This is a genomic window from Aeromonas sp. S12(2024), assembly GCF_041402305.1.
Classification (GTDB): domain Bacteria; phylum Pseudomonadota; class Gammaproteobacteria; order Enterobacterales; family Aeromonadaceae; genus Aeromonas; species Aeromonas veronii.
Genome location: NZ_JBGLRB010000017.1, coordinates 57,672 through 114,608, shown reverse-complemented (window position 1 = coordinate 114,608; position 56,937 = coordinate 57,672). Strand labels below are relative to the sequence as shown.

Sequence of the window (56,937 nt, the reverse complement as noted above, 5' to 3'; positions counted from 1 at the left end):
CCCGAGTCTGACCCTCCTTATTCGTCCTTCAACTGTTGTTCCAAATAAAACAGGGGCCTGATTGCTCAGGCCCCTGTTGATCTCTTTATCCCATCATCCGGTTAGAAGTGTATCCCCTTGATCAGGGTCGAGACGGCAACCTGATCGGCGGTCGCCTTGGACTTGTCGCCATCCTTGGGATCAGCAAAGGTGCGGAAGCTGGTGTTCATGATGACCTGAGCGACACGCGGAGCCAGAGCGTGAACCACCTGACCAAATACCCCGAGGCGAGTGGCCAGTCGCACATGCTTGTTGATGATGGTATCGCACACCAGATCGGCCGCCTCTTCCGGCGTCATCATAGGTACCTGCTCATAGACCTTGGTCGGTGCGACCATCGGCGTTTTCACCAGCGGCATATTGATGATGGAGAAGCTCACCCCCTTGTCGGCAAACTCGGAGGCGGCAGTCCGCACCCAGGCATCAAGGGCCGACTTGGAGGCAACATAGGCGGAGAAGCGCGGCGCATTGGTCAACACCCCGATGGAGGAGATGTTGATGATGTGCCCTTTTTTCTTCTCGATCATGGTGGGCAGTACCCCCATGATCACCTTGAGCGCTCCAAAGTAGTTGAGCTGCATGGTGCGCTCCAGATCGTGGAAGCGATCGAAGGAATCCTCGATGGAGCGGCGGATGGAGCGGCCGGCATTGTTGACCAGAATATCGACGCCGCCGTGATCGGCCACGATGCGAGCGGTGATCTCCTCGGCCTGCGCCAGATTGGAGAGATCCCCCTGATAGATCTCGATGGTCAGCCCCAGCTCGGCAAACTCGGCTTTAGTCTCGGCAATCTTCTGCTCGTCGCGGGCGATGGTAACGACGTTGGCCCCCGCTCCAGCCAGCTTGCGTGCGGTTGCTCGGCCAATGCCGGAGGTGGCCCCGGTCACCAGCACCACCTTGCCCTCTACCCGACCACGTAGGGAGCGATCGATGAAGAGCTCCGGGTCGAGGTGGCGCTCCCAGTAATCCCACAGCCGCCAGGCGTAGCTGTGCAGCGGTGGCACTTCGATGCCGGTCCCTTTCAGTACCCGCTGGGTTTCGCGACTGTCGAAACGGGTGGGGTAACTGATAAGGCGGAACACATCCTTGGGCAGACCCAGATCGGCGATGGCGGCATCGCGGATACGGCGCACCGGCGCCATGGTCATCAGCATGGCGGTCAGGTGGCGGGGAATGAAATTAAAGAGAGAGGCGTTGATGCGGATCGCAGGCTCTGGCGCATGGGCGGCGCGGGAGAAGGTGCTCAGCATGTCGCCGACCCGCATCGGGTTGGGGTCGGTCAGATGGAAGGTTTTGTTCTCCTCTCCCTCCTGATGGGCGATATGCACCATGGCATCGACCACAAAGTTGACCGGCACTATGTTGATGCGTCCGCCCTCAACCCCGATGGCCGGCATCCAGGGCGGCAGCAGACGGCGCAGCTTCTGGATGGTCTTGAAGAAGTAGTAAGGGCCGTCGATCTTGTCCATCTCGCCGGTATTGGAGTCACCGACAACGATACCCGGGCGGTAGACCCGCCACGGAATAGTGCACTCGTTTCGCACAATCCCTTCCGCTTCGTGCTTAGTCTGGAAATAAGGCATATCGAGGTGTTCGGCTTCATCGAACATATCCTCGCGAAACAGACCATCAAAGAGACCTGCGGCAGCAATAGAGCTGCAGTGATGGAACTGCCCCGTCCCCAGCCGCTCGGCAAGTTGAACGGCTTGACGGGTCCCTTCGGTGTTGACCTGCTGCTGGATCCCCGCCTTGGCGTTGAGATCATAGATGGCCGCCAGATGGAAGAAGTGGTCGATCTTGCCGATCAACTGCTCCTGTATCTCGATCGATACCCCCAGCAGCGGTTGCGTCATGTCGCCAAAAACCGGGACCGCGCGCGATTCATCCACATTCCAGAATGAGAACAGCTCTGGCAATTTTTCCTGATGAGAGGCGCGCATCAGAAAATAGACGGTACAGTCGGGATGCTGTTGGAATAACTTTTTGATCAATCGACGCCCGATAAAACCACTACCGCCAGTAATGAAATAGTTCATAAAGAGAATCCTGCTACTGATTAGGGTGTTACTAGGTTGTTAGATATATCACGATTCATATGGGAATCCGCAATTTGATTGTCGGTTCGTGAGCAAACCCTAATTTCGGTGGTATGCCTGTTCCGTTATTAGGTAGAACCCTCTATTTTTTGTCCCTAGACTGAAGTTGAAAAATCAGTAATGCCACAACCCGATTGCAGTTTCGTTGTCGCCATTACATTTAACTGTCGTTATTCAAGGAGAAGATCATGGCTAAGAAATTGAAAGCGCTGGCAGGGTCAGTGACCGACAACCAACTCACCTCCACCATCAAAGAGTCCACCCAGCAGATCTGGTTGGCGGGTCTGGGTGCTTATGCCAAAGCACAGGAAGAGGGCGGCAAGATTTTTGAAGCCCTGGTGCAGGAAGGGGAAGCATTGCAGGCCAAAACCCGTCAGAGCGCAGATGAGAAGATTGCCGCTGTGACCGACAAGACCGCCAATACCTGGGGCCGTCTGGAACAGGTGTTTGAAGATCGCGTGGCCCGCGCTGTGGCCAGCCTCGGCATTCCGACCCGCAAGGATATCGACAAGCTCTCCAAGCGCATGGCCGAGCTGACCGATGTAGTCCAGCAACTGCTGGATGCGCAGGAAGAGGAAGTCCCTGCCGCTGAAGCCAAACCGACTGCCGCCAAAAAGCCCGCTGCCCGCAAGCCTCCGGTAAAGAAGGCACCGGTAGCCAAGGCCAAAGAGGCCGTGGTTGAGCAGGCCGCCGATCTCCTCTCCGCAGCGGAAGATGCGGTGAAAGAGGTGAAAGCCAAAGCAGAGAGCGTCCTGCCCTGATCCCTCGCGGTGACGGAAGGTGATTGATACCGGCCCATGCCCTTCGCTGGGCCGGTCTTGTCATGGATAGGGAGGCAACGCTATGAGTACCATCGCAATTGCCCTTGCTGGCGGCGGGCCGCTCGGCGGCATCTACGAGATCGGTGCCTGCGCAGCCCTCTCTGACAGCATCAACGGCCTGCGCCTTGACCATGCCGACATCTATGTTGGCGTCAGTTCGGGGGCCGTGGTGGCATCGGCGCTGGCCAACGGTATCTCGCCGGCTAAGCTGGTGCGGATCCTGCTCAGCGATGATTCGGGGGAGATGTTTGACCCGGCCACCTTGCTGCGCCCCGCCTTTCGTGAATATGCCGACCGCCTGACCTCGCTCCCGCCGCTGGCGTGGCAGAGCCTGACCTACTATTTGGCGGCGCCCTGGAAGCGCAGCCTGTTTGAATCGCTGCAGGGGCTCTCCAAGGCCATTCCGACCGGACTGTTTGACAACCGCGGGGTGGATCGCACCCTGACCCAGTTTTTCTCTCGTCCCGGCCGCAGCAACGATTTTCGCCAGCTGCGCAGCCGACTGTTTGTGGTCGCTACCGAACTCGATACCGGCCATCCGGTCGCCTTCGGCAGCCCGGGGCTCGATGACGTGCCTATCTCGGCGGCGGTACAGGCGTCAGCCGCCCTGCCCGGCCTCTTTCCCCCTTCATTGATCAACGGTCGTTACTATGTGGACGGGGCGCTGATCAAGACTTTGCACGCTTCGGTAGCGCTGGAAGAGGGGGCGGATCTGGTGTTCTGCATCAATCCGCTGGTGCCCTATGATGCGGACATGGCCGCCGGCGCGCCCACCAATCTGGTGGACAGCGGTCTGCCGGTGGTACTGGCCCAGACCTTTCGCGCCATCATCCACTCCCGCATGCATGTGGGGATAGATCGCTACAAACACCAATATCCCGACGCCGACGCCTTGCTGTTTGAGCCCTCTTCTGCCGATGGCGAGATGTTCTTCACCAATGTGTTCAGTTACCGGGATCGCCGCCGCCTCTGCGAGCACGCTTACCAGCATACCCGCCGCGATCTCTGGCAGCGCCGTGACGAGCTGGCGCCAGTGCTGGCCAAACATGGCCTCGAGCTCAATTTGGCCGCGCTGGCCGATGAAGATCGCACCCTGCTGGCCCCCGGCATTGGCTCGGTCGCCGCCCTCGACAAGTCGCTGGAGCAGTTGCAGCACTGGCTTGCCAAACGCTATCGCCACGGCGTGCGCCGTTCATCACCAAAGGAGTAGCATGGATCGCAAACCCAAACGTCGTACCCGGGAGCGGATCCTGACCACTGCCCTCGCCTGCTTCAATCGACAAGGGGAACCCAGCGTCACCACCTCGGCCATTGCGGCCGAGATGGAGATCAGCCAGGGCAATCTCTACTACCACTTCCACAACAAGGAGGAGATCGTCAACGCCCTGTTCTGCGAATTTGAACAGCAGATGGATCGCCTGCTGGAGGCTGTCAGCACCCCGTCCGATGAGCCCGAAGATATCTGGCTCTTTCTCCACCTGATGTTTGAAGCCATCTGGCAGTACCGTTTCCTCTACTACGATATCGCGACCCTGATGAGTGGTTATCATCAGGTGGAACAGCGCTTTTCCGCCCTGCTGCGCCGCAAGGAGCAGACCGCCATCGCCATTTGCAACCATCTGCAAACGGTCGGGCTGATGGAGGGCACGACGCAACAGATGCGCACGCTGGCGGCCAATGTGGCGCTGGTTGGCACATTCTGGATCTCTTACCAGCGGGCACTGCACCCCAAGGCGGACGCCGATATCGCCCTCGGCGTCTTTCAGGTGATGCAACTGGTCGCACCCTATTTGCGGGCCGATGCCCGCGCTCATCTGGGCGCCCTCGCCCACCACTACACCGACAAGGTTTGATTCACATGCTACAGGGAGAACAAGCATGACCACTTCACAACTCGAATTTGTCCCCTTCCCCTACGCGGATGCGGCCTATGACTATGCTGGCCAGAAGCTGGCGGACAACTGGGATCGTCTCCATCAGGGGGATGCCGAACCCTGGCCCGAGGATGAGCAGGTACAGGATGCCTGGCGGGCCTATCATGCCGGGGATTTTGCCCGGGCCGTCGCCCTTGGCGAAGCGGCCGGTGAGGCAGGCCTCAATGTGGCAAACAAGGCGCTGGTGATCCACGCCAGCTATCTGCTGGAAGACAAGTATGCCAAGCGCGCCGCCTTCGAGCGGGCGGCCAGCCATGCCGAGAAGCTGCAAAAGCGCCAACCCAAGAACGCCAACGCCTGGTATTTCCACGCTCTGGCCCTCGGGCGCTACAGCCAGGTGATCTCCATCTCCAAGGCCCTCTCGCAAGGAATTGGCGACAAGATCAAGGCAAGCCTTGAGAAGGCGCTGGAGCTGGCGCCAGATCACGCCGAGGCCCATATTGCCTTTGGCGCCTGGCACGCGGAGATCGTCGACAAGTTGGGGGCCATGATCGGCGGCCTCACCTATGGCGCCAAGAAGGAGGAGTCCGAGCGTCACTTCAAGGAGGCGCTGGCGCTGATCCCCGAATCGGCTATCGCCCGCATGGAGTACGCCAACGCTCAGGTAATGCTGCACGGCAAGAGCCGCCTGAAAGCAGCCGAAGCCCTCTATGCTGAAGCCGCCGAGTGCGAACCCATGGATGCCATGGAGCGCCTTGATGTAGAGGCGGCGCGCGAGGAGCTGGAGGATTAACCGCCACTCCTGCCACAAAGAGGTGGCAAAACAAGAGGCCAACCCGCGGGTTGGCCTCTTTTATGATGGGAGCTGACCGGTTGGCTACGCCATCACCGGTCGCTCAAGTGCACACTCAACCGAGCAGCGCATCCAGCCCGTTGGGGTCAAACAACAGCTCCGGCTCCATCAGCACCAGCAACAGCAGTTGCTCGAACTCCACTGCAAACCGCTCGACCACCCGATCCGGATCCGGAACCAGCTTCTTGTCGGTGATAAGGCCCAGCTGCACCTTGTGATCGTAAGAGAGGATGGAGACGCCGACGCCGATATCTCCCGATTGCGGCACCCAGAACAGCGGCTGACGCAATTTTGCTCCAGCCAGATAGAGGGTCTGCTGCGGGCCGGGCACATTGGTGATCACTGCACTGGCCTTGGCCGTGAGCAGCTCGACGGCCTGCTGCTGCACCGCATTGGGGGCCATGCCAAGGGCATGTAACAGGTTGAGCACCACCACGGGTTGCAGCGAGGTGCGCAGCGCCTGCATCCGGTCACGCACTGTATAGAGCCGCTGCAACGGGTGTTCAACATCCAGTGGCAAGTCCAGGGCCACCAGCCCGAAGCGGTTGCCAAGTGCCCCCTCATCGTCCGGTGCACGCATATTGACCGGCACCAGGGCGCGGATCTTGACCTTGTTGGCATCATCCCCCTTCTCCTGCAGGTAGTGGCGAAACGCCCCTGCGGTGGCGGCGATCAGCAGATCGTTGACCGAGCAGCCCAGTACCTTGCCCACTGCCTTGATATCCGGCAGATCAATTTGCTCCGACCAGGCCACCCGCTTGGTGCTGGTGGTCTTGCCACGCAGGCGGCAGGGTGAATCATCACCGAGGGTGGCGATATTGCACAGCTCGCTCGCCAGATCGCGCCCGGTCTTGAGGTAATCCACCGCCTTGGTGGGATGGGTGACCACTTCGACATATTTGGACCAGAGGCTACCGGTCAGCTTGAGACCGGCCCGCACCAGACGGCTGCCCTGGTGGCAATCCTCCTCATCCTCGTCATCGCTGTCATCCAGTGGCTCCGGTGACGGTGGTCGCGGCGCCCCTTCCGGGGTGTTATCCATCATGGTCAGCATGGCCCGCACCAGCGAGAAGCCGTCGCCCATGGCGTGGTGAATGCGCACCACCAGCGCTTGCCCACCCAGCGACGTGTCGGTCAGGTGCATATCCCACAGGGGGCGCTGGTGGTTGAGCGGCGTCGAGGCGAGATCGGCCACCAGCTTCTCCAGCTCCAGCTTGCCCGCTTCACCCGGCAGGATCACTCGCTTGAGGTGCTGATCGAGATCGAAATCGGGATCATGACGCCAGTAGTAGGGGCCCCCTTCCAGCACGGCCCGCTGGTGGAAGCGGGGTTGCACCGAAATGGTGTGGCGCAATCCGGCCCGCAGACGCGCTTCATCAAGCTCTCCTTCAAACATCAGGACACCGATGATCTGCATCAGGTTGTTGGGTCTGTCCATGCGTAACCAGGCGGTATCGACGCAGGAGATAAATTCACTCAGTGGCATGGTTGTTTCCCTACAAAATGAATTTACCGAGACGGCAAATTGCTCCTGTCCTCATATCCGGATGAAGACTTGATGCAATCAGAATGACATTAATGAGTGCCGACTCGAAATATGAAATAAAGATGAAATATTACTGACAAATAGAATCGAGACCTCGCCGGATAATAAATCTGACAGGCCACATGGCTTGCCAACTTATTTCAAACAGCCATCGTTTACAGCTAGTTTATTTAAAACCAGTGCAACGAAGAGTTTCAAACACGTTTGGGGCAAGGTAAGCGATTGTCGACATAATCGAGGATCTCCTGCTCCAGTACGCTGCGTACAGGCAACAGCATCAAACCAAGATGCACTTCCAGTTCCAGGGTATCTTCGTCCAGGGTGAGAGTGCCATGTACCCCTGAGCCGCGAAAACGAAGCTCGGTCTCCTCTTCATCTGCCCATTCGCAATCGAGTTGATAGCTCTCGCTCATGTCCGCAGCGATGGCTTCGGCCGCGATCCGGGCGGCGGCCAATCCCAGCGGATGCTGACGGCTGATCTGGATGGTAGAGAGTGCGCTGCTGCCAGCGAGCGAGTTGAAGAACATGGTCGTTACTCTGGGTCATAAGTTAGTTATTGATATTAAACACATGTTCACAACAAATGAAAGGATGGTTCACATAAATGGGACTCACTTAACAGAGTCGAGAGGGATGACGGCCATCAGCGGGGCATGGCATTTATTCCCTCCCCCGTGCGCGCTACACTTGTCACGGAACGGTCAGTAAAAGCTGCTTGTTTTTCATTCACTTGTATCTTCGTATCACCGAATCCCCATCAATGGGCCCAAGGCCAGAGAGCTGTAGATGACGCATCAAGAACATGCCCACGACGACGATAGCACCCTGGGTCGGCTATACCGCCAGCTCAAGCGGGTTGCAGCCTTGCGCGAGCAGATGCGTGCCCACCCGGAAGATCAGCAGGATCGGGATCGGCTACGCCAGTGGCAGGCCGACCGGTTGGGGCGCACCCATCGAGATCTGCTGGAGAGTGACCGCTACGGCCCCGCCGCCGAGTTTTTCCTGACCGATCTCTATGGCCCGGGGGATTGCGCCCGCCGCGATGCAGATGTGATGCGGGTGATGCCGACCGCCGAGCGGCTGTTGCCGGAGTCCGGTCTCAAGGTGCTGGCGCAGGCGATCGAGCTCGACGCTCTCTCCGAAGAGCTGGACTACCTGATGGTGGTGGCGCTACGGCGCATTGATGGCATTGCTCCCATCACGCCGGACCATTACACCATCGCCTATCGGGCCGTAGGTGAACAGGCGCGCCGGGAACATCAGATTGCGTTGGTGAGCGAGCTTGGCATGACGCTGGACAGGTTGGCGAGAAAGCCGCTGCTGGGGGCGACCCTCAAGCTGGTGTCAGGTCCCGCCCATCTGGCGGGGCTTGGCGAGCTCTTCTCCTTTGTCGAGCGTGGTTATCAGGTGTGTCATCAGATGGGGCGTGCCAACGAGTTTCTCGAAACCATCGCCAGTCGCGAGACGGCCATCATGACGGCGCTTTTTAACGGCGACAGCAGTGCGCTGGGGTGAGGCTTATCGAGGGATCAGCCGCCGGAATAACAAAGCGGGCCGATGAGCCCGCTTTTCGTTTATCACTGTTTGCCGATATGTTGGCCAATGCAAGACCGGTCAGATCACCAGCAGATCCATAAAGGCGTGTACCGGGGTGGCGGCAAGGCGCGGCCCGTCCTGACAGAGGGCAAGGATGTCGCTGACCCGTTTGGCCGGGAAACGGGTGGTCAGATTGTGCTGGAATTTCTCCACCAGCAGCGGGATCCCCTCCTCCCGGCGACGGCGATGGCCGACCGGATACTCCACCTCCACCTTGGCGGTGTGAGTACCGTCCTTGAAGAAGATCTGGATGGCGTTGGCAATGGAACGCTTGTCTGCCTCCAGATACTCGCGGCTGTAGCGCTTGTCCTCCTGCACCACCATCTTGCTACGCAGCGCGTCGATGCGGGGATCGGCGGCAACATCGTCCTCGTAATCCTCGGCGATCAGGCGACCGAAGATGAGCGGCACTGCCACCATGTACTGCAGGCAGTGATCCCGATCGGCCGGGTTATTGAGGGAGCCGACCTTGCTGATGATGCGAATGGCCGACTCATGGGTAGTAAGTTCGATACGGTCTATCTCGTCGAGCCGTCCCTTCACCTGCCCATGCAGCTTCATGGCGCACTCCACAGCAGTCTGGGCGTGGAACTCGGCGGGATAGGAGATCTTGAACAGCACGTTCTCCATCACATAGCTGCCGTATCCCTGATGCAGGGCGAACTGATTGCCCTTGAACAGCACATCGTAGAAACCCCACTTGGGCGCGCTCAGTACGCCTGGATAGCCCATCTCGCCGCTCATGGTGATAAGGGCGAGGCGCACCGCGCGGGAGGTGGCATCCCCCGCCGCCCAGCTCTTGCGTGACCCCGCATTGGGGGCATGGCGGTAGGTACGCAGGCTCTGACCATCGACCCAGGCCTGGGATACCGCATCGATCACCTGATCGCGGGTGCCACCCAGCATATGAGTCACCACGGCGGTGCTGGCGACCTTGACCAGCACCACGTGATCGAGACCCACCCGGTTGAAGGAGTTCTCCAGCGCCAGCACCCCCTGAATTTCGTGGGCTTTGACCATGGCCACCAGCACATCTGCCATGGTGAGCGGCGCCATGCCCTCGGCCACGCGAGTACGGGAGAGCCAGTCGGCAGTGGCGAGAATACCGCCCAGATTGTCGGATGGATGACCCCACTCGGCGGCCAGCCAGGTGTCGTTGTAATCGAGCCAGCGGATGATGGCGCCGATGTCCCAGGCTGCCTTGACCGGATCGAGGCAGAGCTGGGTGCCGGGTACCCTGGCCCCGAAGGGCACGACGGTGCCCGGCACGATGGGGCCAAGGTGCTTGGTGCATTCGGGGAAGCGCAGGGCCAAGAGGCCACAGCCTAGGGTATCCATCAGGCAGTAACGGGCGGTATCGAGGGCCGCCTCGCTGGTAATGGGGTGGTTGCAGACATAATCGGCAATATCGACCAGCACCTGATCAGGGTCTGGTCTGTGGTTGACGTCGACGTTGGCGGACATCGTGACTTCCTTATCGTTGTTGTAGAGAGACAAAGTGACGGGGGGCCGGGCCGACATAATCGGCGCTCGGGCGGATGATCCGGTTGTGCTCGCGCTGCTCCATCACGTGGGCGCACCAGCCGGTGACCCGCGAGCAGACGAAGATGGGGGTGAACAGCTTGGTCGGGATCCCCATGTAGTGATAAGCGCTGGCATGGAAGAAGTCGGCATTGGGAAAGAGCTCTTTTTCTTCCCACATCACCTTTTCCGCTTCGCAGGAGACGCGATAGAGGCGATCATCCCCCACCGCCTCGGCGAGCTTGGCCGACCACTCCTTGATGATGACGTTGCGCGGATCAGAAGTGCGGTAGATAGCGTGGCCAAAGCCCATGATCTTCTCCTTGGCCGCCAGCTTGGCCAGCAGTTCGCGCCTTGCCTGCGTTTCATCTTGCCAATGTTCGATCATCGCCATGGCCGCCTCGTTGGCTCCGCCGTGGAGCGGGCCGCGCAGGGTACCGATGGCCGCTGTGATACAGGAGAACATGTCAGAGAGCGTCGAGGCGCAAACCCGCGCCGCAAAGGTGGAGGCGTTGAACTCATGCTCGGCGTAGAGGATAAGGGAGACATGCATCACCCGCCGCTCCAGCTCGCTCGGCGCTTTTTGGTGCAGCAGCGCCAGAAAGTGGCCACCGATGCACTCTTCATCGGTATCGAGGGCGATGCGAACTCCCTCGTGACTGAACTTGTACCAGTAGATCAGAATGCCCGGAAAGGCGGCCAGCAGCCGATCCGCCACTTCATGCTCATGCTCGAAACCATCTTCTGGCTCCAGATCGCCGAGCATGGAGCAGCCAGTGCGCAGCACATCCATCGGATGGGCATCGGCGGGAATGCGCTCAAGTACCTCCAACAGCGGCTGGGGCAAGGTGCGCAGGCGACGCAGCTCGCGCTTGTAGGCGTCAAGCTGCTGCTCACCGGGCAACTCCCCCTTGAGCAGCAGATAGGCGACCTCTTCGAACTGGGCGCTGTCGGCCAGCTCCTTGATGTCATAGCCGCGATAGGTAAGCCCAGTGCCACTCTTGCCTACTGTGCAGATACTGGTCTCCCCCGCACTTTGACCGCGCAACCCTGCCCCACCCAACGGTTTTTGCTGTCCCATAAGCTGCCTCCTATTCCTTGGCTGTAAACAGACGATCCAGTGTCTGCTCGTAGTGGTGATATCCGAGGAAGTCGTAGAGTGACTCCCGGGTCTGCATGGTCTCCACGACGGCCCTTTGATGACCATCCTGGCGAATATGGTGATAGACGTTGAGGGCGGCCTGATTGGCGGCCCGGTTGGCACTCAAGGGATAGAGCACCATGTCGACCCCGTGGGCGGCCAGTTGCTCTTTATCAAACAGCTCGGTTTTGCCGAACTCGGTCATGTTGGCGAGGATCGGCACTTTGGCCGCCTGTTTGAACTGGTCGTACTGGGCAAGCTCGGTCACCGCCTCGGCGAAGATCATGTCGGCCCCGGCGGCCACATAGGCGGCGGTGCGTTCAAGAGCAGACTCCATCCCTTCCACCGCCAGTGCATCGGTGCGGGCCATGATGACGAACTCGCTATTCTCACGGGCATCCACCGCTGCCTTGATCCGATCACACATCTCCTCAAGCGTGACCACCGCCTTGTTGGGGCGATGACCACAACGCTTCTGGGCCACCTGATCTTCCATATGGACGGCGGCAACTCCGGCCCGCTCGAACGCGCGGATGGTGCGGGCGATATTGAATGCCCCGCCCCAGCCGGTATCGATATCGACCAACAGCGGCACACGGGTCGCAGCAGTTATCCGTTCGGCATCGATCAGCACGTCGTTGAGGGAGGTCATACCGAGATCCGGCAAGCCGTAGGAGGCATTGGCTACTCCGGCGCCGGAGAGATAAAGAGCTTGAAAGCCGCTGTGTTCGGCCATCAGCGCCATGTAGGCATTGATGGTGCCGACGATCTGCAGGGGATGTTCATTGGCAAGGGCGGTGCGAAAGCGCAGGCCTGCCGAGGGGGACAAACTGGACATCATGACTCCTTTCACCTGTCTAGTCTGGCTATCTAATATCACGTTTACGTTAACGTCAATTATACTTTCGTAACATTCCGGCTGCAGGCAAGACAGGAAACCGGTTTTAGGGTAAATTTCACCAATTCCTTCAACAGGTTGAATTGTATGATGGAGCCCGGTTCCGTAATTGTCTGTCCGGCGTGCGACTTGCTGATCCAGCGCAAAGCACTGCCGCTGCGTCGCCATGCCCACTGCCCGCGTTGTCACCAACATCTCTATGGCCGTTATGCCTTTCGTCCCTCCCAGTTGATGGCCCTGACCATCACCGGATTTCTGCTGCTGCCCTCCGCCTTTTTTGAACCGCTGATCTATCTGCGGCTGGCTGGGGTCAATACCGACGCCGACCTGCTGCGCGGTATTCTGGTGCTGTTTGGCGAGGGCGAATGGTGGGTGGCCAGCCTGGTGCTCTGGTGCGCCGTGTTGGCGCCAGTGGGATTATTGGCGGGGATCTTTGCGCTGGCTTCGGGTCTGGCCAAACGTTGGCACATTCTTCCCGTCACCTTGAAGCTGGTCGAGGTGTTTCGCCACTGGGCCATGCTGGAGGTCTATATCGTCAGCCTGCTGGTTGCCCTGTTCAAACTGATTGACATCGCCGATGTGCGCCTCGGTGGCGGCTTGCTCAGCCTCGGTATTCTGATGCTGCTCAACATGACCCTGTTGATCCTGTTTGACCCCGCCCCCTACTGGGCGCGGATCCCGTTAAAGGAGCCGGAACATGACCAGCGCCCGTGAGATGGGGCTCTGCCGCTGCCATACCTGCGGTCTGCTGGTGCGTTATCAAGCCGGGGCAGTCTGCCCCCGTTGCAGCAGCAAATTGCAGGTGCGCATCCCCCGCTCCCTCGCCTGGTCGTGGGGCTTGCTGGCACTCGCCACCTTCATGTTGTTGCCTGCCAATCTGTTGCCCATAACCCATTTCTACAACAAGGGGTTGCTGCAGTCAGATACCATCTTCAGCGGTATCATGATGCTCTATCGCAGCAAAATGAGCGGGATTGCCACCATAGTCCTCACCGCCAGCATACTGGTGCCGGTGGGCAAAATATTGGGTCTGGGCTGGATCTGCTGGCAGTTGCAGCGGGCCAAACCGGTGCGGCGCAAGCGCCAGCTGGTGATGTATCGCGTGATCGATTTTATCGGTCGCTGGTCGATGCTGGACTTGTTCGTGATTTCGCTGATGGTGGCACTGGTCGATCGGGGTGTGCTGCTGAGTGTCCGCGCAGGCCCCGGTGCCACCGCCTTTGCCGGTGTGGTGGTGCTGACCATGATGTCGGCCCGCATGCTCGATACCCGTTTACTGTGGGACAAGGCGGCCCGTTGATGATTTCTCTGTTTTTGTTTGATGCGCTGTTTAATCCAGCCAATAAGGAGTCACTATGATCGGGGCTGAACCCGTCATTGAAAAGCGTCGCTGGTTATCGCCGGTCTGGCTGTTACCCCTGATAGCCCTGCTGCTGGCGGGTGGCTTTCTCTATCAGCAGGTATTGAGCCGTGGCCAGCTTATCCAGATCAACTTCGCCCAGGGCAACGGCATCTTGCCGGGTAAAACCCAGGTTCGTTATCAGGGGGTAGCCATCGGTGTGGTGCAAGAGCTGGAGCTGGCTGAAGATGGCCGCAAGATTGCGGTAATGGCCAAGATTGACAGCCGTGCCAGGCCGCTGATCCGTAAGGGATCCGACTTCTGGCTGGTGAGCCCCAAGGCGTCGCTCACCGAGATCTCCGGCCTCGATACCCTGGTCTCCGGCAACTACATCAACCTGCAACCGGGGCGTGAAAGCAATCCGCTGGAGGAGACCTTCGATGCATTGGAGGGCCCTCCTCCCGGTTATCAGGCTCAGGGGCGCATGCTGCACCTGACTGCCGATTCGCTGGGTTCGGTGGGGATTGGCGCCAAGCTCTATTTCCGCGGTATCGAGGTGGGCAGCGTCATCAATACCCGCCTGGGTCAAGACAACCAGAACGTCATTCTGGATCTGGTGATCGAGCCGCGTTTCGAACATCTGGTCAAAGCTGATACCCGCTTCTGGAACATCAGTGGCATCAAGGGCTCCTTCAGTCTGGCTGGCGTCAGCGTGGAGGCCGGCAGCCTCACCTCCATTCTGAGCGGCGGCATTGCCTTTGACTCGCCCAAAGATTCACCGGAACCGGAGAAGGGACAGACTTTCGTCCTCTACAAAGGGCTGGCGGAAGCAGCGCGCGGTGCGCGTATCGACATTGCGGCTGGCGATCTTCCGGTCAAGGAGGGGATGCCCATCCTCTATGAGGGGATCGAGATCGGTCGTATCGACCCCATTCGCCTTACCGACAAAGGCCGGATGGTCACAGCGCTGATCAACCCGGAGCAGGCTTATCGCATTACCGACAAGAGCCAGCTGGTGTGGGAGAGCATCTCCCTTTCCGCGACCGGTGTGCAGCATGCAGATCGCCTGCTCTCCGGCCCGGCCATTCGCCTCGACTATGTGGCGGGCAAACCGGTACAGAAGATGACCCTGACCGATCGCGCCCCCCAGAGCGGTACCAAGGTGACGCTGCAGGCTGACGATCTGGCGGGGCTCAATCAGGATGCACCTGTCTGGTACAAGGGATTGCAGGTGGGCCGTATCAGCCAGCTCACCCTGGATGCGCGCGGCAATGCCAGCGTCGAGCTGGTGATGGCGCCGAACTATGGCCATCTGCTCAACCGTGCCCGCTTCTATCGCGCTGCCCCGTTGCAGATCGATGCCGATCTGAGCGGCATCAAAGTAGAAACCAGTCCGGCCAGTGCCTGGTTGGGGGGCGGGATCAAGCTGGTACAAGCCAGCAGTGGCGAGCGGATTAACCGTCTCTACCCGAGTCAGGAGCTGGCACTACTCGGCACCCGTGATGCCAAGCCCCGGCGCTGGTTGCTCAAAGCAGATCAGGCCGATGGCATTGGCATTGGCTCGCCTGTGCTCTATCTGGGGCTGGAAGCGGGCAAGGTCAAACAGCTACGCGCCGCCAAAGAGGGGGTCGAGATCGAACTCGAGATCGATGGGGTCTATGCTCCCCTCCTCGCCCAGCAACCCCAGTTCTGGAAAAAACCGGCCATCGACACCAAGGTGCGGGTCGATGGGGTGCAGGTCAAGGTGGGCAACCTCGGTACCTTGCTGCGCGGTGCCATCGAGTTCGATCGGCTGGCCAATGGCCGCAGCAGTCATCAACTGTTCGATTCCAGGGAGCAAGCCAAGGCCAAGATGCGCCAGCTGTCACTGGTGGCAGAGAGCAATCCGGGGCTCGGGATTGGCAGCCCGATCCGCTATCGCGGTGTCGATATCGGCAAAATTGAAGAGATCGAGCTGGAGCCGTCACTGGGTCAGGTGATCTTCAAGGCTGAACTCGATGGCCACTATGCCGAGCGTTTCCTGCAGTCCGGCGCCCGCTTTACTCTGGTGCAGGCCAAGCTGGGGCTGGGCGGTGTCGCTCACCTCGATACCCTGATCAAGGGGGCGTTTGTAGAAGCACAACCCGGTAAAGGCGCTGGCAAAGATCGCTTCCCCTTGAGTCAGGTCGGCCCGGTGGGTCTGGCCCTGACCCTCAAGAGCCCCTCCGTCAATGGCCTGAGCGTCGGCAGTCCGCTGCTGTTTCGCAAGATGGTGGTGGGCAGTGTCACCAAGGTGGCGCTGGCTCGGGATGGTAGCGAGGTGGTGATCGACGTTAACGTGGATCAGGAGTATGCCCATTTGGTGCGTGCCAACTCCCGCTTCTGGAATGTCTCCGGGGTCAAGGCGGACATTGGCCTGACCGGTGGCACTATCGAGGTCGAGACGGTGCAGAGCCTGCTGGCTGGCGGCATTGCTTTCAATACGCCGGAGAGAGAGATGGGTCCAACCGTCAAGGCGGGACACAGCTATCCGCTCTACGGCAAGGCCGAGAAAGAGTGGCTGGAGTGGAGTCCGCGTATCCAGCCCTGATCTCTTCCCTTTGTATCTCATCCAAGCCCGGCACAGTGCCGGGCTTTTTTATATTCCGGTGTCTGTTGATAGGGTTCAGATTCAGAATATTCTTAGCCTTGTGGTAGGATATCGCCCCTCTTTTTCGGTCAACGAGACGGCACAGTGCACGACAACACCTTCCTTCCCGATTACTTTTTACGCCACATTGCGGCCATCATGCCGGCCCATCTCTCGATGGATGACTTTGTGGCCAGTTGTCGACGTCCGCTGCGCCGCAGCATTCGGGTCAATACCTTGAAGATCGCCGTCTCGGATTTCGTCGCCCTGATGGAGCCACTGGGTTGGCAGCTCGACCCTGTGCCCTGGTGTGATACCGGCTTCTGGCTGACCCGCAGCGATGAAACTGTCCCACTTGGCAACACCGCCGAGCACTTGAGCGGGCTCTTCTACATTCAGGAAGCGAGCTCCATGCTGCCGGTGACGGCACTCTTTGCCAGCGACAAGATCAAAGCGGATGGCATGTTGCTGGATGCGGCGGCGGCCCCCGGCTCCAAGACCACCCAGATCGCGGCTCTGATGAACAATCAGGGAATGCTGGTTGCCAACGAGTTTTCCAGCAGCCGGTTGAAAGTGCTTAGCGCCAATATCCAGCGCTGCGGCGTGACCAATGTGGGGATGACCCATTTTGATGCCAAGGTATTTGGCCAGTGGTTGCCGGAGACATTCGATGCCATCCTGCTCGATGCCCCCTGCTCAGGTGAAGGTACGGTGCGCAAGGATGAAGATGCGCTGCGCAACTGGAGTATCGAGAGCATCGACGAGATCGCGGCGGTGCAGCAGGGGCTGCTGGAGAGTGCCTTCCATGCCTTGAAACCGGGTGGTGTGCTGGTCTACTCCACCTGTACCTTGAGTGAGCAGGAGAACCAAGCGGTCTGCCAATCCCTGCTGGACAAGTTTGGCGATGCCTTGAGTTTTGACTCGTTGGCAGACCTGTTCCCCCATGCAGAGCAGGCCTGTACATCCGAAGGATACCTGCACGTTTGGCCCCAGATCTTCGACAGTGAGGGCTTTTTCGTCGCCAGATTACGCAAGCATCACTCGGTGCCCAACACCATGTTCAAGCCGGGCAAGCTGGGTAAATTCCCTTTTGCGCCGCTTCCTGCCAAAGAGGCGGAACTCATATTGCGCGAAATTGAAGCCAACTTTGGGGTAGCACCGCAGGGTCAGCTGTTTGGCCGCAATGACGAGATCTGGCTCTTCCCCCAGCGGTTTGATCAGGTGCAGGGCAAGCTGCGTTTCGACCGCATCGGCATCAAGTTGGCCGAAACCTTCAAGAAAGGTTATCGCCTCACTCATGAGTGGGCACTGGCCTATGGCGATAAAGCGAGCAAGGGCGTGGTTGAGCTGGATAGCGCCAATGCGCGGGAATTCATGATGGGGCGGGATGTCTGGCCAGAACAGGATGCTGGCACTGGCGAGGTGATCGTCCGCTATCAGGGGCATACCCTGGGCATGGGGAAATGGGTGGGGAGTCGGGTCAAGAATGCCCTCCCCCGCGAGCTGGTGCGTGACAACAATCTGTTCAATGCGTAGTGGGCCGCTCGGTTCATCAGCACTTGAACGAGTCTGAAATACCCACACTCTGGTTGAACTTTTCTTCGGATCTTGAAAAGCCTTGAGCCTTGTCTAAGCTTAAGGCAATCCGAACACCAGTTAGCGCACGGCTCTGCAAGGAGCCAATTCCCCTATGCCAGGTACAAGGAATTCGTACCTGGCTTTTTTTATCTCTTCACGTATCGCTGTTACTTCACTTTTGTGTCTATTCAACAGTCTCTTCGACCTGTGTGGCGACTCTGTTTTCAAACGGAGGTTCTCTACCCAGCTCATGTTGGTAGAGCAGATCGATCGCCTGCTCGATGAGTGATGCCTGACTGTCTTCGAGATGAAGACCCAGTGCGGCCAATCGTTCGGCGTGGCGATTGCTGATCCAGCATTGCAGCCGGGTATGGGTCTCCTGCTTGCGTTTTACATGTTGGCGCTGCCGCTCGGCATTGTTTTGGGGCCCCGCCTCTTGCTCTTCACGCACTGTCATTTCTTGGCTCATATGTCCTTGCGATATTACGTTTCCGAGTTTGTTAGCTCTCATCACATGCCATTATCCATTGGAAGATGCCCTTCCCCTTTGGGCTACTGGCTGCGCGACAAATATATCATCAGATCAACAAGATATCATTTAACATAAAATATGCAGTAACGCAGTCATATCAAAGCAAACCATCGAGCGCATGATCGGAGAACTTATGGGCGTCATCGAAGTACTCCTGCAGGGTCCGCATATCCTTGTGGCGCGTCACTTCTATGATCTTGTTCATCGGCTTGCCGGCAGTCACCGCCGAGGTAATGAACCCGCGACGCAGGCTATGGCCACTGACGTAGAGATCGTCAATAGTTTGGCCGGTTCGGCGCTTGATCATCAGATTGATGCCCTGGGGGCCGAGTGGTTCGGCCATCAGTTGCCCCCAACGATTCATGCGTCGAAACAGCGGCCCCTCGCTGATCCGGCTTTTGTGTAGCCATTTTTGCAGTGCCGACACGGGGCAATAGTGTTTGCCCGGAATCAAGGCTATCTCGGTTTCATGCAGCTGATGCTTGCTCGGTTTGAGGCGAAGGCGGATCCCCTGCCCCACAAAATCGAGATCGCTCACTTCAATTCGGGCTGCTTCCGAGCGGCGCAAGGCGCCACTGAACATCAAGAGCAGCAGGGTGTGATCACGCAAACCAGCCAGATCACCGGTGTCGATGCCATCAAGCACCTGGGTCAATGGTTGCAGCGTCAGGGCGCCGGTTTTGTGTTTACGGTTATCCCCCAACCTGACAATGCCGCGCATCATCTCCTTGATTTCGGGATGTTCGGTGGGCATGGGATGAATGCCTTTCTGCTTGAAGGCATAACGGATCCCGGCAAGCCGTCTCACCAGGGTTGCCGGTTTTCGAGGCTCGCCATTACGCAGCTCTCCCTTCCCCTCCTCTTTATCCAGCCATATCCAGTCGGCCAATACGCCGTCAGCCTGATCAGCGAGAAAATTCATGATGTCGTGATGGGTGGTTTGCAGTGGATCCAGCCCGTGCAATTGACACCAGAAGACAAAAATACGGGTATCCGCCTGATAGGCATTGAGGGTGGAATCCGCTTTTGCACTGCGCAAAAAGCGGCGTGCCCGACTATTTAGCTGTGCATCGAAAACAGTCTGCAGTGACTGATGAGCCGGATTGGACAAGGTTGGATATGCCACGGAACTCTATGATTCATATGAAGTTTGAGAGGATCTTACAGGATCCTTCCCATACATCAAGTATCGATAATGAATATTATCGATACTTTAGAACATCTTATTTCAATACCCTTTGACCACGCTGAATAAAGGAAACATAGGAATATCATTCGACCCAGTTTAGCAGAAACGAAAAAGTAAAATTGGCAGGAAGAAGTGAGAGATAACGTAGCTCGATGTTGATATTCAGGTGGGTAATTAGCTTGGCATTTGAAAATTAAAAAGCCCCGAATAACGGGGCTTGGGGATTATTTTTTCGCCAGCTTGAACAGTTCAAAGAAATTCCGGCTGGTGGCTTCTGCCAATTCATTAAGCGGAATATGACGCAGATCGGCAATAAACTGCGCAACGTCTCGCACAAAGGCGGGTTCGTTCTCCCTCCCCCGATGCGGCACGGGGGCAAGATAGGGTGAGTCGGTTTCGACCAGCAATCTGTCGAGGGGAAGTGCCTTGACCACCTCTTGCAGTGCAGACGCATTTTTGAAGGTGGCGATCCCGGAGATGGAGATATAGAACCCCATCGCCATCGCTGCTTGCGCCATCTCGAGGGATTCAGTGAAGCAGTGCAGCACACCGCCGACCTGATCCGCGCCCTCTTCGCGCATGATCTGCAAGGTATCTTGCTGGGCATCGCGAGTGTGGATGATCAGCGGCTTGTTCAGCGCGCGAGCAACCCGGATATGTTCGCGGAAAGAAGCTTGCTGCACTTCCTTGTTCTCGGGGGAGTAGAAGTAGTCGAGCCCGGTCTCACCGATGGCGATCACTCTTTCGTCCGCCGCCTGAGTCAGCAACAAGGCTGCATCCACCCCGGGTTCCTGATTGAGCGGGTGTACCCCGCAAGAGGCAAATACCTGGGGATAGGGAGCGATCGCCTCGAGCATGGTCGGGAACTGTGCCTGAGTCACACTGACACAGAGAAAATATCCCACGTCCAGTTGCGTGGCCTTGGCCAGCACATCGGCCATGCTGGTCTGCTTGCTACCATAGCTGAGGCGATCGAGATGACAGTGGGAATCAACGAGTAACATATAAAACCTTTCTGCTTGTCGGTACTTATAACCAGCGACTGAGCCAGTTCATCAGATGGATGGTGGGATTGGAGAGCTGACCCGGCTGGCATGCCGCTTTCAGGGCAACAAGATCTTGTTCTGCCTCCAGCAGTTTTTCGCTGGAGTGCTGCTCCGCCAAACGTTGACTCAAGATGGCCAGATCAGGCATTGCCAGCTGATGGTGACCACATCCGGCCTGGGTTTTCAGGGCATCGCACAAGAAGAGCTGCAACCAGTGCAACCTGATCTGTGTCTCCTGACCAAGCTGGCTGCACAAAGCCGTCGCCTTGGCCGGACTTTGACTCAGAGCGACAAACTGTTCCAGCAGTTCACGGCGAGTACTGTCCTGTTGCTGCTCGATATAGTCGAGTACCCGCAGCGGTGCCCCCTGACAGATCCGCACCTGAGCCAGAGTGGCCTGATGACCCTGCTCTGCCAACCAGCGTACAGTTTCCCCTTCCGCAGGCAACTGACAGACATGTTTGTGACAGCGACTAAGAATGGTAGGGAGCAGCCGGGAAACCTGGGAGGCAATCAGCAACAGCAAGCTGTCGCCGGCCGGCTCTTCCAGGGTTTTCAGCAGGGCGTTGGCCGCCGATTCGGTCATCCGCTCCGCATCTGGAATGATCACCACCTTGCCACGGCCGAGCTGGGCAGATCCCTGCAGCCGGGTGCAGATCTCGCGAATGGCCTCGACCCCGATGGTCTTGCTGTCGCGGGTGATGGTGCCGAGATCCGGGTGGTTGCCCTTGTCAAACAGCTGGCAAGAGTGGCAGTGGCCGCACGGCTCTCCGCGATCCGGTTGCTGACAAAGATGCAGACGCGCCAACCGCTCGGCCAGCTGTTCTTTGCCAAGACCGGGATCGCCGAGCAACAACCAGGCGTGGCCGAGACGACCGGACTGGGCAGTCTGGCTCAGGGCATGCCAGTCGGGGATCAGCCAGGGATACATAGGCGCTCGTTTGACAGATAGTGATCCAATGCAAGCTCGATAGCAGCTTTGACCTGTTCCGGCGTTTGCGCCGCATCGATCACCACAATGGAATCATCCTTGGCGGCCAGTTCGAGATAACGAGTTCGGGTACGCTCGAAGAAGCTCAGTTGCTCCAGTTCGATGCGATCCAGCTCGCCGCGATGGCGCGCGCGCTGCAAGCCAAGGGCGGGATCGATATCGAGATAGAGTGTGAGATCCGGCTTGAAGTTGCCGAGCACCGCCTGCTTGATGGCACCGATAAGCTGGGCATCGATACCACGGCCGCCACCCTGATAGGCCTGGGAGGAGAGATCGTGGCGATCCCCCACCACCCAGACACCGTTGGCCAGTGCCGGCTTGATGCGGGTCTCCACCAGTTGTACCCGGGAGGCATACATCAGCAGCAATTCAGCCTCGATGGTGAGGCGCTCGTCGTGCACCTCTTTGACGATGGCCCGCATCCGCTCGGCTAGCGGCGTACCACCCGGCTCGCGGGTGCACTCGATCCGGTTGATGCCATGGCGCTGCAGATAGTCGGTCACATAACGCACGGCCGAGCTCTTCCCTGCCCCTTCCAATCCTTCGATCACAATAAATTTTGACATTAGGGTTTCTTCAATATGTATTCGCGAACCGCCCGATTGTGTTCATCGAGGGTCTTGGAGAAATAGTGGGCACCGCCCCCCTTGGCGACAAAGTAGAGATAATCGGTCGACTTGGGGTTGAGCGCTGCTTCGATGGAGGCCTTGCCCGGCATGGCGATAGGCGTGGGCGGCAGACCGTCGATCACATAGGTGTTGTAGGGATTCTTGTCGGTCAGATCGCTGCGGCGAATGTTGCCATCGTAGCGATCCTTCACCCCGTAAATGACGGTGGGATCGGTTTGCAACTTCATGCCCAGACGCAGACGATTGACAAACACCGAGGCGATCTGCGCCCGCTCGTCCGGCTGGCCGGTCTCTTTCTCGATGATGGAGGCCATGATCAACGCCTCGTAGGGGGTCTTGTAAGGCAGGTTGGCCTGACGTTTCTCCCAGCTCTGCTGCAGGAAAGTCTCCATATCCTGATGGGCGCGACGCAGGATCGAGAGATCGCTGGCATGGGTGGTATAGGCATAGGTTTCCGGCAGGAACCACCCCTCCAGCTTGCCATTCTCGATGCCGAGCTCCTGCGCCAGGTCGGCTTCGGATTGCTCGACGGTCAATCGCTCAAGGTATGGGGCACTGGAGAGTTGCTTCTGCCAATCCTCGAAACGGGAACCTTCGACGAAGGTGAGGCTAAAGTGAAACTCCTTGCCCGATGCGAACAGTGAGAGGGTCTCCTTGAGAGGGGCCCCTTCCTTGATTTCGTAGGTGCCCGATTTGATGGCCACCAGTTCGGGATGGCTGCGCAGCCAGAGCCGCACCGCCCAGGGGCTGGTTTCCCCCTCACCCAGTTCGGCAATGAGGCGCGCCGCATGGGCGCCCTTCTCCACCGTAAAGAGCCGGGTCGGCCCCTTGTTGGTGAGCGTCTCTACCTGTTGCCATTTGTAATGTACATAGCCCCCGGCAGCGGCTACCGTCAGTGCCGCCCCCGCGAGCAGGGTGTAAAGCCGATTAAACTTCAATGACCAAACGCTCCTGTAAACGGCGACTCAATACCGCTGGGGGATAGTGAATATCCTCGATGCCATTGACCGGCACGACCCCCATCAGGGTATTGGTGAGCCACACCTCTTCCGCCTGCCATAGTGACTCCAGCGGAGCCTCTACCACACGCAACTCAATACTCATCTGTTTCAACATCGCCATCACCTGGCGACGCATGATGCCATCGACACCACCGCGGGCGAGATCGGGCGTAAACACCGTCTTGCCCCGACGCCAAAACAGATTGGCACTGACCCCTTCAATCAGAAAACCACGACTGTTAAGCACTATCCCTTCGACTGCATTTCGGCTGACAAGTTCGCTTTTCAGCAATACCTGCTCCAGACGATTCAAGGTTTTAAGCCCGGCCAGCATAGGCGCATCACCGATCCGCTGGCGGCACACCACCATCTCGATCCCCTCCTGTTGCCACTGACCATAGTGAGTGGGAAATGGCGCCAGAGTGACAATCCGGGTTGTGTGCTGACATCCGCTGCCATCATAGCCCCGCCCCCCCTCGCCTCGGGTCAGGATCACTTTGGCCACGCATTGTGGCTGGTCGGCCACCATCTCTTCAACCTCCCGGGTCAGGAGACCCCAGTCCGGTTCAACCAATCCCAGCCGGTTGTTGGCCAGCTGCAACCGTGCCAGATGGGCTGGCCACTGCAACACGTGACCCTCCCTGACCGCCATGGTGGTAAAATGACCGTCACCATAGGCCAGCCCCCGATCATGGGCCGAGATGGTATCAAGCTTCATGCCATTGATAAGCAAAGGGATCCCTCCGATAAAAAAGGCCCGATACCGGCAGTATCGGGCCTGTGTCTTTGCCCTGCGGCAAATTATACGCGTTTGAAGATCAGTGAGCCATTGGTGCCGCCAAAACCAAACGAGTTGGAAAGGGCGTACTCGAAGCTGCCTGGCTTGGCCACATGGGGTACCAGATCCAGGTCGCACTCTTCATCCGGGTTGTCCAGGTTGATGGTGGGCGGAGCCACCTGATCACGCAGGGCCAACACTGTGATGATCGCCTCGATGGCACCGGCGGCGCCCAACAGGTGACCGGTCATGGACTTGGTGGAGCTGACCATCAGGGATTTGGCGTGCTCACCAAACACCGACTTCATGCCACGCAGTTCAGCCACATCACCCAGCGGGGTGGAGGTACCGTGCGCGTTGATGTAACCAATCTGCTCGGGGGCAATGCCGGCATCCTTGATGGCATTTTTCATGGCGCGAGCGCCACCGTTGCCATCTGCAGGAGGCGCAGTCATGTGGTACGCGTCACCGCTCATACCAAAACCGACCAGCTCGGCGTAGATCTTGGCGCCACGGGCCTTGGCGTGTTCGTACTCTTCCAGCACCAGTACACCGGCACCGTCACCCAGCACGAAACCATCGCGATCTTTATCCCACGGACGGCTCGCTTTTTGCGGCTCGTCGTTGCGGTTGGAGAGTGCCTTGGCGGCAGCGAAGCCACCCATCCCCATCGCGGTGGAGGCTTTCTCGGCACCGCCGGCGACCATCACGTCGGCATCGCCGTAAGCGATCATCCGGCTCGCCATGCCGATGGCATGGGTACCAGTGGTACAGGCGGTCGTCACGGCGATGTTCGGCCCTTGCAGACCTTTCATGATGGAGAGATGACCGGACACCATATTGATGATGGTGGACGGAACGAAGAAGGGACTGATCTTGCGCGGGCCGCCGTTAACCAGGCTTTCGTGGTTCTGTTCAATCAGACCCAGACCGCCGATACCGGAGCCAATCGCCACGCCGACACGTTCGGCATTTTCTTCATTAATGGTCAGGCCGGAATCATCCAGCGCCTGCATACCGGCCGCGATGCCGTATTGAATGAAGAGATCCATCTTGCGAGCGTCTTTACGGTTGATACCGTACTGCTCGGGATCGAAATCCTTGACCAGACCTGCGAAGCGGGTTGCAAACTCGCTGGCATCAAAATGTTCGATAAGGGAAATGCCGCTCTGCCCGTTGAGCAGTGCTTGCCAGCTGGATTCGGCAGTGTTACCCACCGGGGAAAGCATCCCCAAGCCGGTCACCACGACTCTGCGTTTTGACACTGAGGTAGTCTCCGAGAGGTGTTTTGAAAGGGAACAAATACAAAAGAAGCGGCCCTTGGGCCGCTTCTTTCAGAACAGGAACTTATTCCTGATTAGCGGTGATGTAGTCGATAGCCGCTTGAACAGTGGTGATCTTCTCGGCTTCTTCATCAGGAATTTCGGTATCGAATTCTTCTTCCAGCGCCATTACCAGTTCAACGGTATCCAAAGAGTCAGCGCCCAGGTCGTCGACGAAGGAGGCAGCGTTCTTAACGTCTTCCTCTTTAACACCCAGTTGTTCGATGATGATTTTCTTTACGCGTTCTTCGATGTTGCTCATGACCTGAATTTTCCTTTAAAAATACGCTATTTGCGTCTGGTTGGGGTAGTTTATTCAATTAACGTGAGTTTGCAAGTAGCTTGCCGCTGGTCAAACCACGAAATGTGCCAAACTTCGGCGTACTATCGCAAATTTGAACAGATCTTACGACAAATTGATTACACCATGTACATCCCGCCATTAACATGCAGGGTTTCGCCGGTGATATAGGCTGCTTCATCAGAAGCCAAGAATACCACAGCTGCGGCAATTTCTTTTGGATCACCCAAACGGGCGGCAGGCACCTGACTCATGATGCCGGCACGTTGATCGTCATTCAGGGCACGGGTCATGTCGGTTTCGATGAAACCGGGAGCAACCGCGTTCACTGTGATACCACGGGATGCCACCTCCCGCGCCAACGATTTGGTAAAACCAACCAGACCGGCCTTGGCGGCAGCATAGTTGACCTGACCGGCATTGCCCATGGTTCCCACCACGGAGCCAATGCTGATGATGCGACCGTGACGTTTCTTCATCATGGCACGCAACACCGGTTTGCTCAGACGGTAAAGCGAGGTCAGATTGGTATCGATGATCTCGTTCCACTCGTCATCTTTCATCCGCATCAACAGGTTGTCACGGGTGATCCCCGCGTTGTTGATCAGGATGTCGATGTCGCCAAAGCGCGCCTTGATGGCGGCGAAGACGGCTTCGATGGATTCCTGGCTGGTCACGTTCAGTGCCATGCCGCAGCCATTGTCACCCAGATAGGCGCTGATCGCCTCGGCACCGCTCTCGCTGGTCGCCGTACCGACCACTTTCGCGCCACGGGCCACGAATGTTTCGGCAATCGCACGGCCGATGCCACGACTGGCACCGGTCACCAACACAACCTTATCGGTAAAGCTCATCACTTGCTCCTGTTTACTTGATCTGGGCCAGCGCCTGCTCGAAAGAGGCGGCATCGTTGGCGTGAATACCTTCCACGCGCTTGTCGATGCGCTTGGCGAGCCCGGTCAACACTTTGCCCGGTCCCATCTCGATCTCGAGGGTAACCCCCTCGTTGGCCATCCGCTCGACAGTCTCGGTCCAACGAACCGGGCTGAACAGCTGACGTACCAGCGCTTGCTTGATGGCGGCCGGATCCTGTTCACAGGATACGTCGACATTATTGATGACAGCGATGGTTGGAACCTTGATCTCGATCCCGTCCAGCGCAGCTGCCAGTTTTTCTGCGGCAGGTTTCATCAGCGCGCAGTGAGACGGCACGGAGACCGGCAGCGGCAGCGCACGCTTGGCGCCCGACTCTTTCATCAGCACGTTGGCTCGCTCAACGGCCTCTTTGTGACCGGCGATAACTACCTGGCCCGGGGAGTTGAAGTTGACCGGAGAGACGACCTGCCCTTGTGCCGCTTTTTCGCAGTTGGCGGCGATGGATTCGTTATCCAGACCGATGATGGCCGCCATGGCGCCGGTGCCTTCCGGTACCGCTTCCTGCATGGCCAGACCACGCAGCTCGACCAGTTTGACCGCATCGGCAAAATCGAGTGCGCCGCTGCAAACCAGCGCGGAGTACTCACCCAGGCTGTGACCCGCCATCATGGCAGGCGTTGCCCCACCCAGCTGTTGCCACAGGCGCCACAGGGCGACAGAGGCAGTCAGCAGCGCAGGCTGGGTGCGCCAGGTTTTGTTCAGATCTTCAACCGGACCATCCATCACCAGGACAAACAGGTCATAACCCAGCACCTGACTCGCCTCGGCGAAGGTCTCCTTGATCACGGCATGTTGTTCGGCCAGCTCGGCCAGCATGCCAACGGACTGGGAACCTTGTCCCGGGAAGGCAATGGCAAATTGGGTCATCATTGATTCCTTTTAGATAAGACAAAAATGAAATCGGTGACGGGATGATGGGCGCACCATCCCGCCGAAGATCAGAGGCGAACCAGCGCCGAGCCCCAGGCGAAACCGCCACCAAAGGCTTCCAGCAGTACCAGCTGACCCGGTTTGATCCGGCCATCCCGCACCCCTTCGTCGAAAGCGACAGGGACGGACGCGGCAGAGGTATTGCCGTGCTTGTCGAGGGTCAGCACCACTTTATCGAGGCTCATACCGAGCTTCTTGGCGGTGGCGCTGATGATGCGGAAGTTGGCCTGATGCGGCACCAGCCAATCCAGCTCGCTCGGCTCGATGCCAGCAGCGGTCAGCGTTTCGGTTACGATCTCGCTCAGACGGGTGACCGCGACCTTGAAGACATCGTTGCCCTTCATATACATGTAGGCTTCGAGCTCGGCACCCGGCATGCCGCGACGAGGGTGCGGCAGCTTGAGCAGCTCGCCATAACGGCCGTCGGCATGAAGATGGGTAGAGAGGATACCCGGCGTCTCGCTGGCACCGACAATCACAGCCCCTGCCCCATCACCAAACAGAATAATGGTGCCGCGATCTTGTGGATCGCACATGCGGGAGAGTACATCGGCCCCGACGACCAGCACATGGCGGGCGGCGCCGGATTTGACGAACTGATCGGCAATGGAGAGTGCGTAGGTGAAGCCTGCGCAAGCAGCAGCCACGTCAAAGGCAGGGATGCCCGGTACGCCGAGCAGCCCCTGCAGCTCGCAGGCGGCAGCCGGGAAAGCATTTTCAGCACTGGTGGTGGCCAGCACTATCATATCGAGATCGACAGCGGTCAAGCCGGCTGCATCCAGGGCGCGCAGGGCGGCCTGGTAAGAGAGGGTGGCAACGGTTTCGTCAGCCCCGGCAATACGGCGCTCACGGATACCGGTGCGTTCCACGATCCACTCATCACTGGTCTCAACCATCTGCTCGAGATCGGCGTTGGTACGCACTGAACTCGGCAGGTAGCTGCCAGTACCCAGAATTTTGCTATGCATAGAGTTCTTATAGATCCCTGTCAGAGAAGACAGCTTCAAGGCGATCTGCTATTTGCAGTGGAAGTTGATGTTTGGCCTCTTGTGCGGCCAGCAGGATCGCATTACACAGAGCGCGCCGTTCGGCCCGCCCATGACTTTTTACCACAATGCCGCGCAATCCTAACAGACTTGCCCCGTTATACTGGTCGGGGTTCAGGTAAGAAAAACGCCGTTTGAACATAAATCCGGCGATCCGGCCAAGAAAAGTGCGTTTCTTGCGGGGATATCCGGCCAGCTGGGCCATCATCCGCACCACCCCTTCTGCCGTCTTGAGGGCGACATTGCCGACAAAACCGTCGCAGACGATCACGTCGCTGTCGCCGCTGAAGATGCGATCCCCTTCGACGAACCCGACATAATTGAGCGCGTGGCACTGACGCAACAATTCGGCGCTGTGGCGCACCAGATCGTTGCCCTTGATCTCCTCCTCGCCGATGTTGAGCAAGGCAACACGGGGGGATGCAATGCCTTCTACCTTTTCGGCCACGACGGAGCCCATCACCGCAAACTGCAGCAAGGTATCCGCATCGCAACTGACGTTGGCGCCAAGATCCAGCATCACGGTACGTTTGCCACTCAATGTTGGCAACGCCTTGATGAGGGCTGGTCTGTCTACCCCAGGCAGGGATTTGAGCACGCACTTGGCCATCGCCATCAACGCACCGGTATTGCCAGCACTGACGCAGGCATCGGCCTCACCGGCTTTCACCAGATTGAGTACCACCCGCATGGAGGAGTCTTTCAGAGTTCGCAACGCCACGATCGGTTTATCGCCCATGCCAACTACCTGGGATGCATGTACGAAACGAACACGGGGATGATTCAGCAAGCCATGTTGCTGCAGCAGAGAAGAGGTCTGGTGCTGGTCGCCGACCAGGATCAGTTTTAGCTGGGGTAAAAGAGACAGTGCCTGCACGGCGGCAGGCACTGTTTCCGAGGGGCCAATATCTCCCCCCATGATGTCTAGCGCGACAGTTTGCGTAGACAAAGGCAATCCTTAAGCGATTACCTTTTTACCGCGGTAGAAACCATCGGCAGTCACGTGGTGACGACGATGAATTTCGCCACTGGTCTGATCAACAGTCAGGGCAGCGGTGGTCAGCGCATCGTGGGAACGACGCATGCCACGCTTGGCACGGGTTTTACGGTTCTGTTGTACGGCCATTGTAGGCTAACTCCTAAATTCACTTACGTTTAAGCTCTTCAAGAACTGCAAAGGGATTCGGCCGCTCATCAGCAGGTTCGATTTCACCCCAGGTCATCTCCATGTTTCCTCTCGGGCATGCATCCAGAGAATGCATTGCGACTTGAGGCAACGAGAGGATGAGTTCATCCTCCAGGATTTGATGAAGATCTATCTCGCCGTTTTCGTCCAACTCAATGGGCTCATAAGCTTCCGGCAGTTCTTCCTCGTTTGTTCTTTCGAACAGCGGAGTGTAGATAAATTCAGCTTCACAGAGGTGTTCGAATGTCTCTCCGCAACGTTGGCAAACCAGGTCAACCTTGGCATGGGCAGTGCCTTTCATAACGGTCAACTTCTGGACATCTTTGCCAAAGTGCAGTGATACATCGATATCACTCTGCAAGCCAGCGGTTGATTCCTCCAGCCTGGGCATCTGCGACTTTTCCACTATCCCGATGTAATCGAGCAGCTTCAAGGCACTACGGACTGGATCAACCTTAACGGGCAACTTCACCTTTTGCATAGGGCGCGAATAATATAGGTCCAACAACTGATAGTCAAAGGAAAAAGTCCTTACCGCCGATGATTTTAAGCTCACAAGTCCCTAGAATGCCGGTACTCGCTTTCATCGGTACCTGATTATGCCACAGAATCTGATCCTCGCCTCAACTTCTCGCTATCGCAAAGCCCTGCTGGAGAAGCTCGGCCTCCCCTTTGAATGTGCCGCGCCCGATGTGGATGAACGCCCGCTGGCTGGCGAATCCGCCGAGGCGCTAGTGGCCAGACTGGCTCGTGCCAAGGCTGATGCCATCGCCCAACATCGTGATCACGGTTTGATCATCGGATCTGATCAGGTGTGTGTCTGCGATAATCACATCCTCGGCAAACCGGGCACCATCGACAATGCCATCGCCCAGCTGATGGCGACTCAAGGTCGCAGCGTCACCTTTTACACCGGGCTGTGCGTACTTAACGCTGCAACCAATGAGATTCATCAATTGATTGAACCATTTACGGTCCACTTTCGCGATCTCGACGAATCCGCCATTCGCCGCTATGTAGAGGCTGAACTGCCCCTCGATTGTGCGGGCAGTTTCAAATGCGAAGGGATGGGGATCGTGCTGTTCACGGAGCTGGAAGGGCGCGATCCTAACGCCTTGATTGGTCTGCCACTGATCGGCCTGATCGAACTGCTGGAGCGCCACGGTATTGCCCTGCCCTGATCGCGGACGAATAGATAAGCTAGATCGAGCATATAAAAAGCCCGGTCAATAGACCGGGCTTCTGTTATCAATCAGATCGATGTCTCTTAAAGAGAGGCGTCTATAACAGCCCGCGAAGAGCCGCCATAGAATCCACCACCGCCACTGGCCCGTGACGACTGAGGGCATCGCGGCTATCCACCCCCCAGGTGACACCAATACGCGGCATGGCGATCGCCTCGGCCATCGCCATATCGTGAACAGAGTCGCCGATCATGACGGCCTGCCGGGGTGACAGCCCCAGCTCGTCCAGGATCTGCTCAAGCATCAGCGGATCAGGCTTGGAGCGAGCCTCATCGGCCCCGCGACTGGTTACAAACAACGGGCGCAGTCCGGTCTCATCCAATACCCGATCCAGCCCACGGCGTGATTTGCCGGTAGCGACGGCCAGTTGCAGCCCTCGTGACCGCCAATCATGCAGCAACTCCCCTGCCCCGGAAAACAACGGGCTGGGGGTGGCATCGTGCAGATAGTGATGACGATAGCGATCGATGAGTGCGGCAATCTGGCGCTCACCGCTGGTGGCGCCACTGCCACTGCATAAGGGGAACAGACGGGACATGGCGACATCGAGGCTCAATCCGATGATCTGCCGGATCTGGGCTGGTGAAGGTACCGCCAGCACACAATCTCTGGCGGCCCCCTGTACACAGGCCACAATTCGGCCCACCGAATCCATCAGAGTACCGTCCCAATCGAAAATGGCGAGCCGGATATCCTGCATCAGCGTGGCAAGTCGTTGAGGAAGTTGTCGAGTTCAGGTGCCAGCGGCGCTTCTACCTGCATCTCGCGACCATCGGCCGGATGGGTGAAGCTGAGCTTCCAGGCATGCAAAAAGAGCCGTTTTAGCCCTTGGCTGCGCATTTTCTCGTCAAACGCCGCTTCACCGTACTTATCGTCACAGGCGATCGGGTGACCGGCATGCAGGGTGTGCACGCGGATCTGGTGAGTTCGGCCTGTGATGGGGCTGCACTCGACCAGAGTCGCTTCGGCAAATTGACGCACGATGCGGAACCGGGTTTCGGAGGGCTTGCCATCGGCACTGACCCGTACTACCCGTTCACCGGATTGCAGATCGTTTTTGCGCAGCGGCGCATTAACCACCTTGACGTGAGCCTGCCACTTGCCACGCACCAGCGCCAGATACTGTTTGCGCATGGTCTTGACGCGCAACTGCTCATGCAGGCTGCGCAGGGCGCTGCGCTTCTTGGCAACCAGCAGCACGCCGGAGGTGTCGCGATCCAGTCGATGAACCAGTTCGAGGAAGCGGGCTTCAGGCCGCAGGGCTCGGAGCCCTTCTATCACGCCAAAGCTCAGGCCGCTGCCACCGTGTACGGCCATGCCGGAGGGCTTGTTCAGCACGATCAAGGCATCGTCTTCGAACAGGATCTGGCTCTCCAAACGCTGGATAACACCGAGGTTTGCCGAAGGCAGCTCATTCTTCTCGGCAACGCGCACGGGAGGAACCCGCACCTCATCGCCTGCGCAGAGTTTGTACTCCGGTTTGATGCGCTTTTTGTTTACTCGCACTTCGCCTTTACGAAGGATGCGATAGATCAGGCTCTTGGGGACGCCCTTTAGCTGAGTCTTGAGAAAATTGTCGATGCGCTGCCCGTCATGCTCAGCTTCGATGGTGAGCAGCTGCACTTGTTGTTGTATCTGTGTCATGGCGCGGATTTTAACACTGCCAGCGCCCCTTGGCTGCATGGTTTGTTGAAAAATGGCGCCTTGCTATAAAAGAGGTTTAAATGGGATAATAAACAAGGTTTTGTCATTGTGTTCAAGCCTTGTACTAAGTGGCCAAAAAGTATGCCACCCAATCCCGAAACACCGTGTATACAAGAACATGACGGTTCCCGGGTGCGAGGTACAACGCATGGAGAACACAAACATCACCGTTTATTTGTCTCCATTTCGGCATCCTTATTCATTCCTTCTCGAGAAGTGATGACCAGAACGCCCTTAGTTTGCGCCTCATGCATACCCCAACCGGGAGGTTGCCCCAGTATGCTGAAGACCCGAGGCCGGCGCTGGCAGGACCCAGATGGAGGAAATCAAAATGACACAATAATGAGAACTCAATGAAAAGAATGCTTATCAACGCAACTCAAGAAGAGGAGTTGCGCGTAGCGCTGGTTGACGGACAACAGCTCTACGATTTGGATATTGAAAGTCCGGGACACGAGCAGAAGAAAGCGAACATTTACAAGGGTAAGATCACCCGCGTAGAACCCAGCCTTGAAGCTGCTTTTGTTGATTACGGCGCCGAGCGCCACGGTTTCCTGCCGTTGAAGGAGATCGCCCGCAATTACTTCCCCTCCGGTTACTCCTATCAGGGTCGTCCCAACATCAAAGAAGTGGTCCGCGAAGGTCAGGAAGTTATCGTCCAGATCGACAAGGAAGAGCGTGGCACCAAGGGTGCAGCCCTCACCACCTTTATCAGCCTGGCAGGTAGCTACCTGGTACTGATGCCCAACAACCCCCGTGCCGGTGGTATCTCCCGCCGCATCGAGGGTGATGAGCGGACTGAGCTGAAAGAAGCCCTGAGCGGATTGACCGTGCCGGAAGGCATGGGCCTGATCGTACGTACCGCAGGTGTGGGCAAGTCGCCAGAAGAGCTGGAGTGGGATTTGAACGTCCTGCTCAACCACTGGGACTCCATCCACAAGGCCTCTCAGGAGCGCGCTGCGCCGGTGCTGATCCACCAGGAAAGCAACGTCATCGTGCGTGCCATCCGTGACTATCTGCGTCGCGATGTGGGCGAGATCCTGATCGACAATCCGGTGATTTTCGAACGCGCCAAGGCCCATATCGAGCTGGTACGTCCCGATTTCCTCAACCGCGTGAAGCTGTACAAGGGTGAAGTTGCCCTGTTCAACCACTTCCAGATTGAGAGCCAGATTGAATCAGCCTTCCAGCGTGAAGTGCGTCTCCCCTCCGGCGGCAGCATCGTTATCGATCCGACCGAAGCGCTGACCTCCATCGATATCAACTCCTCCCGCGCCACCAAGGGCGGCGATATCGAAGAGACTGCGCTGCAAACCAACCTGGAAGCGGCCGACGAAATTGCCCGTCAATTGCGTCTGCGCGACCTGGGTGGCCTGATCGTTATCGACTTCATCGACATGACGCCGGTTCGCCATCAGCGCGAAGTAGAAAACCGTCTGCGTGAAGCGGTTCATCAGGATCGCGCCCGCATCCAGCTGGGTCGTATCTCCCGTTTCGGTCTGCTGGAGATGTCTCGCCAGCGTCTGCGCCCTTCACTCAACGAGTCCAGCAGCCACATCTGCCCTCGTTGCCAGGGTCAAGGCGTGATCCGTGACAACGAATCCCTCGCCCTGTCCATCCTGCGTCTCATCGAAGAAGAGGCCATGAAGGACAACACCGAGCAGGTTCACGGCCAGGTGCCGGTGGATGTGGCCGCCTATCTGCTTAACGAGAAGCGTGCTGCCATCGCCAGTCTGGAACAGCGCAATGATGTGCGTGTTTACATCATTCCGAACCAGCATCTGGAAACCCCGCACTACGAAGTAACTCGTATTCGTCAGAACGAGATCCCGGAAGCGGCCAGCTACGAGCTGAAAACCGAGATTGCCAAGCCGGTCTACCAACCGAAGCAAGCTCAGGTGATCGAGCGTGAGCAACCGCTGCTGCAAGGCTTTGCCCAACCGGCACAACCGGCCCCTGTTGCACCGCAACAGCCGGCGGCTCCCGTTGCTGCGGCCCCTGCCGAAGCCGGCTTCTTCAGCAAGCTGATCAAAGGCATTACCGGCCTGTTCAGCAGCGATGCTGCCCCTGCCGACGTGAAAGCGCCCGCCGAGAAACCTGCTGCTCGTGAAGCACGCAAGGATGAAGGTCAACGTCACCAGCGCGAAGAAGGCCGTGGCCGTGGTCAGCGTCCTCGTCGTGATGACAATCGTGGCAACCGCAACAATGCGGAAGCTGGCGAGAAGCGTGAAGGTGGCAACCGCGAAGCTGGTGAAAACCGCAATCGCCGTCCACGTAAAGAGCGCGAGCCTCGTCAGGAGCGTGAAGCTCGTGGTGAAGTGCGCAGCGAACAGCGCATGGAACGTGAACCCCGTCAGGAGCGCGAACCTCGCGAGCCGCGCCAGGAACGTGCGCCACGTCCAGCCCGTGAACCTCGTGCTCCCCGTGAGCCGCGCGCCGAAGTCGTTGTTGACGCGGTAGACGCCGTTGATGCAGCTGCCGCCCAGCCACGTCAGGAGAAAGAGCAGAAAGTGGCCGAGCGCCGCGAACGTCGCCAACTGCGCAAGCAGATCCGCGTCGATGTCGCCGCTGCTGACACCCCTGCCCTGCCGGTTGACGAAGTACCCGCGCAAGCTGAAGTGATCGATGCTAGCGTGGGTAACGAGCAGGAAGAGCAGAGTGAAGGCCAGCGCCGTTCACGCCGTACTCCGCGCAGCCAGCGCATCGAAGGCCAACGTCGCAAGCGTATTAATGAAGAAGCACGTAGCCAGCGTGATGAAGAGCAACAAGCCGAGCCTACTCTGACTACCGCCGCCCAGGCCGATATCGCCAAAGCGCAGGTTGAAGAGCCGGTAGTGCCTGTTGTCACCATCCCGAGCGCTGAAGCCGTAGCAGCTGCCCTGCAAGCCTCTGCGGCACTGACCGAGCATGTGGTTGTCGAAGCCGTTGCTGAAGAAGCTGCCGAGCAGGCTGCTGCCCAGGTTGAAGCAACTCAAACCGATGTGACCGCTAGCTCGGTTGTTGCAGCTGTCGCAGAAGTCGTGGTTGCAGCAGAGCCGGAAGTTGCCGTTGTCACCGCTACCGCTGTAGACGAGACTGCCGCTACCGTGGTTGAAACCGCTCCGGTTGTTGAAGAAGCCCCTGCTGTCAGCCCCTCTGTCGTAGAAGCTGTACCGGCTGCAGTCGAAATGCCAGTTGCGGTTGTCGAAGCCCCGGCTTCTGTCGCTGCCGTTGCGGTGGAAGAGACTCCGGTCGTGACCAAACAGGTAGCTCACGGTGCTGGCCTGCTGGCTCGTGCCCGCAAAGCATCCGCCCCAATGGCAACCCCTGCCGAAGCCCCTGCCCTTCCTGCTCGTGAGCCGGTTAACTACCCGCCGCTGGTACGCAACGAAGTGAGCACATCAGGTCGTCATGGTGGCAGCACTGCCGCCGTCAACGTGGCCACCTGCCCGGCCGGTCGCCCCTAAGCAACCCGGGTTGACCCCCTAAACAAAAGCCACACCAACCGGTGTGGCTTTTTTATTTCTCTTTTCCCCTGTGCACTCACATACACATTAATACCTATGCTCGGCAAAACCGCTTTGTCTGTTATCTCTCTATCACTGAACACTGAGTTAACTTGTGTTTACTTTTTGACGTAACAGTGAAAGTCCATTTTCTACTTCTATGTTCAGCATGTTGCGAATTGATTTTGTCTGCTTAAAACTTTGTTTGTTGGCATACAAATAGTTGTATATATGACGGTCTGCAATGGGCTGGTGTGGGGTTCAAGATTCATTTGATATGGAACCCTCTGGTTCAATGCATGCTTGCCAACCAAGGCATTCGGTTGTACCGAAACCTGAATCCTCCTTTCGCAGAAATGGGGGGGTCGACATAAAGCAAACCAGCCTCAAGTCTTGTTCAACTGATGATCAACTCAGGTTGCATCTACACAGATGTACATATAGGTAACTGTCGCTGATACAGATTTGCTTCCCGAAAGTTCGCCAGTTCCCCCTATCCTAGCGGCAGCACAATCTATACACGGGATATTGGTTACGGCCCTTCCCCACACAATTAAGTGTTGAAACTGAGCCTGACGCTGGCCCTGATACGCGAGACTTCAGTAACCGCTGCTCAACGATTCTGTTTAAAAGGCATATAAAAATGCCGCCCGGCTTTGCAACCGGGCGGCATTGATCATCTTCTGTTATCGAGGATGAGCTATCAGGCCGTGGCCAGCTTGGCCTGCTCTTCGCCGCGCTTGAGCATGGCGTAGGAAACACCGGTCAGCAGCGAGCCTGCCGCAATCGCCACGATATACATCATGACGTTGCTGATGGCATGCGGGATGAACAGCACGAACAGACCGCCGTGGGGCGCCATCAGCTCGCAGCCAAACAGCATGGAGAGCGCACCGGTCAGGGCGCCACCAACCATACAGGCCGGGATGACGCGCATCGGATCCTTGGCGGCAAATGGGATGGCCCCCTCGGAGATAAAGCACAGTCCCAGTACGAAGGAGGCCTTGCCCGCTTCCTGCTCCGCCTTGATGAACTTGGTGCGGGCCAAGAAGGTGGCGATGCCCATGCCCAGTGCCGGTACCATACCAGCGGCCATCACCGCTGCCATCGGGGCGTAGGTTTTGGAGGCCAGCAGGCCGACACCGAAGGCGTAAGCCGCCTTGTTGACCGGGCCGCCCATGTCAAAGCACATCATGGCCCCGATGATCACACCCAGCAGCACGGCGTTGGCAGAGCCCATGTTGTTGAGGAACTCTGTCATGGCATTCATGATGCCAGCCACCGGACCACCCACTACGTAGATCATCACCAGACCGGTAAAGAGGCTGGCCACCAACGGAATGATCAGGATGGGCTTGAGCGCTTCCAGGGTGGTCGGCAGGCGCACCTTGTCGCTCAGGTACTTGGCGCTGTAACCGGCCAGAAAACCGGCCACGATGCCACCGAGGAAACCGGCACCCAGCGAGCTTGCCAGCATACCGCCGATCATGCCGGGAGCGAGACCCGGACGGTCAGCGATGGAGTAGGCAATGTAGCCGGCCAGCACCGGGATCATCAGGGCAAAGGCTGAGCCACCACCGATCTTCATCAGGGCGGCGGCCAGAGTGCCTTCCACCTTGAACGCCTCGATACCGAACACGAACGAGAGCGCGATAATAAGACCGCCCGCCACCACCATGGGCAGCATAAAGGAGACGCCGGTCAGCAGATGCTTGTAGGGGCCTGCCTTCTCCTCTTTCTTGGGCTGGCTGGCACCGCTGTGGCGATAGAGTGTCGCCTCGTTCCACGCCTTGTCGAGTTCGGCGCGGGTTTTCTTCAATGCCGCGCCCGTGCTGGTACGATAGACCGGCTTACCGTCAAAGCGCGCCATGTCCACTTCGATATCGGTGGCGAGGAATACCAGATCGGCAGATGCAATCTCCTCGGCAGTCAGGGCGTTCTGGGCACCGACCGAGCCTTGGGTCTCAACGCGGATCTGATAACCCAGCTGTTTGGCCATCGTCTCCAGCGCTTCTGCCGACATAAAGGTGTGGGCCACACCGGTCGGACAGGCGGTCACCGCCACAATGCGCTTGCCAGCGGCGGCCGGTTTGGCGGCAGCGGGCACGGCTTGATGACGATAGACGCTGGCGCCGCTGTCGGCTGCTTCCAGCAAGGCTGCCGGATCCTGCAGGGCAAGCTCCATGCTGCCCTGATAGACTCGCTTGCCATCATAGGCGGCGAGATCCACCGGGGCACTGGCGACAACCAGCACCAGGTCGGCGGTGACAATCTGCTCCTTGTTCGGCACCTGACGGGGCTGCACGCTGGAGCCGACGTCGAGGGTGAGTTCCCAGCCAGCCAGTTTGGCCTGCTGTTCTATCCGTTTTGCAGCGAGAAAGCTGGTGGCAATGCCCGCCGGGCAAGCCGTAACCAAGATTGCTTTCATTGGGCATCTCCTGAGTTTTCCATTGAGGGGGTATGGCATTGAACTTGTGCCAGCGCATCCAGACGCTCTACGCGCACCTGTTCAAGTAAAGGGTTGAGCACACTGATATCGTCAAAGCCGACCGCCACCTGACTGACCGCCAAGGCCGAGACGGCGGTGGCCAGCCGCAGAGTCTGCTCCGGCGCCCAGCCAAGGCTCAGACCATGGGCAAGACCGGCGACCAGGGAATCGCCAGCACCGACCGTGCTGACCACCTGCATCCGCGGCGGAATGGCCTGCCAGACGGCATCTGTGGCAAACCAGATGAGGCCATCGGCGCCGTTGGAGATCACCACATTGGGGATGCCGCTTGCCTGCAGCGCGCGGGCACACTCGGCCTGCTCGCTCAGGGTCTTGATGGGGCGGCCCGCCCACTGGCCGAGCTCCTCCAGATTGGGTTTGACCAAGGTCGGCGCAGCCTTGATCCCTTCGCTTAAGGCCGCGCCGCTGCAATCAAAGATCACCTGCTTGTCCTTGGCCTTGAGCAGGCGGATCAGATGGGCGCAGTAATCGGGGGCCACCCCTTTGGGCAGGCTGCCCGCCAGCACGAACCACTCTGCATGCGCAGCCAACTCGTCGATGGCCTGCTCCAGCGCGCTCACCTCCCCTTGCTGGATGGTGAGCCCCGGCAGGTTGAGATCGGTGACCCGACCGGATTGCTCGGAAATCTTGACGTTGATGCGGGTGCTGCCCGCGACACGGACAAAGTGATCATCCAGCGCTCGCTCTGCAAACAGGGAGACAAAACTCTGTTCATTGTCAGCGCCCAGCCAGCCGGTCACACCCACCTCGCGGCCCAAGTCCTTGAGCACCATGGCGACGTTGATCCCCTTGCCCGCCGCGCGCAAGTTGGCCTCGCTCACCAGATTCACCTCACCCAGGCTCATCGCCTCAAGGCGAGTAGTGAGATCAAGGGCAGGGTTGAGAGTAATGGTGACAATCTTCATCAGTGTGCCCCCTCGCCGAGACCAGCGGCGATCGCCTCACCGATCCCCTTGAGAGCGGCTTCGGCATCCGCCCCTTCGGCGCGAAATGCCAGACGATGACCGCACTTGACCCCAAGGCCGATCACCTTCATCAGGCTCTTGGCGGAGACCGCCTCGCCGCTGCCATCCAGATTGGCAACCCGGATGTCGGATTCAAACTCTTTGGCCACCTTGACCAGCATGGCGCCCGGGCGGGCGTGCAGGCCGTGAGGGTTGATGATGGTGAAGGTTTCACTAAGACCGCTCGCTGGCCCTGCCTGCAACATGGCAAGCCCCTCGCCACCCGCCAGCATTGCCAGCTGACCAGCGGCCGCCAGTTTGGCCAGATTCTCCAGTTGCGGCAGATGGCCGCTATCTGCGGCGCACAGCAGTAGCATGGCGCTGACCGGCAGCTCCCCTGCCGTGAGAGCGCTACTCGGGGTGACCAGCACCCAACCGGTCTGGGCCGATGCTGTTTGCTGAACATTGGCCCGCGCCAGCCAGACGCCCTCGCCCAGGTAGGCGGGTTCACTTGCCAGCAGCGCGCTCACCATGGCGGCATCGCCCCAGCCCGCAGACTTGGCGCGGGCTGCTGCTCCCAGCAGCAACTGGTCGCGATCATCGGCCGGGAAGTCAGCCAGGGTCAGGTATTGCACCTCTTTGGCGGCAGTGGCACCGGTCAGGATGTTGATGATGGTGTCGGCATCGGTGGCTTCTTTGAGCTGAGCTGCCGCCTGCTCGTCACCCAGCACATGGGTGAGCTGGCGCAAAATGCCCAGATGCTCGTCGGACTTGGCGGCGATGCCGATGGCGACATAGGCGATCTGCCCTTCATCCCACTCGATACCATTGGGGAACTGGGCCACCATGACGCCGGTGCTCTTCACCAGATGACGGGTATCGGTGGTGCCGTGGGGAATGGCGATGCCGCTGCCAAGATAGGTGGCATGCTGCACTTCACGGGCCAGCATCCCATCCACATAGCCCGCTTCCACCAGACCGGCTTCGGTCAGTTTACCTGCCAGCAGGGCAATGGCGTCCGACTTGGTTGCCACCGACTGTCCCAGCAAGATCTGCTCTCGCGCCAACTTCAACATAGAGACTCTCCATCAGGTTCCGGCCGCGCCGGTACGTCACAATTGAACATTCGGATAACTCGCCAGCTGACAATAGACCCGAACACGGTTCACTGTGATCGGGGCCCGATTTTCAGGCCACTGGGTCTCTTCGTTGCTGACAGGCTGAATCGTTTCACTTACACTCAGACTGAATCGTTTCAGCGAATTGATCAAGTACCCACAAAGAGTGCTTTTCAATGATATGATCCCGCGCACACTTTTCGGTGCCCTCACCCGGCAGTGACCGTGGGCCTTGCAACTCAAACAGAGCCAATATGATGAAACTGGATGAAATCGCCGCCCTCGCCGGTGTCTCGCGCACCACGGCAAGCTATGTGATCAATGGCAAGGCCGACCAATACCGCATCAGTCAGGCCACCCGCGACAAGGTGATGGCCGTGGTCACCGCCCACAACTACCAGCCTGACAGCCGCGCCGCCTCCCTGCGTGGCGGCCAGACCAAGACCCTCGGCTTTATCCTGCCCGACCTTGAGAACGCCAGTTACGCCAAGCTGGCCAAACGGCTGGAACAGGGGGCCCGGGCGCAGGGCTATCAGCTGCTCATCGTCTGCTCGGAAGATGAGCCCGCCACAGAAAAAGAGCTGGCCCAGATGCTGGTGAGCCGCCATGTGGACGCCCTGCTGGTGGCCAGTTGCCTGCCGCCAGACGACCCCTTTTACGGTAAATTGCAGGCGCAGGGCAGCCAAATCCTCGCCATCGACCGGGCGATGGCCGCCGACAAGTTCGTCACCGTCGCCAGTGAAAACGAGAAAGCGAGCTTTGATCTCACCAGCTCCCTGCTCACCCCGACCTTGCGCCATATCGCCTTGATCACTGCGCTGCCAGCACTCACGATCAGTCAGGAGCGCAAAGCGGGTTTCGAGCAGGCGGTCGCCAGTCACAGCGCGGCTCGCCATCTGTGCGAGGGGGATCACTTCTCCCGCCTTGAGGGGTATCGCCTGATCAAGGATCTGCACCAGCAGCTGGGTCAGCTGCCCGAAGCGCTGATCACTACTTCCTATATCCTGATGGAGGGGGTACTCGACTACCTGTTGGAACAAGAGATCGATATGAGCCAGCTCGCCATGGCCACCTTCGGGGACGATCGCCTGCTTGACTTCCTCCCCTTTGGCATCAACTCCCTGCCCCAGCAGCACGACGCGCTGGCGAGCCAGGCGCTGGAGCTAGCGCTCAAGGCGGTGAACGGCGAATACCAGAGCGGGCTGCACTATGTGAGCCGCACCCTCAAGCGCCGTCGCTAACCTGACCGCTGCAGACCCGATTTGCTGTCAATGGGTGGGTAAAGCGAACAGATGACAATAAGGCTGCCAGCATCGGCAGCCTTATTGTTTTCCCCCACAACCCTACCCGCCCGCTTTGCTTTCTCTACCGTCTGGCCGACTAAACAACCGGCCTCCACACTCCTTTCACCCCGCAACTAAACGCCAACGCCACGACAAGGCACTCCGCCATCCGTGCAACAACCACTTGGCTGACCTGTATCAATGAGCCCCTGCCAGTCATTTTTCGGTGATTTTTTCTGCAATTAGCCATCACTGTCATCATTTATTTCCACTTGTTGCCACAAGCCAGCACAAGATCCGTATAAAAGGGGTTGTTTCCGCTATTTTGATCCGCTAACGTGGCAACCATCTTTTACAACTGACAGGTTTTAGGTACAGATGTTCCCGTTCCGATATTGCTAGCCTCCGGCCCTATCCCCGGAGGCACCTTCTGATAACGCCAATTGGCCCCCTCTTGTTGACGTCAATGCTGACATCGCCTGTTTGCACTGACACCACTACGTTCGGATGGATAACATGAATACCAAAACTCTGGGTTGTACCCTGTTGATTGCCGGCACCACCATAGGTGCCGGCATGCTGGCCCTGCCGCTGGCCTCCTCCTCCCTCGGCGGCCCCGCCACCCTGCTGCTGATGGTCGGCCTCTGGGCCCTGATGGCCTTCACCGCCATGCTGCAAGTAGAAGCGAGCCTCAACACCGGCAAGTGGTACCTGCACCAGCTGGCGGATCATCTGCTCGGCCCCTGGGGCAAGCGCATCGCCTCCTTCTGTATCCTGATGCTGTTCTACTCGCTGGCCTCCGCCTACATCAGCGGCGGTAGCAGCCTGCTGGCACAGGCGCTGGCCGATGCAGGCATGACCCTCAGCCAGGAGCAGGCCGCCTGGGCCTTTACCCTGCTGTTTGGCGGCATGGTCTGTGTCGGCACCCGCTCGGTGGATTACCTCAACCGGCTGATGTTCACCGTCAAACTGGTGATCATGGTGGTGGTGCTGGCGTTGCTGCTGCCCCGCACCGAAGGGCAGCATCTGCTCTCGATGCCGCTGGGTCAGGGCCTGTTGCTGGCGGGCCTGCCGGTCATCTTCACCTCGTTCGGCTTTCACGGCTCCATTCCGAGTGTGATGCTCTACCTCGGTGACTGCCCCAAGCAGTTGCGCCGTGTCTTTGTCTGGGGCTCAGCCCTGCCGCTGATCCTCTACGTGCTGTGGCAGGTAGCGATCCTCGGTCTGCTCGGCCAGCAAGCCCTGCTGCAAACCGGTGGTGCGCTGGACAGCCTGCTGGCCAACGTCGGCAAGCTGGTGAGCTGGCCTGCGTTTAATCAGGCGATGCACCTGTTTGCCGATCTGGCGCTCGCCACCTCTTTCCTCGGGGTGACGCTGGGGCTGTTCGACTTTATGGCCAAGGTAACCCGCCGCAAGGACAACTGGCAGGGCCGCACCCAGACCGGTCTTATCACCTTTGTGCCGCCATTGCTGTTTGCCCTCTACTTCCCGCAGGGTTTTATCATGGCCCTCGGCTACGCTGCCATTGCGCTGGCGATCCTCGCGGTACTGCTGCCGGTGGCGCTGGTGTGGCAGAGCCGCAAGCAAGCCCCCGCCCACCACTACCGCGCGCCGGGTGGCGTGGTGGCGCTGGGAGTGGCCGCCGCCATGGGCTTACTGATTGTCGGCGTACAGATCAGCGTCAGCCTTGGAATGCTGCCAGCGCTGTAATCCCAGATACTGAATGCCCCAAATAGCCAAGCCCCGCCAATTAACTTGACGGGGCTTTTTATTAGTGAAATTACTCTGACTTACAGGCCAAATTGGTAGTACTAGATTAAACGCAATATGTCAGCACAACCCACGAGTTGTCGCTTTATGGATTTGCCCCGCGTTATGGTTATGGCGTAGTTTGGCGACTTAGCATCAACCAACATAAACCTGGCTATAAATTAGCCAAAAAATGATATTCACCTATCCCAATGACCACTTCTTTCTATTGAGCACTGTTTTATATGTAAACTGTGACTGCTATCTCATTTACCATAACGAGTCATTATATTACTATATAAACATAGAAGTTAATAATCATTATTGCATATACATCTAACTATGGTTTTACACAATGAAAATTGAGAACTTAAGGATAAGAAATTTCCGAACAATTGGGCAAGAACAGTCTATAGACCTAACCAATGGCGTAACAATTGCCGGCCCTAACAGTAGTGGTAAAACAAATATACTAAAGGCCATAGAATTAATTTTCACTGGTTTTGAAAATAAGTTCGGATATGAGTTAAAAACTGACAAAACCTTTGGTATTACAACAGAGCAGACTACTTTAACTGTTACATTTTCTGGTGATAGGCTTGATTTAGATAAAGATTTCTTTGAATTATATGATGAGTTAAACGATATGCTTGAAGAGCCAAAACCTTTAAGTAACACATTCCAACTTTATCTTTCATTCCCAAATTCAGAAAATCCTAAATATGTATTCTTTGCGAATGAAAAAAGAAAGCCAGATACAGCAAAGTCAATCTCTAGAATTCAACGCCAAGCAGTTTCAGTTCTGCTTGATAAATTTATATGTCATTATGTTCCATCATCAAAAAGCATTGGCGATCTCTATTCATCATTATTGCAGCCGTTCATAAAACGTTATGTTGCAAAAGTTTTAGATGATAAACTCCAAGATATCAACAACAGCCTAAAAGAAATATCCAATCATTTAGATGCCCAATTGAAAAATGCTGGACTAAATCATATCACCTCACACTTCTCACTGCCAAACAACTCTCTCGAGGAACTAATACATAAATTTGAGTTTAACTTGTCAGACCCGAACATGACCTCGATAGAGCGAAAAGGCATGGGAATTCAAGCCTCTGCCATTCTAGCCTCATTTCTTTGGATTACAAAAGAAGAAAGAAAATTAAATAAGAGTACAATATGGCTTATTGAAGAACCTGAATCTTACCTACATCCAGAGTTAGCTGGATCATGCCACAAAATGTTGAACGAAATTGGTGCAGAAGCTTTATTGGTTACGACCACACATTCTTTAGCTTTTGTATCACAAGATCCAACTCGAATAGCAGGAACTGTCAGTGATGCAAGTGGAACAAAAATAATAAAATATGACAATTATGTTCATGCCACAACATCGATAAGAAAAGCATTAGGTGTAAGATTTAGTGATTATTATAATTTAGGCGTTTCAAATATTTTTGTCGAAGGGAAGTCAGATAGAGAGGTTTTCAGATGGTTTTTAGAACATGTAACACCTGAACTTGATAGTAGGTTTGAATGGCCATTCGTCAGAAAATCAGAGTTTCTTGATTTCACTGGTGTAGCCGGTATGGAAGCCTTCATGAAAGCAACATACGAGTTCATTTATCTTGAACGTCCGGTTGTCACTATCTTAGATGGCGATTCTGCAGGGGATAACACAAGAAAGAATCTTCAAAATTACTTTGGGAATAAGAGAATCCCCTTTCAAGCAAATAAGGACTTCGTCACATTGCATGATGGATTCTCTCTAGAGGGGCTCTTCCCTCACTCATGGATTATTGAGGCTAATAATGAACACCCCAACTGGTTTTCTAATTTCGCCACTGATGTTCAAGGTATTTTAAAACCATTCGATGTTCGTACAACCGCCAACAAAGAGCAACTAAGAAACTATTTAAAAGAAAAAGAAATTGCATCAGATTCTTTAGATTGGGCTGAAAGATTCATAACGGTTTTCAATGTTGTTGAGGCAGCACTAAAAACTAGAAATGACGCTATTTACCGTAATAGCATAAATTAAAATAGCAGGTGATATTTTTATACGCCGTGCCAACTAATACTGGCACGGCCAAACGATAAGATGTTTCTGCACGAAGTTTCCCGTCAACTCCTCCAGTTCCAAACTGTCACGACACTCCACCGAACCATCCCCCAAACCTTCAGCTATATACCGACCTTTTTACTACCTAACCCTGAATAATCAGTTCAAAAACCGTTCATGCCCCTTCGCTACACTGCCCGCTCGTTTATCGCGTTCAGGAGTTTGAAAACAATGATGTTGCACCTCAAGAAGAGCACCCTTGCCCTCATCCTGCTTGCCGCCAGCGGCGCACTCAGCGCAGCCGAAATCGCCAACAACAATATTACCGAGGCGGAGATCAAGGCCGCGCAGGATGGTTGGGGCGCGGCGCTCATCAAGATCAGCGATGACTATCGTGCCGGTGGGATTGAGCGCGCCAAAGCCACCGCCGAGGCGGTAATCGACAGCGCTTATGGCTACCAGCAGGGGCCGGTGCTGTTCAAACCCACCCTCGCCGGTGGCAAGCAGACCTTTCGCACCAACCGCGAGGGGGCGCTGGCCTACTTTGTCGGCAACAACAGCGCCTATCCGGCCGATAGCGGCTTTGCCCTGAAAAACTGGCAGAGCTATCGCTATGACAATGCCGCTGTCTATATCAACGGCGATATGGCGCTGACCATGGGCAAGGTACATCTGGTAGATCGCGATAACAAGGAGACCACGGTCGACAAGACCTGGGGTTTCAAGAAGGGAGATGATGGCAAGGTGCGCATCGTGCTGCACCACTCCTCCCTCCCTTACGAGGGCTAATGACGGAGCCCAGCTCTGCCCACCATCAATATGATCAAAAAACAGCCCTGCCAACTCGGCAGGGCTGTTTTTTTGCGCCTGCGCTTGGCCGATGGCGAGTGAGTGGATGACGGTCGTGCTAAGGCAGTTTGCTGCTACCCTCAAGGCAAGCCATTGAGATGCCGAGCAATATCGCGTCTCTGAACACCAGCCACTCGATATCATCACACAAGGAGCCAGATACCATGACCATACTGCCTGTTTACGCGGCCCTGCTCGCCCTGCTGTTTGTGTTGCTGAGCATTCGAACCATTCGCACCCGCCATAGCCGCAAGGTGGCGCTGGGGCATGGGGATGACCCCGCCATGTTGCGCGCCATGCGGGTACACGCCAACTTTGCCGAGTATGTCCCCCTCGCCCTGCTGCTCATCTATTTCGTTGAAACCAGCAGCCATACCCCCTGGCTGGTTCATTTGCTGGGGATTGCCTTGCTGCTTGGTCGCCTCTGCCACGCCTTTGGCATGAGCCGCACGCCGGAGAACTTCCGTTATCGGGTGGCGGGAATGGGGCTGACCTTCACAGTGATCCTGGTGAGCGCTGCCCATATCCTGATCACGGCGCTGCTCCCCTGACCCGGCCGTCACGAATAGGTGGCGAAGCGGTCTGGCAGCCATTCCTATCGGCTATTCTTCACTGCACAGATAGTCGCAACAGTGCTGCTTAAACAAGCCCGATTCAGGAGTGCGATATGAAGTGGATTGGCTGGTTACTGCTTGTCGGGCTGACTCCCGTTGCCCACGCAACCCCGCTAAAGCTGGCGGCAGCGGTCGAACACATTGCGATATTACGCCCTTTTATTCATGACTGGTTTGGCCGGGCTGGCATCGACTTTCAGTTGATCCCCTGCACCTATGCCCGCTGCGAAAAGTTGATTGAGGCAGACCATGCCGTCGATGGCGATATGGCCCGGATCAAGGGCTTTGATCAGACCTATCCCCACTTGCTGCAGATCGGTGCCCCCATCTCGGAGGCGGCGATTTATGGCCAACCACGGGATAACCCGAGCTGGCCACCTGCCAAAGGAGCCGTGATTGGCTGCCTGCGTGGCATCCAGTGGTGCGAGCGCTTCCTCGGCAATTATCAGGTCATATGGTTGAACGATGAGAAGCAGGGGCTTGCCCAACTGCATCGAGGCAAAGTGGACTGGCTCATCAAGATGCGCCCCGCCTCTCAACCTGCACTGGCGTCCCCCTGGCAGAAGATCACCAAAGAGCAGGTCTTTCTCTACCTCGATAAAAAGCACCGCGCGGAAATTGCGGCCCTGCTCAAGGTACAGCTGGCGTTTATCAATAACGGCCGCTGGCTGGCAATGCAAAAGCAGTACCTCTCCGCCATCTAGCGCGGTTCTCGCAGCACCACACAGTGCCGATTACATGGCTGAAAAAACAAAAAGCCCTGCCAGATTGGCAGGGCTTTTTCAGTCAACCGCATAGCTGGGGAGTCAAGCTCCCGAGCCGCTTACTGGTTGTGGGTAGAGCGACGTGGACGACGGGCCTGAGCCGGTTTGCCAGCACCATCAGCCGGACGCTGACCACCTTGCGGCTTGGGCTTGCCACCGTTACCGGTACGGGCCCCACCCGCATTGCCATTGGAGGCGGAACGACCGGCCCCCTGACGCTGGCCTTGACCTTGCGGACGCGGCGCACGGCGCTGCTCGCTCGGATCGCGGGGCTCTTTGCGCAGCGGCGCACCGATACCACGGGCGATGTTGTCCAGCGTCTCGCGGGAGGCTTCGAAACCGGCCACCTGCTCGCACGGAATGTTCTGCTTGGTCAGACGCTCGATCGCCTTGATAAGCTTGCCTTCATCTGCAGCCACCAGCGAGATGGCGTGACCGGCAGCACCGGCACGGCCGGTACGACCGATACGGTGCACGTAATCTTCCGCCACGTTCGGCAACTCGAAGTTGACCACTTGCGGCAGCTTGTCGATGTCCAGACCACGGGCGGCGATGTCGGTCGCCACCAGCACCTTGACACTACCATCCTTGAAGCCGGCCAGCGCACGGGTACGGGCACCCTGGCTCTTGTTGCCGTGGATGGCGGCGGCGCTGACGCCGTTCTTGTCGAGGGTTTCGGCAACGCGGTTGGCCATGTGCTTGGTACGGGTGAACACCAGTACCTGCTGCCAATTGTTGCTGGTGACCAGATGGCTCAGCAGCGCAATCTTGTTGGCCTTGTCGCACGGATGCACCAGCTGCTCGATACGCTCGGCAGTGCTGTTGCGAGGGGCGACTTCGATCACCGCCGGGTTATCCAGCAGACCGGTGGCCAGTTCGCGGATCTCGTCGGCGAAGGTGGCGGAGAAGAGCAGGTTCTGGCGCTTCTTCGGCATCAGGGCCAGGATACGGCGGATGTCGCGGATAAAACCCATGTCGAGCATGCGATCCGCTTCGTCCAGTACCAGGATTTCCACCTCGTCGAACTTGACGGCGTTCTGGTTGTAAAGATCCATCAGGCGGCCAGGACAGGCCACCAGCACGTCCAGACCACGGCGAGTCGCCATCATCTGCGGATTGATGCTGACGCCGCCGAAGACGACGTGGCTGCGCATCGGCAGGTGTTTGCCGTAGTTACGCACGCTCTCGCCCACCTGGGCGGCCAGCTCGCGAGTCGGGGTCAGCACCAGCGCACGAATGCGGTTCGGAGAAACCTTGCGCTTGCTCTCCATCAGACGTTGCAGCATCGGCAGGGTAAAGCCTGCGGTCTTGCCGGTCCCTGTTTGGGCCGCCGCCATCAGATCGCGGCCAGCCAGAACGGCGGGGATCGCTTGCTGCTGAATGGGAGACGGGGTGTCGTAGCCTTGTTCGGCAACGGCACGCAACAAGGGTTCGGCCAGACCGAGGGAAGTAAAACTCATAATTACCTGCTAGAGATAGGGGCGCCGGGAATTTGTGGTGGGGCTCCTCTGCTGAGCCGATGCCATCTCACAAGATCTGGGCCTATTGAGAAAACAACGATTTCCCCGGGGAGCAGAGCAAAGGGGAAAGAATAGAGGCGCAGTCTAACGGAGTTGCCCGGGATAAACGAGAAAAATGTGATGCTCCTCCCAGCACGAACAGAAAATCCCCCTCCTGCCCCCCGAATAATCCCGTTGATTGATGCAGCACGCACCACACTATTAACTGGCAACACAATATCAGCCCTCGCAGGCATGGCTCGCAGGGCAAAAGCACGGAATAAAAGAACACAATAACGAGGTTTAGCTATGACCACGCCATATCGTCCCCGCGGCAGCTGGCAGGCAAGGATTGGCCTGCTGCTTCTGCTGCTAAGCCCTGCACTGCAGGCCAGTCAGACCCTGACCGTGGCCTGGAGTCACTGGCCCCCCTTCAGCCAAATCAACAACCGGGGTGAGCTGGATGGGCTGGATGTCAGCCTGACCCGCCAGATCCTTACCCAGGCGGGCTTTGCCCCCAAGTTTCGCGAGCTTCCCTGGGCGCGGGCACTGCATCTGGTAGAACACGATCAGCTGGATGTGGCGATGGCCGCCCTCCCTCTGCCGGAGCGCCAGAGCTATGCCCGCTTCTCGACCCCCTACCGCCAGAGTGCCTATGTGCTGCTGAGCAATGACCCTATCCCCGGCCATCAGGATCGCTGGGCGCAGCTCGATAATCTGCCCGCGTTGTGCAACGAGAAAGGGCTCAAGATAGGCAAGTTGCGCGGCACCCGCCCCATGCATCAGATGGATAGCTGCCCGGCACTTAAAATGGCGACCGAATACAACGCCGATGAGCGGATGATCGATCTGCTGCTGGCTCGCCGCCTCGATGGCATCATCATGGAGTGGCAATATGCCCGCTACCGGCTGGCCCAACTGGGGGCCGAAGAGTTTATCAGCTGCCAGCTGTTGCTACACCACCAGCCGGTCAGTCTGATGTTTGCCAAAAACAGCGTGAGCGAAGAACAGATCCTCAAAGTCAACGAGGCCATTCATGCCTTGCCCAAACCCCACAACAAGTTCTCGCCCCCCAGGTGTCGCCTCAATGCCGATCCGGGCGCCGCGGATCTGCTGACCCGCACTCTCCGCAAGCATTGACGGGATAAGCCGCTACCTGAAATAGCAAAGGCGACCCGAAGGTCGCCTTTTTGGTATTGTCGAACTTGTTCCCCAAACAGGGTGCGATCAGTCGATGGGCAGCAAGAGCGATCAACGCAGCTGTGGGGTATGAGTCAACACCCCCTGATTCTGGGCACGATGGCGCAGCAGGTGATCCATCAACACCAGCGCCAGCATGGCTTCGGCGATGGGCACGGCGCGAATGCCGACACAGGGATCGTGACGCCCCTTGGTGATCATCTCGATTGCCTCACCTTCGGTATTGATGGTCTTGCCCGGCACAGTGATGCTGGAAGTCGGTTTGAGCGCCATGCTCACCACAATATCCTGACCCGACGAGATGCCGCCCAGAATGCCACCCGCATGGTTGCTGGCAAAGCCCGCCGGGGTCATCTCGTCGCGATGCTCGGAGCCTTTTTGCTCCACCACCGCAAAGCCATCACCGATCTCCACCCCTTTCACCGCATTGATGCCCATCATGGCATGGGCAATGTCGGCGTCGAGACGATCAAACACCGGCTCACCCAGGCCCACCGGCACATTGCGCGCAATGACCTGCACCTTGGCACCGATACTGTTGCCCTCTTTTTTCAGGTCGCGCATATATTGATCGAGCGCTTCCAGCTTGCCCGCATCGGGGAAGAAGAAGGGATTCTGCTCAATCTGCGCCGCGTCAAAGCCTTCCGCCTTGATGGGGCCGAGCTGGGAGAGAAAACCGGTGATCTCGATGCCATGTACCTGTTTCAGGTACTTCTTGGCAATCGCCCCCGCCGCCACTCGCATCGCGGTCTCGCGGGCAGATGAGCGACCACCGCCACGATAGTCCCGCTGACCATACTTCTGGTGGTAGGTGTAGTCAGCATGACCCGGCCGGAACAGATCCTTGATATCGGAGTAATCCTTGGAGCGCTGATCGGTATTCTCGATGAGCAGCCCGATGGAGGTGCCGGTGGTCTTGCCCTCGAACACCCCGGAGAGGATCTTCACCTCGTCCGGCTCGCGGCGCGGCGTGGTGTAGCGGGAAGTGCCGGGCTTGCGCCGATCCAGATCCCCCTGCAGATCCGCTTCGCTGATCTCCAGCCCAGGCGGGCAACCATCGACCACGGCGCCCAGCGCCAGGCCGTGGCTCTCGCCAAAGGTGGTGACCCGAAAGAGTTGACCAAAACTGTTCCCTGCCATGCGCGCTCCTGCTTAGTTCTTGTAGATGGCGAAATGATCCTGATACTGCACCAGCTCGTCACGGGTCATCACAAAGACGCCGTGGCCGCCGTTTTCGAATTCAACCCAGGTAAAGGGGATCTCGGGGAACTGGGCTTCCAGATGGATCATGCTGTTGCCCACTTCGACCACCAGCACGCCGTTATCCTTGAGGAAATCTGCCGCATGGGCCAGCAAACGCTTGGTCAGCTTGAGACCATCGGAGCCGGACGCCAGCGCCAGCTCGGGTTCGTGACGGAACTCGTCCGGCAGATCCGACATATCTTCGGAGTCCACATAGGGCGGGTTGGAGACGATGAGATCGTACTTGTCGCCCGCTGGCAGATCGCGGAACAGATCGGAGCGGATCGGAATGACCTGCTGCTCCAGCCCGTGATCGTTGATGTTGCGCTCGGCCACGTTCAGCGCATCGATGCTGATGTCGATGGCATCCACTTCCGCTTCCAGGAACTCGTGGGCCATGATGATGGCGATGCAACCGGAGCCAGTGCACAGGTCCATGATCCGGGTCGGTTCATGTTTGAGGAAGGGTGCGAAACGGTTGGCCACCATCTCGGCAATAGGGGAACGGGGAATGAGCACCCGCTCGTCCACGTAGAACTCCCAACCGGCATACCAGGCCTTGTTGGTCAGGTAGGCGGCCGGTACCCGCTCCTGTACGCGGCGGATAATCAGTTCGGCGATACGGTGACGCTCGCTGCTGGTGAGACGGGAGTGGCGCATGGCCGGGTCTACATCCGGTGGCAGATGTAACGCGGGCAGTACCAGCTGCACAGCTTCATCCCAGGCGTTGTCGGTTCCATGACCGTAAAAAATCCCGGCGTCGTTGAAACGACTCATGGCCCAACGCAACATGTCCTGGATGGTGTGCATCTCGGCAACCACCTCATCGATAAATATCTTGTCCAAATCCACCTCCAAGTCGAGTAATATCCGGCCCGAGCCCCGTTTACGTTGCGGGCAAGACGCATACCTAATACATGAGCATCTGATGAAAAAAACGCCCTCACCGACAGACGAGGAAACCCTGCTGTTCCGCGATGCGATAAAAGGTACCCGGAAAATCAAGCAAGATACCATAAGGGCCGAGTTACGCCCGGTCAAGCAGAAACGCGAATTGCGCGAAACCCGCGAAAAGCTTGGGGTTGACCACTATTTCAGCGATGAGTATCAGCCCCATCTCGACGATGATGGGCCGACCCGTTACGTGCGGGAAGATGTGTCAAAATTTGAGCTGAAAAAGCTCAAGCGGGGCATTTATCCGCCGGAGATCTACCTGGATCTGCACGGCATGAACCAGCAGCAGGCAAAACAGGAGCTGGCGGCCCTGCTCACCCTCTGCCAGAAAGAGAACATTCACGTCGCCTCGGTGATGCACGGCATCGGCAAACATATTCTCAAACAGCGCATTCCCAGCTGGCTGGCCCAGCACCCCAATGTGCGCGCCTTCCATCAGGCCCCCCGCGAATGGGGCGGCGACAGCGCCATTTTGGTCTTGCTGGATATCGAAGAGTAGTTAGCCAAACGACCACACTATACTGAATATCAATATGTTATTCGCCGTGGAGGTCGCATGTTTACACAGGGTTCCCATGCCGACATAAAGTCATCTCTCGACGCCATCGGCGCTGCCGTGGCGGTGTTCAGCCTCGACAAGGATGATCACTTTGTGCTGGTCTCTGCCAACGATACTTTTGCCAAGGCGTTCGAGCTGGATGTCCTTGGCAGCATTGGCAAACAGCTGAGCGAGATGTTTCCCCGCTACATCACCAATACCATCGAGCCGCCAATGCACGAATGTGTGCGCATGCAGACCGGGCTCGAGAGCGAGCTGCCTATCGACAGCCTGTCGCGTACCAGTTGGTGGCGCTTTATTCTCTCCCCCATCATCCCCGAGCAGGCACGGATCAACCGGATCATCGTGACCGCCATCGACATCACCGCCAGGATGCAGCTGGAAGAGGCGCTCACCACCAGTCGCCGTCGCTTCGAAGCGGTGGTCAACTCCGCCTATGACGGCATCATCAGTGTCAGCAGCGAGTCACGCATCGAGCTTATCAACACCGCCGCCTGTGAGATGTTCGGCATCGACGAGAGTTATCTCGGCAAGCGGCTGGAAACCCTGCTTCCCCAGCGTTTTCGCGCCAATCACGAGACCTATTTCAAAGCCTTCAGCAGCTCCCCCATCAATTCGCGCCCGATGCATGCCCGCGCCTCGGTGATGGGTCTGCGCCGCGACGGCAGCGAATTTCCGCTGGAGGTGACCATCGCCAAGATCAATCTGGGCCCGACCACCGAGATGACCGCTATCTTGCGGGATATCTCGGAGCGAGCCCGACTGGTGGAGGAGTTGAAGGTCGCCGCCACCACGGATCCCCTGACCGGCATTGCCAACCGGCGCCGCTTCAACGAGCTGGTCAACGCCGAGATGCAGCGCTGCCAGCGTTTTGGCCATACCATGAGCCTGCTGCTGATCGATATCGACCACTTCAAGGAAGTCAACGACACCTTTGGCCATCAGCAGGGGGATCTGGCGATCCTGAGTCTGGTGAAACGGATCAGCAAACAGCTGCGGGAGGGGGCTCTTGAGATCTCCCTCACCATCAGTATCGGGATCAGCGCCAGCAAGGGCAGCCATGACACTGTAGAGAAGATGGTCAGACGGGCCGACACCGCCCTCTATCTGGCCAAAAAGCAGGGGCGCAACTGCTGCCGCAAAGAGGAGCCGGAACCGACCTGATGGCGCCCCCCTATCCTCTGGTGACACAGCTAACCTGTGCTAGCAGAGATAACCAACCACAACGTACACAAAAAGCAGCGCTACTCTCTTCGGTAGCGCTGCTTGTTTCATTCTGCTTTTGGGGCACTTTTCAATCACAACCATCAAGGGGACGGCTAAAGCGCAGTGGGCCGCCATCAGCCAGAGAGAGCCTCACTGACAGCATGCCGCCGTTGGGCAATTGCCACTCGAAGAAGTCATCAAATCCGGCAATCGTGACGGCGCGGATCACCTTGGCGACCACACCGTGCGCCACCAGCAATATCCGCTCCCCTTGCATGGTCGAAGCAAGTTCCGTGAGTCCCTGCGAGACCCGAGCAATCACCTCATCAATGGTTTCACCACCGGGTGGAGATTCAGCCCAGCGCCGGGTGATATTGCGCGCCCACAGCTCGGGATAGCGTGTTCTTGCCTCTACCTGTGTCAGCCCTTCAAACAGGCCGACATCCCGCTCACGAAAGGCAGGCACAAGCTCCACAGGCAATCCCAACTGACGAGACAAGATGGTAGCACTCTCCCTTGTTCGCTGCAGAGGGGATGCCAGCAGCCGATCGAACGGGGCCTGAGTAGCCGCTATCTCGTCAGCCAATCGGGCAATGTGCCTCTGGCCACTCTCATTAAGCCCGATATCCAGTGCACCCTGATACCGTCCTTCCGCATTGGCTTGCGTCTCGCCATGGCGGATAACTACCAGCTCCATGTCAACCTCCCTTGTTGGGGCTACCTTGGTTTTACTTCCCTTTACGATAACGGGGATGCTCGTCCTGGATCGACAACCAGGGCAGCTGGCTGTCAGTATGGATGTGATAGGTTGGCGCAATAGCCTCTGGATTATCGAGAGAGGCGATAGCCAACGTGAGATAGTCAGGGTACTGGGTGCTGCGATACGTGAGGGTGGAGCCACACTCGGCGCAAAATCCCCGTCGGATAAAATCTGAAGACGCATACTCGGTCGGTTTGCCGCATAACCACTGCACCTGTTCGGCGTGAAAGTCCATCCAGGCCCCGACCGGTGCCCCCGTGGTGCGCTGGCAATCCCGACAGTGACAAAAATCGGCCGCAAAAGGTGCAGTCAGCATCTCATAACGGATCGCCCCGCAATGACAACCCCCCTTCATCTCTCCCCCTCGTTGCAATTTTGCACAAGCCAAAGAGATTACCAATATAAACCTGCCGTTTACATCTATTTTCTCAAGGGAATAAGCGACAATGTACCGAGATAAAGCTGAGTGATATAGCAAGACCTCACCATTTCAGGTGATAAATGACAGTTTACCAATAGAGAAGATACTCCTCATATTCGCAATGAGATATTTCATTTATGGTGGAAAATGAATTCGCAAGTAACGCACTACGCTCATCATAAGACGCTAGTTTATGGGGGCTAACGAACCTGAATATAAACTTTATTCTTAACTTTGATTCAACACTATTTCATTTCAATTTTCAGATAGAAACTCACCTTATCAGTTAGAACATAAGCACCATTAAAAACACAAGATAATATTCAGTAATGCACTGTTGATAATTAACGAGGAGAAGGAGTTATCCGCCCTCTCCTCTTTGGGAGTGAAATTACGCCATCTTATTTGGCAGGAACTACAACCCAGGGGCCGCCTTTGGCGGGATCATCCCCCTGTGTCCACCATTTGGCCTGATAGACGGCTCCCTTGTAGCTCACCTTGCTGCCCGCGGTGTAGACCTTGGTCGCTTCCCATGCCGGGTTGCCACCGATGGGTGGTTCACTCGGATCGACCGGTGGTGGAGTCAGTTTGTCCACGATACGCACTTTCGGCCAGTTGGCGTGGGAGCCGTAGAAGTTGGTCACGCACTTCTCGTAATCACCCGGCACCAATGCAGAATAAGCGGTCTGGAAGCCCACCAGCTCGCACTCAAAGGAGTAACCGCCCGGGCGATCCGGATAGTACTTCCAGTTGCCATCCCAGTTGGTGTAGAGCACGTCGGTGGCGCCGTTAAGATTGAGACTGCCATAGGGAGTCTGCTGCCAGCAGGTGTTCTTCTCATCCGCCTTGATCGGGATCTGGTAGTGGTTGGCCAGCCCTTCCCAGTAGCGGATGCGATTGACAGGCTGCCCCTTGTCCTTGTTCTGTTCACCACACTCGATACCGCCGTTGATGACGTTGATGGTGGTACC

General features: G+C 57.5%; 53 protein-coding genes (2 of these 53 running past the window's edge). 21 read left to right on the top strand and 32 right to left on the bottom strand.

The annotated features are described in order from the left end of the window. Positions 1 to 11: the 3' end of an esterase/lipase family protein gene (locus ACB035_RS16190; protein ID WP_371167695.1), read on the top strand. The gene continues 865 nt to the left of window position 1, outside the view; the window shows 11 of its 876 coding nt (coding positions 866-876); its start codon lies beyond the left edge, outside the window; its stop codon occupies positions 9 to 11. Between the two features lie 90 nt (positions 12 to 101). On the opposite strand, the gene ACB035_RS16185 is transcribed toward ACB035_RS16190, so the two are convergent. After that, positions 102 to 2,075: an SDR family oxidoreductase gene (locus tag ACB035_RS16185; protein WP_371167694.1), complete on the bottom strand. Its 1,974-nt coding sequence runs from the start codon at positions 2,073 to 2,075 to the stop codon at positions 102 to 104. 248 nt (positions 2,076 to 2,323) lie between these two features. Between ACB035_RS16185 and ACB035_RS16180 the strand changes: the two genes are divergently transcribed. The 4 genes from ACB035_RS16180 to ACB035_RS16165 all read left to right on the top strand — a co-directional run bounded on the left by ACB035_RS16180 (position 2,324) and on the right by ACB035_RS16165 (position 5,623). Beyond that, positions 2,324 to 2,896, top strand: coding sequence for a phasin family protein (locus ACB035_RS16180; RefSeq protein ID WP_371167693.1), 573 nt, complete (start codon positions 2,324 to 2,326; stop codon positions 2,894 to 2,896). A gap of 82 nt (positions 2,897 to 2,978) precedes the next feature. Beyond that, entirely contained in the window at positions 2,979 to 4,166 is a 1,188-nt protein-coding gene (locus ACB035_RS16175) for a patatin-like phospholipase family protein (protein WP_371167692.1), read from the top strand. 1 nt (position 4,167) lies between these two features. Next, positions 4,168 to 4,809: a TetR/AcrR family transcriptional regulator gene (locus tag ACB035_RS16170; RefSeq protein ID WP_021230121.1), complete on the top strand. Its 642-nt coding sequence runs from the start codon at positions 4,168 to 4,170 to the stop codon at positions 4,807 to 4,809. A gap of 25 nt (positions 4,810 to 4,834) precedes the next feature. Continuing rightward, positions 4,835 to 5,623, top strand: a complete 789-nt coding sequence (locus tag ACB035_RS16165) for a hypothetical protein (protein WP_111901103.1) — start codon at positions 4,835 to 4,837, stop codon at positions 5,621 to 5,623. Positions 5,624 to 5,738: 115 nt separating this feature from the next. On the opposite strand, the gene ACB035_RS16160 is transcribed toward ACB035_RS16165, so the two are convergent. Together ACB035_RS16160 and ACB035_RS16155 are read right to left on the bottom strand one after the other, a co-directional pair. Beyond that, positions 5,739 to 7,169 carry a wax ester/triacylglycerol synthase family O-acyltransferase gene (locus ACB035_RS16160; protein ID WP_371167691.1) on the bottom strand — a complete coding sequence of 477 codons (1,431 nt, stop codon included), beginning with the start codon at positions 7,167 to 7,169 and terminating at the stop codon, positions 5,739 to 5,741. Between the two features lie 254 nt (positions 7,170 to 7,423). After that, the gene (locus tag ACB035_RS16155; RefSeq protein ID WP_100645872.1) at positions 7,424 to 7,756 is read right to left on the bottom strand and encodes a polyhydroxyalkanoic acid system family protein; all 333 of its coding nucleotides are present in this window, start codon (positions 7,754 to 7,756) and stop codon (positions 7,424 to 7,426) included. Positions 7,757 to 8,015: 259 nt separating this feature from the next. Between ACB035_RS16155 and ACB035_RS16150 the strand changes: the two genes are divergently transcribed. Next, a complete protein-coding gene (locus ACB035_RS16150) occupies positions 8,016 to 8,744 on the top strand; it encodes a hypothetical protein (RefSeq protein ID WP_005333125.1) in 729 nt (242 codons plus the stop codon). A gap of 99 nt (positions 8,745 to 8,843) precedes the next feature. On the opposite strand, the gene ACB035_RS16145 is transcribed toward ACB035_RS16150, so the two are convergent. From ACB035_RS16145 to prpB, 3 genes are read right to left on the bottom strand one after another with little or no spacing between them, the layout of a single operon-like run. Beyond that, a complete protein-coding gene (locus ACB035_RS16145; protein ID WP_371167690.1) occupies positions 8,844 to 10,289 on the bottom strand; it encodes a bifunctional 2-methylcitrate dehydratase/aconitate hydratase in 1,446 nt (481 codons plus the stop codon). 10 nt (positions 10,290 to 10,299) lie between these two features. Further along, a complete protein-coding gene (gene prpC, locus ACB035_RS16140) occupies positions 10,300 to 11,427 on the bottom strand; it encodes a 2-methylcitrate synthase (RefSeq protein ID WP_042083064.1) in 1,128 nt (375 codons plus the stop codon). Between the two features lie 10 nt (positions 11,428 to 11,437). Then, positions 11,438 to 12,325 carry a methylisocitrate lyase gene (gene prpB, locus ACB035_RS16135; protein WP_371167703.1) on the bottom strand — a complete coding sequence of 296 codons (888 nt, stop codon included), beginning with the start codon at positions 12,323 to 12,325 and terminating at the stop codon, positions 11,438 to 11,440. Between the two features lie 147 nt (positions 12,326 to 12,472). On the opposite strand from prpB, the gene ACB035_RS16130 reads away from it, so the two are divergent. From ACB035_RS16130 to rsmF, 4 genes are all read left to right on the top strand, one after another. Beyond that, the gene (locus ACB035_RS16130; protein ID WP_005333129.1) at positions 12,473 to 13,099 is read left to right on the top strand and encodes a paraquat-inducible protein A; all 627 of its coding nucleotides are present in this window, start codon (positions 12,473 to 12,475) and stop codon (positions 13,097 to 13,099) included. After that, complete coding sequence (locus ACB035_RS16125; protein WP_005333132.1) at positions 13,083 to 13,685, top strand: paraquat-inducible protein A; 603 nt, start codon at positions 13,083 to 13,085, stop codon at positions 13,683 to 13,685. The genes ACB035_RS16130 and ACB035_RS16125 overlap by 17 nt, the downstream gene beginning before the upstream one ends. 55 nt (positions 13,686 to 13,740) lie before the next feature. Next, positions 13,741 to 16,293, top strand: coding sequence for an MlaD family protein (locus tag ACB035_RS16120; RefSeq protein WP_371167689.1), 2,553 nt, complete (start codon positions 13,741 to 13,743; stop codon positions 16,291 to 16,293). A gap of 144 nt (positions 16,294 to 16,437) precedes the next feature. Beyond that, the gene (rsmF, locus tag ACB035_RS16115) at positions 16,438 to 17,868 is read left to right on the top strand and encodes a 16S rRNA (cytosine(1407)-C(5))-methyltransferase RsmF (protein ID WP_371167688.1); all 1,431 of its coding nucleotides are present in this window, start codon (positions 16,438 to 16,440) and stop codon (positions 17,866 to 17,868) included. 226 nt (positions 17,869 to 18,094) lie between these two features. Here the strand turns inward: rsmF and ACB035_RS16110 are convergent, their stop codons facing one another. The 15 genes from ACB035_RS16110 to yceD form a co-directional block, all read right to left on the bottom strand. Continuing rightward, entirely contained in the window at positions 18,095 to 18,379 is a 285-nt protein-coding gene (locus ACB035_RS16110) for a RepB family protein (protein ID WP_041235150.1), read from the bottom strand. A gap of 160 nt (positions 18,380 to 18,539) precedes the next feature. After that, positions 18,540 to 19,568, bottom strand: a complete 1,029-nt coding sequence (locus tag ACB035_RS16105) for a site-specific integrase (RefSeq protein ID WP_371167687.1) — start codon at positions 19,566 to 19,568, stop codon at positions 18,540 to 18,542. A gap of 287 nt (positions 19,569 to 19,855) precedes the next feature. Then, positions 19,856 to 20,635, bottom strand: coding sequence for a TatD family hydrolase (locus tag ACB035_RS16100; RefSeq protein WP_371167686.1), 780 nt, complete (start codon positions 20,633 to 20,635; stop codon positions 19,856 to 19,858). Positions 20,636 to 20,660: 25 nt separating this feature from the next. Then, on the bottom strand, positions 20,661 to 21,608 hold the full coding sequence (gene holB, locus ACB035_RS16095; protein WP_236380578.1) for a DNA polymerase III subunit delta': 948 nt from the start codon (positions 21,606 to 21,608) through the stop codon (positions 20,661 to 20,663). Continuing rightward, positions 21,593 to 22,234: a dTMP kinase gene (gene tmk / locus ACB035_RS16090; RefSeq protein ID WP_158111388.1), complete on the bottom strand. Its 642-nt coding sequence runs from the start codon at positions 22,232 to 22,234 to the stop codon at positions 21,593 to 21,595. Before tmk ends, holB begins: the two co-directional genes overlap by 16 nt. Then, entirely contained in the window at positions 22,234 to 23,235 is a 1,002-nt protein-coding gene (mltG, locus tag ACB035_RS16085; RefSeq protein WP_005333156.1) for an endolytic transglycosylase MltG, read from the bottom strand. Before mltG ends, tmk begins: the two co-directional genes overlap by 1 nt. Then, the gene (gene pabC, locus ACB035_RS16080; RefSeq protein WP_128815970.1) at positions 23,225 to 24,031 is read right to left on the bottom strand and encodes an aminodeoxychorismate lyase; all 807 of its coding nucleotides are present in this window, start codon (positions 24,029 to 24,031) and stop codon (positions 23,225 to 23,227) included. The genes mltG and pabC overlap by 11 nt, the downstream gene beginning before the upstream one ends. Positions 24,032 to 24,099: 68 nt before the next feature. Continuing rightward, entirely contained in the window at positions 24,100 to 25,341 is a 1,242-nt protein-coding gene (fabF, locus tag ACB035_RS16075; protein ID WP_371167685.1) for a beta-ketoacyl-ACP synthase II, read from the bottom strand. Between the two features lie 82 nt (positions 25,342 to 25,423). After that, positions 25,424 to 25,660 carry an acyl carrier protein gene (gene acpP, locus ACB035_RS16070; protein ID WP_005300909.1) on the bottom strand — a complete coding sequence of 79 codons (237 nt, stop codon included), beginning with the start codon at positions 25,658 to 25,660 and terminating at the stop codon, positions 25,424 to 25,426. Between the two features lie 158 nt (positions 25,661 to 25,818). Next, positions 25,819 to 26,553: a 3-oxoacyl-ACP reductase FabG gene (gene fabG, locus ACB035_RS16065; RefSeq protein ID WP_005351850.1), complete on the bottom strand. Its 735-nt coding sequence runs from the start codon at positions 26,551 to 26,553 to the stop codon at positions 25,819 to 25,821. Positions 26,554 to 26,566: 13 nt separating this feature from the next. Then, a complete protein-coding gene (fabD, locus tag ACB035_RS16060) occupies positions 26,567 to 27,502 on the bottom strand; it encodes an ACP S-malonyltransferase (RefSeq protein WP_371167702.1) in 936 nt (311 codons plus the stop codon). A 71-nt stretch (positions 27,503 to 27,573) separates the two neighbouring features. Beyond that, positions 27,574 to 28,533, bottom strand: a complete 960-nt coding sequence (locus ACB035_RS16055; RefSeq protein WP_371167684.1) for a beta-ketoacyl-ACP synthase III — start codon at positions 28,531 to 28,533, stop codon at positions 27,574 to 27,576. 7 nt (positions 28,534 to 28,540) lie between these two features. After that, the gene (plsX, locus tag ACB035_RS16050) at positions 28,541 to 29,560 is read right to left on the bottom strand and encodes a phosphate acyltransferase PlsX (RefSeq protein ID WP_005351844.1); all 1,020 of its coding nucleotides are present in this window, start codon (positions 29,558 to 29,560) and stop codon (positions 28,541 to 28,543) included. Between the two features lie 9 nt (positions 29,561 to 29,569). Then, positions 29,570 to 29,737 (bottom strand): 50S ribosomal protein L32, encoded by a 168-nt coding sequence (gene rpmF, locus ACB035_RS16045; protein WP_005300935.1) that lies wholly within the window; start codon positions 29,735 to 29,737, stop codon positions 29,570 to 29,572. Between the two features lie 19 nt (positions 29,738 to 29,756). Next, complete coding sequence (gene yceD, locus ACB035_RS16040) at positions 29,757 to 30,278, bottom strand: 23S rRNA accumulation protein YceD (protein ID WP_013723766.1); 522 nt, start codon at positions 30,276 to 30,278, stop codon at positions 29,757 to 29,759. 118 nt (positions 30,279 to 30,396) lie between these two features. Here yceD and ACB035_RS16035 point away from each other — a divergent pair, with 118 nt between their 5' ends. Beyond that, positions 30,397 to 30,978: a nucleoside triphosphate pyrophosphatase gene (locus ACB035_RS16035; RefSeq protein WP_371167683.1), complete on the top strand. Its 582-nt coding sequence runs from the start codon at positions 30,397 to 30,399 to the stop codon at positions 30,976 to 30,978. A 100-nt stretch (positions 30,979 to 31,078) separates the two neighbouring features. On the opposite strand, the gene ACB035_RS16030 is transcribed toward ACB035_RS16035, so the two are convergent. Together ACB035_RS16030 and rluC are read right to left on the bottom strand one after the other, a co-directional pair. Next, positions 31,079 to 31,741, bottom strand: a complete 663-nt coding sequence (locus ACB035_RS16030) for an HAD family hydrolase (protein WP_371167682.1) — start codon at positions 31,739 to 31,741, stop codon at positions 31,079 to 31,081. After that, positions 31,741 to 32,685, bottom strand: coding sequence for a 23S rRNA pseudouridine(955/2504/2580) synthase RluC (gene rluC / locus ACB035_RS16025; RefSeq protein ID WP_371167681.1), 945 nt, complete (start codon positions 32,683 to 32,685; stop codon positions 31,741 to 31,743). Before rluC ends, ACB035_RS16030 begins: the two co-directional genes overlap by 1 nt. Before the next feature lie 413 nt (positions 32,686 to 33,098). Here rluC and rne point away from each other — a divergent pair, with 413 nt between their 5' ends. Then, the gene (gene rne, locus ACB035_RS16020) at positions 33,099 to 36,191 is read left to right on the top strand and encodes a ribonuclease E (RefSeq protein ID WP_371167680.1); all 3,093 of its coding nucleotides are present in this window, start codon (positions 33,099 to 33,101) and stop codon (positions 36,189 to 36,191) included. A 742-nt stretch (positions 36,192 to 36,933) separates the two neighbouring features. Here the strand turns inward: rne and fruA are convergent. From fruA to fruB, 3 genes are read right to left on the bottom strand one after another with little or no spacing between them, the layout of a single operon-like run. Further along, complete coding sequence (gene fruA, locus ACB035_RS16015) at positions 36,934 to 38,658, bottom strand: PTS fructose transporter subunit IIBC (protein ID WP_371167679.1); 1,725 nt, start codon at positions 38,656 to 38,658, stop codon at positions 36,934 to 36,936. Beyond that, positions 38,655 to 39,644: a 1-phosphofructokinase gene (gene pfkB / locus ACB035_RS16010; RefSeq protein ID WP_371167678.1), complete on the bottom strand. Its 990-nt coding sequence runs from the start codon at positions 39,642 to 39,644 to the stop codon at positions 38,655 to 38,657. Before pfkB ends, fruA begins: the two co-directional genes overlap by 4 nt. Further along, a complete protein-coding gene (gene fruB, locus ACB035_RS16005) occupies positions 39,644 to 40,759 on the bottom strand; it encodes a fused PTS fructose transporter subunit IIA/HPr protein (RefSeq protein WP_371167677.1) in 1,116 nt (371 codons plus the stop codon). Before fruB ends, pfkB begins: the two co-directional genes overlap by 1 nt. A 296-nt stretch (positions 40,760 to 41,055) precedes the next feature. Here fruB and cra point away from each other — a divergent pair, with 296 nt between their 5' ends. From cra to ACB035_RS15975, 6 genes are all read left to right on the top strand, one after another. Then, positions 41,056 to 42,042, top strand: a complete 987-nt coding sequence (gene cra / locus ACB035_RS16000) for a catabolite repressor/activator (protein WP_227273624.1) — start codon at positions 41,056 to 41,058, stop codon at positions 42,040 to 42,042. A gap of 558 nt (positions 42,043 to 42,600) precedes the next feature. Further along, positions 42,601 to 43,794, top strand: a complete 1,194-nt coding sequence (locus ACB035_RS15995) for an aromatic amino acid transport family protein (RefSeq protein WP_120414244.1) — start codon at positions 42,601 to 42,603, stop codon at positions 43,792 to 43,794. 394 nt (positions 43,795 to 44,188) lie between these two features. Beyond that, positions 44,189 to 45,877 (top strand): ATP-dependent endonuclease, encoded by a 1,689-nt coding sequence (locus tag ACB035_RS15990; protein WP_371167676.1) that lies wholly within the window; start codon positions 44,189 to 44,191, stop codon positions 45,875 to 45,877. Between the two features lie 252 nt (positions 45,878 to 46,129). Beyond that, positions 46,130 to 46,687, top strand: coding sequence for a hypothetical protein (locus ACB035_RS15985; protein WP_371167675.1), 558 nt, complete (start codon positions 46,130 to 46,132; stop codon positions 46,685 to 46,687). A 224-nt stretch (positions 46,688 to 46,911) separates the two neighbouring features. Beyond that, complete coding sequence (locus tag ACB035_RS15980) at positions 46,912 to 47,298, top strand: MAPEG family protein (protein WP_371167674.1); 387 nt, start codon at positions 46,912 to 46,914, stop codon at positions 47,296 to 47,298. Between the two features lie 116 nt (positions 47,299 to 47,414). Further along, the gene (locus ACB035_RS15975) at positions 47,415 to 48,065 is read left to right on the top strand and encodes a hypothetical protein (protein WP_371167673.1); all 651 of its coding nucleotides are present in this window, start codon (positions 47,415 to 47,417) and stop codon (positions 48,063 to 48,065) included. A gap of 119 nt (positions 48,066 to 48,184) precedes the next feature. Here ACB035_RS15975 and ACB035_RS15970 read toward each other — a convergent pair whose 3' ends face one another. Next, positions 48,185 to 49,585, bottom strand: a complete 1,401-nt coding sequence (locus ACB035_RS15970; protein ID WP_005333194.1) for a DEAD/DEAH box helicase — start codon at positions 49,583 to 49,585, stop codon at positions 48,185 to 48,187. Between the two features lie 348 nt (positions 49,586 to 49,933). Here ACB035_RS15970 and ACB035_RS15965 point away from each other — a divergent pair, with 348 nt between their 5' ends. Continuing rightward, positions 49,934 to 50,764 (top strand): ABC transporter substrate-binding protein, encoded by an 831-nt coding sequence (locus tag ACB035_RS15965; protein WP_042053721.1) that lies wholly within the window; start codon positions 49,934 to 49,936, stop codon positions 50,762 to 50,764. Positions 50,765 to 50,875: 111 nt separating this feature from the next. On the opposite strand, the gene aroC is transcribed toward ACB035_RS15965, so the two are convergent. Together aroC and prmB are read right to left on the bottom strand one after the other, a co-directional pair. After that, the gene (gene aroC, locus ACB035_RS15960; protein ID WP_005351780.1) at positions 50,876 to 51,964 is read right to left on the bottom strand and encodes a chorismate synthase; all 1,089 of its coding nucleotides are present in this window, start codon (positions 51,962 to 51,964) and stop codon (positions 50,876 to 50,878) included. Positions 51,965 to 51,976: 12 nt separating this feature from the next. Beyond that, positions 51,977 to 52,912 carry a 50S ribosomal protein L3 N(5)-glutamine methyltransferase gene (gene prmB / locus ACB035_RS15955; protein ID WP_371167672.1) on the bottom strand — a complete coding sequence of 312 codons (936 nt, stop codon included), beginning with the start codon at positions 52,910 to 52,912 and terminating at the stop codon, positions 51,977 to 51,979. 82 nt (positions 52,913 to 52,994) lie between these two features. On the opposite strand from prmB, the gene smrB reads away from it, so the two are divergent. Then, a complete protein-coding gene (gene smrB, locus ACB035_RS15950) occupies positions 52,995 to 53,519 on the top strand; it encodes an endonuclease SmrB (protein ID WP_005333198.1) in 525 nt (174 codons plus the stop codon). Positions 53,520 to 53,576: 57 nt separating this feature from the next. Then, positions 53,577 to 54,743 carry a diguanylate cyclase gene (locus ACB035_RS15945; RefSeq protein WP_371167671.1) on the top strand — a complete coding sequence of 389 codons (1,167 nt, stop codon included), beginning with the start codon at positions 53,577 to 53,579 and terminating at the stop codon, positions 54,741 to 54,743. Between the two features lie 130 nt (positions 54,744 to 54,873). On the opposite strand, the gene ACB035_RS15940 is transcribed toward ACB035_RS15945, so the two are convergent. The 3 genes from ACB035_RS15940 to ACB035_RS15930 all read right to left on the bottom strand — a co-directional run. Beyond that, positions 54,874 to 55,482 carry a histidine phosphatase family protein gene (locus ACB035_RS15940; RefSeq protein ID WP_371167670.1) on the bottom strand — a complete coding sequence of 203 codons (609 nt, stop codon included), beginning with the start codon at positions 55,480 to 55,482 and terminating at the stop codon, positions 54,874 to 54,876. A 31-nt stretch (positions 55,483 to 55,513) separates the two neighbouring features. After that, on the bottom strand, positions 55,514 to 55,900 hold the full coding sequence (locus ACB035_RS15935) for a GFA family protein (protein WP_042083008.1): 387 nt from the start codon (positions 55,898 to 55,900) through the stop codon (positions 55,514 to 55,516). A 467-nt stretch (positions 55,901 to 56,367) separates the two neighbouring features. Continuing rightward, positions 56,368 to 56,937 carry the final stretch of a chitinase gene (locus ACB035_RS15930; RefSeq protein WP_081042913.1) on the bottom strand. The gene runs 894 nt beyond the window's last position, so only the last 570 of its 1,464 coding nucleotides appear in the window; its start codon lies off the right edge, out of view; it ends in the stop codon at positions 56,368 to 56,370.

What these genes read in the sequence shown, in the direction of transcription:
- fabG (WP_005351850.1), bottom strand. Translation starts at nt 26,553, where the DNA reads ATGAGCTTTACCGATAAGGTTGTGTTGGTGACCGGTGCCAGTCGTGGC.
- cra (WP_227273624.1), top strand. Translation starts at nt 41,056, where the DNA reads ATGATGAAACTGGATGAAATCGCCGCCCTCGCCGGTGTCTCGCGCACC.
- ACB035_RS15940 (WP_371167670.1), bottom strand. Translation starts at nt 55,482, where the DNA reads ATGGAGCTGGTAGTTATCCGCCATGGCGAGACGCAAGCCAATGCGGAA.
- fabD (WP_371167702.1), bottom strand. Translation starts at nt 27,502, where the DNA reads ATGACCCAATTTGCCATTGCCTTCCCGGGACAAGGTTCCCAGTCCGTT.
- ACB035_RS15995 (WP_120414244.1), top strand. Translation starts at nt 42,601, where the DNA reads ATGAATACCAAAACTCTGGGTTGTACCCTGTTGATTGCCGGCACCACC.
- ACB035_RS16170 (WP_021230121.1), top strand. Translation starts at nt 4,168, where the DNA reads ATGGATCGCAAACCCAAACGTCGTACCCGGGAGCGGATCCTGACCACT.
- ACB035_RS15985 (WP_371167675.1), top strand. Translation starts at nt 46,130, where the DNA reads ATGATGTTGCACCTCAAGAAGAGCACCCTTGCCCTCATCCTGCTTGCC.
- ACB035_RS16055 (WP_371167684.1), bottom strand. Translation starts at nt 28,533, where the DNA reads ATGCATAGCAAAATTCTGGGTACTGGCAGCTACCTGCCGAGTTCAGTG.
- ACB035_RS16130 (WP_005333129.1), top strand. Translation starts at nt 12,473, where the DNA reads ATGATGGAGCCCGGTTCCGTAATTGTCTGTCCGGCGTGCGACTTGCTG.
- aroC (WP_005351780.1), bottom strand. Translation starts at nt 51,964, where the DNA reads ATGGCAGGGAACAGTTTTGGTCAACTCTTTCGGGTCACCACCTTTGGC.
- ACB035_RS15935 (WP_042083008.1), bottom strand. Translation starts at nt 55,900, where the DNA reads ATGAAGGGGGGTTGTCATTGCGGGGCGATCCGTTATGAGATGCTGACT.
- holB (WP_236380578.1), bottom strand. Translation starts at nt 21,608, where the DNA reads ATGTATCCCTGGCTGATCCCCGACTGGCATGCCCTGAGCCAGACTGCC.
- ACB035_RS16175 (WP_371167692.1), top strand. Translation starts at nt 2,979, where the DNA reads ATGAGTACCATCGCAATTGCCCTTGCTGGCGGCGGGCCGCTCGGCGGC.
- prpB (WP_371167703.1), bottom strand. Translation starts at nt 12,325, where the DNA reads ATGTCCAGTTTGTCCCCCTCGGCAGGCCTGCGCTTTCGCACCGCCCTT.
- ACB035_RS16180 (WP_371167693.1), top strand. Translation starts at nt 2,324, where the DNA reads ATGGCTAAGAAATTGAAAGCGCTGGCAGGGTCAGTGACCGACAACCAA.
- fruB (WP_371167677.1), bottom strand. Translation starts at nt 40,759, where the DNA reads ATGTTGAAGTTGGCGCGAGAGCAGATCTTGCTGGGACAGTCGGTGGCA.
- ACB035_RS15945 (WP_371167671.1), top strand. Translation starts at nt 53,577, where the DNA reads ATGTTTACACAGGGTTCCCATGCCGACATAAAGTCATCTCTCGACGCC.
- rpmF (WP_005300935.1), bottom strand. Translation starts at nt 29,737, where the DNA reads ATGGCCGTACAACAGAACCGTAAAACCCGTGCCAAGCGTGGCATGCGT.
- acpP (WP_005300909.1), bottom strand. Translation starts at nt 25,660, where the DNA reads ATGAGCAACATCGAAGAACGCGTAAAGAAAATCATCATCGAACAACTG.
- ACB035_RS16160 (WP_371167691.1), bottom strand. Translation starts at nt 7,169, where the DNA reads ATGCCACTGAGTGAATTTATCTCCTGCGTCGATACCGCCTGGTTACGC.
- rne (WP_371167680.1), top strand. Translation starts at nt 33,099, where the DNA reads ATGAAAAGAATGCTTATCAACGCAACTCAAGAAGAGGAGTTGCGCGTA.
- ACB035_RS16035 (WP_371167683.1), top strand. Translation starts at nt 30,397, where the DNA reads ATGCCACAGAATCTGATCCTCGCCTCAACTTCTCGCTATCGCAAAGCC.
- ACB035_RS15965 (WP_042053721.1), top strand. Translation starts at nt 49,934, where the DNA reads ATGACCACGCCATATCGTCCCCGCGGCAGCTGGCAGGCAAGGATTGGC.
- tmk (WP_158111388.1), bottom strand. Translation starts at nt 22,234, where the DNA reads ATGTCAAAATTTATTGTGATCGAAGGATTGGAAGGGGCAGGGAAGAGC.
- ACB035_RS15990 (WP_371167676.1), top strand. Translation starts at nt 44,189, where the DNA reads ATGAAAATTGAGAACTTAAGGATAAGAAATTTCCGAACAATTGGGCAA.
- yceD (WP_013723766.1), bottom strand. Translation starts at nt 30,278, where the DNA reads ATGCAAAAGGTGAAGTTGCCCGTTAAGGTTGATCCAGTCCGTAGTGCC.
- prpC (WP_042083064.1), bottom strand. Translation starts at nt 11,427, where the DNA reads ATGGGACAGCAAAAACCGTTGGGTGGGGCAGGGTTGCGCGGTCAAAGT.
- pfkB (WP_371167678.1), bottom strand. Translation starts at nt 39,644, where the DNA reads ATGAAGATTGTCACCATTACTCTCAACCCTGCCCTTGATCTCACTACT.
- ACB035_RS16165 (WP_111901103.1), top strand. Translation starts at nt 4,835, where the DNA reads ATGACCACTTCACAACTCGAATTTGTCCCCTTCCCCTACGCGGATGCG.
- ACB035_RS15975 (WP_371167673.1), top strand. Translation starts at nt 47,415, where the DNA reads ATGAAGTGGATTGGCTGGTTACTGCTTGTCGGGCTGACTCCCGTTGCC.
- smrB (WP_005333198.1), top strand. Translation starts at nt 52,995, where the DNA reads ATGAAAAAAACGCCCTCACCGACAGACGAGGAAACCCTGCTGTTCCGC.
- ACB035_RS15970 (WP_005333194.1), bottom strand. Translation starts at nt 49,585, where the DNA reads ATGAGTTTTACTTCCCTCGGTCTGGCCGAACCCTTGTTGCGTGCCGTT.
- ACB035_RS16155 (WP_100645872.1), bottom strand. Translation starts at nt 7,756, where the DNA reads ATGTTCTTCAACTCGCTCGCTGGCAGCAGCGCACTCTCTACCATCCAG.
- ACB035_RS16145 (WP_371167690.1), bottom strand. Translation starts at nt 10,289, where the DNA reads ATGTCCGCCAACGTCGACGTCAACCACAGACCAGACCCTGATCAGGTG.
- rluC (WP_371167681.1), bottom strand. Translation starts at nt 32,685, where the DNA reads ATGACACAGATACAACAACAAGTGCAGCTGCTCACCATCGAAGCTGAG.
- ACB035_RS16120 (WP_371167689.1), top strand. Translation starts at nt 13,741, where the DNA reads ATGATCGGGGCTGAACCCGTCATTGAAAAGCGTCGCTGGTTATCGCCG.
- ACB035_RS16125 (WP_005333132.1), top strand. Translation starts at nt 13,083, where the DNA reads ATGACCAGCGCCCGTGAGATGGGGCTCTGCCGCTGCCATACCTGCGGT.
- ACB035_RS16185 (WP_371167694.1), bottom strand. Translation starts at nt 2,075, where the DNA reads ATGAACTATTTCATTACTGGCGGTAGTGGTTTTATCGGGCGTCGATTG.
- ACB035_RS16100 (WP_371167686.1), bottom strand. Translation starts at nt 20,635, where the DNA reads ATGTTACTCGTTGATTCCCACTGTCATCTCGATCGCCTCAGCTATGGT.
- ACB035_RS16110 (WP_041235150.1), bottom strand. Translation starts at nt 18,379, where the DNA reads ATGAGCCAAGAAATGACAGTGCGTGAAGAGCAAGAGGCGGGGCCCCAA.
- ACB035_RS15980 (WP_371167674.1), top strand. Translation starts at nt 46,912, where the DNA reads ATGACCATACTGCCTGTTTACGCGGCCCTGCTCGCCCTGCTGTTTGTG.
- ACB035_RS16030 (WP_371167682.1), bottom strand. Translation starts at nt 31,741, where the DNA reads ATGCAGGATATCCGGCTCGCCATTTTCGATTGGGACGGTACTCTGATG.
- ACB035_RS16150 (WP_005333125.1), top strand. Translation starts at nt 8,016, where the DNA reads ATGACGCATCAAGAACATGCCCACGACGACGATAGCACCCTGGGTCGG.
- fruA (WP_371167679.1), bottom strand. Translation starts at nt 38,658, where the DNA reads ATGAAAGCAATCTTGGTTACGGCTTGCCCGGCGGGCATTGCCACCAGC.